This window comes from Streptomyces sp. NPDC057743 (assembly GCF_042798755.1).
Lineage (GTDB): Bacteria > Actinomycetota > Actinomycetes > Streptomycetales > Streptomycetaceae > Streptomyces.
In genome coordinates this window covers 87624-144391 of record NZ_JBHVJX010000002.1, presented here as the reverse complement: position 1 = coordinate 144391, position 56768 = coordinate 87624, and the positions used below count along the sequence as shown (strand labels likewise).

Sequence of the window (56768 nt, the reverse complement as noted above, 5' to 3'; positions counted from 1 at the left end):
GACGCGGACAAGGAGGGCTTCCTGCGCTCCGGCACCTCGCTGATCCAGACCATCGGCCGCGCGGCGCGCAACGTCTCCGGCCAGGTGCACATGTACGCCGACAAGATCACCCCGGCGATGGAGAAGGCCATCGAGGAGACCAACCGCCGCCGGGAGAAGCAGCTCGCGTACAACAAGGAGAACGGCATCGATCCCCAGCCGCTCCGCAAGAAGATCGGCGACATCGTCGCCACCCTGGCCCGCGAGGAGATCGACACCCAGGAGCTGCTGGGCAGCGGCTACCGCAAGCCCGGTGGCGACAAGGACGGCCAGGCCAAGGCGCCGGTCCCGGCGCTCGGCGGGAAGGCCGGCAAGGCCGCCAAGGGCAAGGGCGGCAAGGGTGCCGAGGCCCCCACGGACCGCCCCGCGGCCGAGCTCGCCGAGACGATCGAGGAGCTGACGGAGCGGATGCGGGCGGCCGCCGCGGAGCTCCAGTTCGAGGTCGCTGCCCGGCTGCGCGACGAGGTCAGTGAACTGAAGAAGGAGCTGCGGCAGATGAAGGAGGCCGGTCTGAAGTAGCGGCCGGCTCCGGTCCGCCCACCTCTCTGCCCCGCCCCTCGGCCCGCGCGCCGAGGGGCGGGGCAGAAGTGCGTCGAGCACCGGGAAAGCAGCCCGTCAGTCGCCTCGGCGACATCCCTCACCTGCACGTTTATCCATTCCTTTGCCATTTGATGAACTTCCTTTACCCTTCCTGGTGTGGAGGGTGCGGAAAGTCCCTCCGGCAGCGACGACGCTGTGCGTGCCGTACGAGACCGCCGGAGGAGCAGTGGACGTTTCCCTTGGCCTGTGGGTGCTGACCATCCTTGGTCTGATCGCCCTGATCGCCGTCGATTTCTTCATCGGCGGCCGCAAGCCCCATGAGGTGTCCCTCAAAGAGGCCGGCATCTGGACCGGTGTCTGGATGGCGCTCGCCGTGCTGTTCGGGCTCGGGTTGCTGCTCTTCGCCGGCGGCGCGCCGGCGGGCGAGTTCTTCGCGGGCTTCATCACCGAGAAGTCGCTGAGCGTCGACAACCTCTTCGTCTTCGTCCTGATCATGGGCAAGTTCGCGGTCCCGGCCGTCTACCAGCAACGGGTGCTGATGGTCGGGGTGTTGATCGCTCTGGTGCTGCGGGCCGGCTTCATCGGCGCCGGCGCCGCGATCATCGCCAACTTCTCCTGGGTCTTCTACCTCTTCGGCGCGTTCCTCATCTGGACGGCATGGAAGCTCATCCAGGAGGCGCGCTCCGGGGCCGAGGACGAGGAGTTCGAGGAGAACCGCTTCCTGAAGGCGGTCGAGCGCCGCTTCCCGTCCACCGACCGGTACCACGGCACGAAGCTGTTCGTCGTCGAGAACGGCCGGCGGCTGATGACGCCGATGCTGATCGTCATGCTGGCGATCGGCACCACCGACGTGCTGTTCGCCCTGGACTCGATCCCGGCGATCTTCGGCCTCACCCAGGACCCGTACATCGTCTTCACCGCCAACGCCTTCGCCCTGATGGGGCTGCGGCAGCTGTACTTCCTGATCGGCGGGCTGCTCAAGAAGCTGGTCCACCTCTCCTACGGGCTGTCGGTGATCCTCGGCTTCATCGGCGTGAAGCTGGTGCTGCACGCCCTGCACGAGTCCGGGGTGGCCGTGCCGGAGATCAGCATCCCGGTCTCGTTGGGCGTGATCTGCGCGGTGCTGGTCGTCACCACGCTGACCAGCCTGCGCGCCTCGCGGCGGCTGGCGGCGGCCGAGGAGCCCGAGGGCGCGGGGGCGCATCCCCGCGGCTGAAGGGCCGCGGGACGCGCGCACGACGCGGGCCCGGTGGGTGCGGCTGCACCCACCGGGCCCGGAACCGTTCGACCGGCGCCTACCAGCCGCGCTCCCGCCACTCGGCGAGGTGCGGCCGCTCGTCGCCGAGCGTGGTGTCGGCGCCGTGGCCCGGATAGACCCAGGTCTCGTCCGGCAGCTCGTCGAAGAGCTTGCGCTGCACGCCGTCCAACAGGCTGGCGAACCGCTCCGCGCTGCCCCAGGTGTTGCCCACCCCGCCGGGGAAGAGGCAGTCCCCGGTGAAGACATGCGGGTGGCCGTGCGGGTCGTCGTAGACCAGCGCGATGCTGCCCGGGGTGTGCCCGACCAGATGGCGCGCGGTCAGCCGGACGCGCCCCACGGTGAGGACGTCGCCGTCGTCGACCAGGACGTCGGTGGGGACGGGGATGCCCTCGGCGTCGTACCGCCCCGCGTACGTCCGGGCGCCGGTCGCGTCGACGACCTCGCGCAGCGCGCCCCAGTGGTCACCGTGCTGGTGCGTGGTGACCACGGAGGCGAGGCCGCTGTCGCCGACCAGGGTGAGCAGCGTGTGCGGCTCGGCGGCCGCGTCGATCAAAAGCTGTTCGTCGGTGGCACGACAGCGCAGCACATACGCGTTGTTGTTCGTGGGACCGACCGCGACCTTCGAGATCATCAGGTCGGTCAGCTCGTGCACGTCGGCCGGTCCGCCGACCTTCACCGCTCCGCTGTAGGTCATGACACCAACTCTAGAGCGGCGGGATCAGCGGCAGCGGACCGCCGTGGGTCTCCAGCCGGCCGCCGTCGGAGCGCCCGGTCAGCCAGCCGACCAGATCCCGCGCCGGGCCGCGCACCACCACCGGCGCGGTCGGCGCCCCGTCGGCGGGGTCCGCGCGCCCGGTGCGCCAGCGGCGGCCCTCGTCGGCGTGCAACTCCAGGGCCGGCAGGTCCGGGTGGCGGGCGAACTTGATCCCGGCGAGGAAGTCCAGCTCGCTGTCCACGAAGGCGGCCGGCAGGTGCTCGACGGTGTAGCCGACGCCCAGGTCGACGTGGTGCAGTTCGACCTCGGTCAGCCGGCGCAGCGCCAGCCGGTCGGCCCGTTCGACGACGCCGTTGCGCATCTCGACCTCGTAGGCCCGACGGTCCTCGGGTAGGTCCCGGGCCGCCGCCGCGAAACGGGCCGCGCTCTCCGCCAGGTCCGCGAGGTGCACCGCCAACGGGCGGTCGGCGTCCCGCTCGATGTCGCCGTTGCGCGCCTCGGTGCTCGCGTACATCGGCGTGCGGACGCCCGTCCGGGCCCAGGTCAGGAGGTTGACCAGGGCGTCGGCGTTGCGGGCCAGGTGGGCCAGGACGTGGCCGCGGGTCCAGCCGGGGAGCAGCGACGGCTCGCCGACCGCGGCGTCGTCGAGCTTCCCCAGGGAGACCAGCAGGCGCTCGGTGGACTCGTGGACGGCGGCCGTGTCGCGCGGGAAATCAGGAGCGATGGTCATGTCCCGACGCTAGCGCCGGGCGGCCGGATCCGGGAGGCGGACGGAGAGCTTCCGGCCGGATAAGGGGTGGTGCCGGTGGCACGGGTGGTGCGCGCGGGCGCGGAGGGGGCGGACGGAACGCGGGGTTCCTCGCCCGCCGTCCGCCCGGTCCGCGCCCCCGGGGCGCGTCAGCCCACCGGGGCCGCGGTGGGCGCCCCGAACCACCGGGCCAGCGCCGCGTCCAACTCCCCGTAGGGGCCGGGGACATCGGACGCCCAGGCGACGTAGCCGTCCGGCCGCACCAGGAGGCCGGCGAGGCCGGTCCGGTCCGGGCAGCGCACCGTCAGGACCCGCACCCGGTCGCCGAGGCCGGCCGCCCGCCCGCGCAGCCCGGGGTCGTCGGCGAGGTCGAGCAACAGGCCGGTGCCGGCGTGCAGATGGTCCGCCAGCCGGTGCCCGTCGGACAGCTCCAGGTCGGGGGCGCTGCGGCCGGTCAACCCGTGCGTGCCGGGCAGGTCGTAGCGCTGCCAGACGCCGGAGATCTTCTTGGCGAAGTAGGTGGTGGCGTCGGACGTCCCGGCCAGTTCGGCGACCACCCGGCGCAGCGCGTCGCTGTGCGATCCGGGCCGCATCAGCGCGACTTGGGCCCGGGTCCACTCCAGCACCCACGCGCCGAGCGGCTGCCGTTCGGCGGCGTAGCTGTCCAACAGCCCCTCAGGGGCGCGGCCGTGCACCGTGGCCGCCAGTTTCCAGCCGAGGTTCATCGCGTCCCCGAGGCCGAGGTTGAGCCCCTGGCCGCCGAACGGGGCGTGCACATGGGCCGCGTCGCCGGCCAGCAGCACCCGGCCGCGGCGGTACGCGGACGCCTGCCGGGCGTTGTCGGTGAACCGGGTCGCCGAGCGCACCTTGGTGACCGTCACGTCCGGGACGCCGGAGACCCGGCGCAGCGCACCCTGCAACTCCTCGGCGGTGACCGGGGCTTCGCGGTCCGCCGGCGCCCCGTCGAACTCCACGGTGAGGATCCGGCCGGGCATCGGCCCGTGGGCGTACGTCCCGGTGGCGGTCCAGTTCCAGCCGGCCCCCAGGGCGTCGGCGCCGGTCAGCTCCACGAGGGCCTGGTGGCCGGTGATCGACGGTTCCGTCCCGGGGAACGGGATGCCGGCGAGCCGGCGGACCGTGCTGCGGCCACCGTCGCAGCCCACCAACCAGCCGGCGCGCAGCGGACCTTGGGAGGTGTGGACGTGGACGGTTGCCCCGACGTCGTCATTGTCGTCGTCGGCGGCGGCGGTGTCGAAGCCGGTGAGGGTCACCCCGCGGCGCACGGTGACGCCCAACTCGGCGGCGCGGGCGGCGAGTATCCGCTCCAGCGCCTCCTGGGGGACCAGGCCGACCTCGCCGGCCGGGCCGCTGGTGCCGAAGTCCGGGTCCGACGCGTCGAGCAGCTCGCCGCGGAGCATGATGCCCGCGAAGTGCCCGGCGAACTTCGGCACCGGCTTCGTCAACGAGGCGCCGGCGGCCTGCCGTTGCCGAATGAAGGCGCCGAAGCTCTCCAGAGCGGTGCGCTGCGCCGCCGCCAACTGGGGCAGCAGCCCGCGCCGGTAGAGGGCCTCCACGCTGGGGGTGTTGAGGGACCCCGCCTTGATCGTGGTGTCCACCTCGGTCAGTCGCTCCAGGACGATCACCGAGACGTCCGCCAGGGCCAGTTCGCAGGCGAGCATCAGCCCCACCGGGCCGCCCCCCGCCACCACTACGTCTGCGTCATGCGTCATGGCACGGAGTGTAGTCACTAAAAATTTGTTTTGGATACAATTTTTCCGTCGCCCTCCTGCTGGGAGAGGCTGAGGCCCTGCTACAGGGAGTGCGGAAGGGGCGGAAGTGGCCGGAAAGAAGGCGGCGGGGGAGTCGGTGCGGGGGAGTTCGGGCGACGCGGGGGACGCCCAACTGCCGCTGCGCGAGCGCAAGAAGCGGCTCACCCGGCAGCGGATCTCCGCGGCCGCGACGGAGCTCTTCATCGAGCGCGGCTTCGACGACGTCACGGTGGCCGAGGTGGCCCGCGCCGCCGAGGTCTCCACGATGACGGTCTTCAACTACTTCCCGCGCAAGGAGGACCTCTTCCTCGACCGGATCCCCGAGGCCGTCGAGCTGATCGTGCGCGGGGTGCGGGAGCGCGGCGCGGGTGAGGAGCCGCTCGCCGCGCTGCGCCGGCTGGCGCTGGAGCTGCTCGCGCAGGGGCACCCGCTGGGCGGGCCGAAGGAGGGGTTCCAGCACTTCTGGCGCACCGTGCTCGACTCGCCCGCGCTGCGGGCGCGGGCCCGGGAGGCGGTCGAGGAGATCGAGGGGGCGCTGGCCGGGGCGCTCGCCGAGGCGGCCGGTGGCGACCCCGCGCGGCCCGACCGGGACGCCCGGCTGGCCGCGGCGCTGATCGTCGCGGGGTGGCGGACGGCGTTCGTCGAGGCCGCCGCCCGGCAGCTGGCGGGTGACCCCGCGGAGGCGGTCGCCGTTGACCACGAAGCAGTGATCCGGCACACGTTCGAGGTGCTGGAGCGGGCGCTGTCGGGCGGCGGCCCGGGGCGGGCCGGTCGGAGACGTGCCGCGCGCCGAACGGCGTAAGGGCTGGTCAGCGCTGCGGGAAGGTTGTGGGGCCGCGACACGTTTGGCTGAAGAGGGCTTGCGAGGCCGGTAAATCGAATGCACGTGCTATAGGCTCGTGTGTGGCATCCCAAAGACGCTGCCGCGGCGACCCCCATACCCTTGGGCGGGGGTCCCGCTCCGCTCCGCCGCCTCTGCTCGCTCACCGCGCGGCGGGCGCAGCCCCGCGGCTCCCGCCCCACTCTCCAAGAAAGGTGCCGACCGGCGTGGCCGACCGTCTCATCGTTCGTGGCGCTCGCGAGCACAACCTGCGCAATGTCTCGCTCGACCTCCCCCGCGACTCCCTCATCGTCTTCACGGGGCTCTCCGGGTCGGGCAAGTCCTCGCTCGCCTTCGACACGATCTTCGCCGAGGGGCAGCGGCGCTACGTCGAGTCGCTCTCCTCCTACGCCCGGCAGTTCCTCGGGCAGATGGACAAGCCCGATGTGGACTTCATCGAGGGCCTGTCCCCCGCGGTCTCGATCGACCAGAAGTCGACCTCGCGCAACCCGCGCTCGACGGTCGGCACGATCACCGAGGTCTACGACTACCTCCGGCTGCTCTTCGCCCGGATCGGCAAGCCGCACTGCCCCGAGTGCGGTCGACCGATCGCCCGCCAGTCGCCCCAGGCCATCGTCGACAAGGTCCTGGAGCTCCCCGAGGGCAGCCGCTTCCAGGTGCTCTCGCCGCTGGTGCGCGAGCGCAAGGGCGAGTTCGTCGACCTCTTCTCCGACCTCCAGACCAAGGGCTACAGCCGCGCCCGGGTCGACGGCGAGACCATCCAGCTCTCCGACCCGCCGAAGCTGAAGAAGCAGGAGAAGCACACCATCGAGGTGGTCATCGACCGCCTCACGGTCAAGGAGAGCGCCAAGCGCCGGCTGACCGACTCCGTGGAGACCGCCCTCGGCCTCTCCGGCGGCATGGTCATCCTCGACTTCGTCGACCTGGAGCCGGACGACCCGCAGCGCGAGCGGATGTACTCCGAGCACCTCTACTGCGCCTACGACGACCTCTCCTTCGAGGAGTTGGAGCCCCGCTCCTTCTCCTTCAACTCCCCCTTCGGCGCCTGCCCGGACTGCACCGGCATCGGCACCCGCATGGAGGTCGACCCCGAGCTGATCATCCCGGACGAGGAGCGCTCCCTCGACGAGGGCGCCATCCACCCCTGGTCCGGCGGCCACACCAAGGACTACTTCGGCCGGCTGGTCGGCGCGCTCGCCGACGCCCTCGGCTTCCGCACGGACATCCCCTGGGCCGGTCTGCCGCAGCGCGCCAAGAAGGCCCTGCTGCACGGCCACAAGACCCAGATCGAGGTCCGCTACCGCAACCGCTACGGCCGCCAGCGGGCCTACACCACCGCCTTCGAGGGCGCGGTGCCGTTCGTCAAGCGGCGGCACAGCGAGGCGGAGAGCGACAGCAGCCGGGAGCGCTTCGAGGGCTATATGCGCGAGGTGCCCTGCCCGACCTGCGAGGGCACCCGGCTCAAGCCGATCGTGCTCGCGGTCACGGTCCAGGAGAAGTCGATCGCCGAGGTCTCGGCGATGTCGATCAGCGACTGCGCCGACTTCCTGCGCACCATGACGCTGAGCGCCCGCGAGAAGACCATCGCCGAGCGGGTCCTGAAGGAGGTCAACGAGCGGCTGAAGTTCCTGGTCGACGTCGGCCTGGACTACCTCTCGCTGAACCGCGCGGCCGGCACCCTCTCCGGCGGCGAGGCCCAGCGCATCCGCCTGGCCACCCAGATCGGCTCCGGCCTGGTCGGCGTGCTCTACGTCCTCGACGAGCCGTCGATCGGCCTGCACCAGCGCGACAACCACCGCCTGATCGAGACCCTGGTGCGGCTGCGCGACATGGGCAACACCCTGATCGTGGTGGAGCACGACGAGGACACCATCAAGGTCGCCGACTGGGTCGTCGACATCGGCCCCGGCGCCGGCGAGCACGGCGGCAAGGTCGTGCACAGCGGCCCGATGAAGCAGCTGCTGGCCAACAAGGACTCCATCACCGGCCAGTACCTCGCCGGCAAGAGGGCCATCGCCACGCCGGACGTGCGCCGCCCCGCCGACCCGTCCCGCCAGTTGACGGTGCACGGCGCGAAGGAGAACAACCTCCGCGACATCGACGTCTCCTTCCCGCTCGGGGTGCTCTCCGCCGTCACCGGCGTCTCGGGCTCCGGCAAGTCGACGCTGGTCAACGACATCCTCTACACCCACCTCGCCCGCGAGTTGAACGGCGCCAAGTCGGTCCCCGGTCGGCACACCCGGGTCGCCGGCGACGACCTCGTCGACAAGGTGGTGCACGTCGACCAGTCGCCGATCGGCCGCACCCCGCGGTCCAACCCGGCCACCTACACCGGCGTCTTCGACCACGTCCGCAAGCTCTTCGCGGAGACGATGGAGGCCAAGGTCCGCGGCTATCTGCCCGGTCGCTTCTCCTTCAACGTCAAGGGCGGCCGCTGCGAGAACTGCTCCGGCGACGGCACCATCAAGATCGAGATGAACTTCCTGCCGGACGTCTACGTCCCGTGCGAGGTCTGCCACGGCGCGCGGTACAACCGCGAGACGCTGGAGGTGCACTACAAGGGCAAGTCCATCGCCGAGGTGCTGGACATGCCGATCGAGGAGGCGCTGAGCTTCTTCGAGGCGGTGCCCACCATCGCCCGCCACCTCAAGACGCTCAACGAGGTCGGCCTCGGCTACGTCCGGCTCGGCCAGTCCGCACCCACCCTCTCCGGCGGCGAGGCGCAGCGCGTCAAGCTGGCCAGCGAGCTCCAGAAGCGCTCCACCGGCAGCACCGTCTACGTCCTCGACGAGCCCACCACGGGCCTGCACTTCGAGGACATCAGCAAGCTGATCAAGGTGCTCTCCGGCCTGGTCGACAAGGGCAACACGGTGATCGTCATCGAGCACAACCTCGATGTGATCAAGACCGCGGACTGGGTCATCGACATGGGCCCCGAGGGCGGCAGCGGCGGCGGCATGGTCGTCGCCGAGGGCACCCCGGAGCAGGTCGCCGCGATCCCGGCCAGCCACACCGGCAAGTTCCTGCGGGACATCCTCGGTGCGCGGGTCAGCGACGCCGGCCTGGTGGGCGACGTCGCCAAGGCGCCGGCCACCCGGAAGACCGCCGCCAAGAAGGGCACGAAGAAGGCCGTGGCCGCCGCGTCCGCCAAGACGTCGACGGTGACCGCCTCGACGGCGAAGAACGGCACGGCGAAGAAGACCGCCGCCAAGAAGGCCACCGCGAAGACGGCGGCCAAGAAGACCGCGGCCACCTCCGCCGCCACGAAGACCGCGGCCAACAAGGCCCCGGCCAAGAAGACGACGACGCGGGCCCGCCGGGCCTCCTGACGCCAGCGTCGGCACACCGTCGCACCCTGAGGCGGGGGCGGGGCTCCCTCCCGGAGCCCCGCCCCCGCTGGTACAACCGCCGCCCTCAGGCCGCCAGTTCGGCGGCGAACGGCGGCTCCGCGCCCGCGCGGGAGCAGGTGATCGCGGCCGCCCGGGCGGCGAAGCGGAGGATGTCCGCCCAGTCCTCGCCGGTCAGCGCCGCGACCGCCGGATACGACAGCGCGCCATGGGCGTCCAGCCGGTGCAGCAGCGCCGCGTTGACGGTGTCGCCCGCGCCGATGGTGTCGACCACGGCGACCCGCTCGCCGGGCACCGTCACCTCGTCGCCGCTCCGCGTCAGCACCGTCAGCCCGTCGCCGCCGTGGGTGAGCACGATCGCCGCCGGCCCCGCCGCCAACCACTCCCGGGCCGCCGCGCGCACCGCCGCCCGGTCGACGCCCGCCCCGGCCGGCGCCCCGGTCAGCCACCGCGCGTCCTCCTCGGACAGCTTCAGCAGCCCCAAGTCCGGCAGCCAGGAGCGGAAACGGGTCCGGTAGGCGTCCGGATCGAGGATCAGCCCAGGGCGGATGTTGGGGTCGAGCGCGGTGAACACCCCGCGCCGGGCCTCCCGTCGCAGCAGCGCCTCGTAGGCGTTGGCGCCCGGCTGAAGCACCAGCGAGCAGGTGCCCAGGGAGAGCGCGCGCACCACCTCCGGCAGCGCCGGGGGCAGGGTGAACAGCCGGTCGGCGGTGCCCTCCACATAGAAGCCGTAACCGGCCGAGCCGTCCGGGCTGATGTCCGCCATCGCCAGCGTGGTCGGCTCCGGGCCGCGCTGCACCAGTGAGGTGTCCACCCCGCCGTCGTGCAGCCCGCGCAGCAGCGCCGCGCCGAAGGTGTCGGTCGAGACCCGGGAGCAGAACGCGGCCGGCGAGCCCAACCGCCCCAGTGCCACCGCGGTGTTGTACGGCCCACCGCCGCGCCGCGGCAGCAGCGCCGGCAACGGGCCGTCGGGGGAGGGCGGTTGACTGGGGACGAGGTCGATCAGCGCCTCGCCGGCGACGACGATCACGGATGCGGGTCCTTTCATGCGGGTGGCCGGGGCCGGCCGGAACGTGGCACAGGAGGACGTACGGGCCCCGGGGCGGGGCCGGTTCGGGCCGTCAGCCGGAGGCGGGGCAGCCGCACGAGGTGCGGTGCACGAAGGTGCAGGGCAGTCGGACGGTGCGGGGCGGCCGGTCCGGCGCCTGAAGCCGCTCCAGCAACAGGCGCACCGCCGCCGCGCCCAACTCCCTGCTGGGCTGGGCGATCGCGGTCAGTCGCGGGGTGAACAGGTCCGCCCAGGAGAAGTCGTCGAAGCAGGCCAGCGCGATGTCGCGGGGGACCTCGCGGCCCAGGGCGCGCAGTGCCTGGAGCGCGCCGATGGTCATCGCGTTGTTGGCGGTGATGATCGCGGTGGGCGGCTCCGGCGCGGCGAGCAGGTGCCGGGTGGCGTCCTGGGCGCCCTCCGCCTCGGAGTTGCCGCCGGCCAGCAGCTCGGGCGCGAACGGCAGTCCGCGCTCGCGCAGCCCCGCGCGGTAGCCCTGGACCCGCTCGGTGGTGGTGCTGAGCCCGGGCAGCCCCGCCACCAGGCCGATCCGGGTGTGCCCCAAGTCGGCCAGGTGCCCGACGAGTTGGCGCACCGGGTCGGTGCTCTGGGCGCACACCTGGTCGAAGCCGTCGCCGACCAGCCGGTCGAGGAAGACGGTCGGTACCCGACGCTTGGTCACGTAGTCGACCATCGCGGCGGGTTCGGCGGACGGGGCGACGATCATGCCGTCCACCCGCCGCTCGTGCAGGAGTTGGACCACCTTGCGCTCGTGGCGCGGATCGTCGTGCGGATCGGCGATCAGCAGGCTGTACCCGGCCTCCAGGGCGCCGGCCTCGACACCCTGGAGGATCTCGGTGAAGTACGGGTTGCTGATCGCCGAGACCGCCAGGCCGATGGAGCGGGTGCGGGAGGTGACCAGCGAGCGGGCGAGGGTGTTGCGGGTGTAGCCGAGCTCCTCGATGGCGGCCAGCACCGCGGCCCGGGTGTCCGGGCGCACCGGGCGGGTGTCGTTCACCACGTGCGAGACCGTGGCGACCGAGACGCCCGCGCGCCGTGCCACATCCACCATCGTCGTCATCCGGCTCTTCCTCCCGACGCCCCGGCGCACCGTGCCCCGGCCTCCCGGACGGGCGGTCCCGGCGCTCGACCGTCCGCCGCAGTTCATCACAGTACGTCCGTGGAAGACCAAACGTAAACGCTTGCGTAAGCGTTTACGTCCTGGCGGTTCTTCTGTAGTGTCCCGGCCAACGAACCGGCACGACGTCGTGAGGAGGCGCCGATGCGCGCTCTCGTGGTCACCGCACCGGGCCCCCGGGGCACCACCGCTGTCACCGAACTGCCCGACCCCCGCCCGGAGCCCGACGAGGTGGTCGTGCGCGTGACCTCCTGCGGACTGTGCGGCACCGACATGCACATCCTCGGCGGCGAACTGCCGGTGGTCGACTACCCGCTCGTCCCCGGGCACGAGTTGACCGGCGAGATCGTCGCGGTGGGCACCGCGGTGCGGGACCGGAAGGTCGGCGAGCGGGTCGCGGTCGACCCCAACATGCCCTGTGGCGCCTGCCATTACTGCCGGATCGGCCGCGGCAACCTCTGCGAGGACTACACCGCGATCGGCGTCACCCGGGCCGGCGGCTTCGCCGAACTCGTCGCCGCCCCGGCCCGCTGCGCCTACGTGCTGCCGGCGCACCTCTCGGAGGCCGCCGCCGGACTCGTCGAGCCGCTGTCCTGCGCGGTGCACGGCCTCAACCGGCTGCCCCGCCGCCCCGGTGAGCACTACCTGATCTACGGGGCGGGCACCATGGGCCTGATGATGGCCGCGCTGGTGCGGACCGCGGGGGCCGCCTCGGTCTGTGTCGTGGACCTCAACGAGGAACGGCTGGCGTTCGCCCGCTCCTTCGGCGTGGACGCGGCGGTGACGCACGCCGACGCCCTCGACCGGGCGCCCGGTTTCGAGGTGGTGGTCGACGCGACCGGCGTGGTCGCGGCCATCGAGGACGGCCTGCGCCGGGTGCGCCGCGGCGGCACCTTCCTCCAGTTCGGGGTCGCCGACCCGGCCCGCGCGGCGTCGTTCTCGCCGTACCGCGTCTACAGCCAGGAGATCGACATCATCGGCTCGATGGCGGTGCACAACAGCTTCCAGCCCGCCATCGACCTGCTGGCCGCCGGGCTGGACCTGGACCCGTTGGTCTCCGACGTCTACGGCCTCGGCGACTTCGACGAGGCGGTGGCCCGCTTCCGGGCCGGCACCGGCCGCAAGATCCACCTCGCCCCGCAGAAGGGCTGAGCCCCGTGCCCGCATCCGTCAAGAACGCCGCGATCTGGGTCTTCGGTGCCCTCGGGGGCATCCTGTGGGGCTATGACACCGGGGTCATCTCCGGCGCCATGCTCTTCATCAAGCGCGACATCGCGCTCACCCCGCTGTTGGAGGGGCTGGTCGTCTCCGGCCTCCTCGTAGGAGCGATGGTCGGCGCCGGCCTCTCCGGGCGGCTCTCCGACTCCTGGGGGCGCCGCCGGCTGATCCTGGCCGCCTCCGGGGTCTTCATCCTCGGCACCCTCGGCGCGGCCTGCGCCACCGGGGCCGGCGCGCTGATCGCGTTCCGCCTCGTCATCGGGGTGGGCGTCGGCATCGCCTCCGTCGTCGTCCCGCTCTACCTCACCGAGCTCGCGCCCAAGCACCTGCGCGGCGGGCTGACGTCCCTGATGCAACTCCTGGTGACCGTCGGCATCTTCGTCGCCTACCTCACCGACTACGCGTTCGCCGGCTCCGGGGCCTGGCGCTGGATGATCGGCCTGGGCGTGGTGCCCGCCGCGGTGCTGGCGCTGGGCATCATCACCCAGCCGGAGAGCCCGCGTTGGCTGGTGGGCAAGGGGCGCAGCGCGCAGGCCCGTACGGTGCTGACCCGGCTGCGCGGGGACGCCGCGGCGGCGGGCGAGGAGCTGGCCGAGATCGAGCGGACCGAGCGCGCCGAGCGGGCGACCGGCGAGGCGCTGACCCTGCGGCGGCTGCTGTCGCCGCAGCTGAGGCCGGTGTTCGTGGTCGGGATGCTGCTGGTGTTCTTCCAGAACTTCGTCGGCATCAACACGATCATCTACTACGCGCCGACCCTGCTCACCGACATCGGTTTCGGCGCCAACGGGGCGATCCTCGCCAACGTCGGCATCGGCCTGCTCAACATGGTGATGACGCTGCCGGCGATGCGGCTGATCGACCGCAGGGGTCGCAAGCCGCTGCTGCGGGCCGGCGCGTTGGGGATGTGCGCGGCGATGGTGGTGCTGGCCGTCACCAACCTCTCCGGGCTCGGCTACGGCGCGCTGCTGTCCACCCTCACGCTGCTCGGGATCGCGCTCTACATCGCCTCGTTCGCGATTTCCTGGGGGCCGGTGCAGTGGGTGATGCTGCCGGAGCTGTTCCCGATGCGGATCCGGGCCGCCGCGGTCAGCCTGTGCGTGCTGTTCAACTGGCTGTTCAACATGGTCGTGGCGCTGGTCTTCCCGTCCCTGCTGCACGCCTGGGGCGCCGGGCGCGACTTCCTGTTCTTCGCCGGGACGACGCTGCTGGCGTATCTCTTCGTCCAGCGGCTGCTGCCGGAGACCAAGGGCCGCAGCCTGGAGGAGATCGAGGCGGAGCTGCTGGGGGGTGGTGCGGACCGCCGCTCGGCGGCGCAGACCGCCCCGGTATCGTCAAAGGTCGACGCCGTCCACTGATCAGGAGTTGCCTCATGAGCGCGTCCCCGGACCGCCGGACCATGTTGCGCGGGGCCGCGCTCGCGGGCCTCACCTGCTTCGGCGCCGCCGCCTGTGCCTCGGGCGCACAGGGCTCGGGTGCCAAGCCGTCCTCGGACGCGCCGGTCGAGCTCGGCCCGGCCACGGACGTGCCGGTCGGCGGCGCCAAGCTCTACGCCGCGCAGCGGCTGCTGGTTTCCCAGCCCACCCAGGGCGAGTTCAAGTGCTTCAGCAGCGTCTGTACGCACATGGGCGGGGTGCTGAACAAGATCGAGAAGGGGGAGGCCGTCTGCCCGCTGCACGGCAGCCACTTCCAGGTGGCCACCGGCAAGGTCACCCAGGGCCCGGCGTCCGTCCCCCTGGAGACGGTCCCGATCAAGGTCAAGGGCGGCAAGCTGATCGCGGGTTGACGGGCCCGGCGTGCGCCCGCCGGCACGCCGACCGCGCCGCCGCCCCGCTCACCCCCAGTCCCAGGTGATCCCCAGGATTCCCGGGCGCACCCCCTGCTCCACCATGTGCACCGCGTGGTGCCGCCCGCTCAGCGTCAGCTCCTGGCGGCCGCTGCGCGGGGCGCCGGCGGAGACCTGGGTGAAGCGCCGGCAGCGCACCGGCAGCGCCGCCTCGTCGAACCGCACCTGGAGCACGTACTGGCCGCCGGCGAAGCTGAAGCCGCGCACGTACTCGGAGCTCGGGCCGCCGCTGCCGTCCTCGAAGGCGTAGCCGAAGACATGGGTGTCGCCGGCCCGCAGCCGGGTGTCGAAGAGCAGCTCGGCGACGACCACGCCGTTCTCCGCGTCCCCGCGCACCCGCCCCAACCGGCAGTTCTCCGCGGTCCGCACCCGCACCCGGGACGGATCGCAGCCCGCATCGCCCCGGTGGATGGCGACGTAGCGGTCCACGCCGTCCCGGTGGGCGCGCACCACCTGGAGGGACTCCCGTTCGCTCAGCTCGCGCCGGGGCCCGATCCGCACCCGCTCGTGGTGGCCGACGGTGTGCACCCCGCCGTCCGCCGGGGTCTCCAACTCGGCGAAGAGCTGCTGGAGGCAGTCGGCCGGCGCCATCAGGGAGCGGTACGTGCGGGCCGGCGGCCGCTCGGTCTCCGGGCGGGCGCCGCCTTCGGGCACCAGGAGCCGGTGCAGCGACCGGTCGGGCAGCCCGAGGACGTCCTCCAGGGCGCGGACCGCGCGCAGCGACTCGGGGCGCTGCGGGCGCCGGGCGCCCTGCTGCCAGTAACTCAGGCTGGTGACGCCGATGGTGATGCCGCGCTGGGCCAGCTTGTGCTGGACGCGGGTGAGCGCCAGGCCGCGCGCGGTGAGCGCGCTGCGCAGGGCGAGATGGAACGGTCCGGTCCGCAGCAACTGGGCCAACTCGGCCGGTACGGGAGGGTGCTGCGCGGTTTGGGGAGTGTTCTGTGCCATTGCCTCAATCCTCCGGCGCGCGCGGTGAATGTTCACAACCGGGACGCACGGCGCGCGCTCTCCCTGCTCGTTCACTGCAGGACGCCGGGCACCGGTCGTTCACATTCGGGCCCGCCCGTCCACACCCCCATGTCACCTCGCATTGAAGCGTGTTGACCTGCCTGCGACAACACCCGATGCTCCACAGCAGCATCCGGATGCGCTCCTCTCATCTCTCACCCCTCACGGGAGGAACGCCATGCTTCACACTCTGTTCACCCGGCAACGACGCCGCAGATGGTTGTCGGCAGCGGCGCTGGCCGCCGTGGCCCTCACTGGCCTGCCGAGTGCCGCCACGGCCGCCCCGTTGGGCGCCAACCGCCTCAACATCACCATGCAGGCCCAGGAGAAGACCAATTGGTGCTGGGCCGGCTCCGGCAACACCATCGCCGCCTTCTTCGGCCACAAGTACAGCCAGAACCAGTTCTGCAACGCCGCGTTCAACCGCCAGCAGAACTCCACCTGCCCCAACAACCAGGCCACGCTGGGAAATGTGCAGAACGCGTTTGACTGGATGGGGATCAATCCTGGCTCGTATGTGACGGGTTGGCTCCGCTACACCACCGTGCAGAACGAGATCAACGCCAAGCGCCCCATCGAGACCCGCATCCAGTGGTCGTCCGGCGGCGGCCACATGCACGTCCTCTACGGGTACGACACCTCCCGCAACTGGGTGTACTGGGGCGACCCCTGGGCCACCAACAACCGCTACAACTGGGGCGACTTCGACTACTACGTGAATGGCAGCTCCTTCTCCTGGACCCACTCCCTCTACCGGATAGGAGCCTGAGGCCATGACGAAGCGCACCGCCGCCCGCGCCGCCGCCACGGGCACCCTCGCCGCCGCCCTGCTCGGCCTGGCCCCGCACGTCGCGCTGGCCGCCGCGCCCGCGCCGCCGGCACCGGCCAAGGCCAGCGTCTCCGCCGCCCGCGACGCGGCCGCCGCCCCGGCGACCCAGGACACCCTGGCCCGCTTCTTCGCCGCCGCCCCGGGCAAGAAGGGGGCGGCCGCCGCCGTGGCCGCCGACACCGCCCCGCACGTCGAGGGCGCCACCGTCCCGGTCTACGAGCTCTCTCCCGACTTCGTCCGCGGCAAGGCCGAAGCCCCCGTCGCCCGGCTGGAGTTCATGGCCACCAAGGCGGTCGCAGCGGACGGCCGCAAGGCGTCCGTATGGACCGCGCACCAGGGCTCCTCCTGGAAGGTCGTCAACATCGCCACCGGCGACGACGAGACCCGCTATGCCGCGGCCGGCGCCGCACAGGGCGGCGGAACGGTTTTCCACGAGCCGCAGATCGACGCCTGGTACGTCCAGCGCGGCGACCGCGTCGAGCCCCTGGACGACGCGGCCCGCAAGGCGGTGGGCCCGCACGGCACCACCGTCGCCGCCTACCAGAAGCGGGTGGCCACGGCGTACGGCGACAAGCTCCCCGGCTCCGCGTACGACAAGCGCGGTGAGGCCGGCGGCTTCGGGCCGGCCGGCGCACCGGCCGCCACCGACCCCGGCCGCGCACCGCACCCGGTCGCCGCGGACGCCGCGAGCGCGGGCGCCTTCCCGGTGACCGCCGCCTCGTCGGTGGCCGGCGGCGCCGCGCTGTTGGCCCTCGGCCTGTCGGCCACGGTGGCGGTGCGCCGGCGCCGCAGCCGCTGACCGGACCCGTTTCGCCGTTTCGCCGTTTCGCCGCACCACCGGAGCCCGTCCCGCCGTCCCCGTCGCCGGGGGCGTCCGGGGCGGGCTTCACCGCCTCGACCCTGATTGTCACTGGCGGTCAGTAGGGTGGTGGGCATGGCAGACCCCAGCAGCTACCGACCCAAGCCGGGACAGATCCCCGACTCGCCGGGGGTCTATAAATTCCGCGACGAGCACGGCCGGGTCATCTACGTCGGCAAGGCCAAGAGCCTGCGCCAGCGCCTGGCCAACTACTTCCAGGACCTGGCCGGTCTCCACCCGCGCACGCGCACGATGGTCACCACCGCCGCGTCCGTGGAGTGGACGGTCGTCTCCACCGAGGTCGAGGCGCTTCAGCTCGAATACACCTGGATCAAGGAGTTCGACCCCCGGTTCAACGTCAAGTACCGCGACGACAAGAGCTATCCGTACCTCGCGGTGACGCTGAACGAGGAGTTCCCCCGCGTCCAGGTGATGCGCGGCGCCAAGAAGAAGGGCGTGCGCTACTTCGGCCCGTACGGGCACGCCTGGGCCATCCGCGAGACCGTCGACCTGATGCTGCGCGTCTTCCCCGTACGGACGTGCTCCGCCGGCGTCTTCAAGCGCTCCGCCCAGATCGGCCGCCCCTGCCTGCTCGGCTACATCGGCAAGTGCGCGGCCCCCTGCGTCGGCCGGATCTCCCCCGAGGACCACCGCGAACTCGCCGAGGAATTCTGCGACTTCATGGCCGGCCGCACCGGCGCCCACCTGCGCCGGCTGGAGCGTCAGATGCAGGAGGCCGCCGAGGAGATGGAGTACGAGCGCGCCGCCCGGCTGCGGGACGACATAGGCGCGCTGAAGCGGGCGATGGAGAAGAGCGCGGTGGTCCTCACCGACGCCACCGACGCCGACCTCATCGCCGTCGCCGAGGACGAACTGGAGGCCGCCGTCCAGATCTTCCACGTCCGCGGCGGCCGGGTGCGCGGCCAGCGCGGCTGGGTCACCGACAAGGTCGAGGCGGTCACCACCGGCGATCTGATCGAGCACGCCCTCCAGCAGCTCTACGGCGAGGAGCAGGGCGACGCGGTCCCCAAGGAGGTGTTGGTCCCGGCGCTGCCCGACCCCGTCGAGCCGGTCGCCCAGTGGCTCACCCACCGTCGCGGCTCCCAGGTCTCGTTGCGCATCCCGCAGCGCGGCGACAAGAAGGACCTGATGGCCACCGTCGCGCGCAACGCCCAACAGGCCCTCGCCCTGCACAAGACCAAGCGCGCCTCCGACCTGACCACCCGCTCCCGCGCCCTGGAGGAGATCGCCCAGGCCCTCGACCTGGACGGGGTCCCGCTGCGCATCGAGTGCTTCGACATCTCGCACCTCCAGGGCGAGGACGTCGTCGCCTCGATGGTGGTCTTCGAGGACGGCCTCGCCCGCAAGAGCGAGTACCGCCGCTTCCAGATCAAGGGGCGTGTCGGAGACACCCAGGTCTGGCACGGCGAGGGGCAGGACGACGTCCGCTCCATGCACGAGGTCATCGGCCGCCGCTTCCGGCGCTACCTCCAGGAGAAGCAGAAGTCGGGGGAGTGGGGCGAGGAGCCGCCGGCCGAGGAGCCGACCGCGGCCCCTGGCGAAGCCTCGACCGACGACCCGACCGACGACCCCACTGACCGCCTCACCGACGAGGACGGCCGCCCCAAGCGGTTCGCCTATCCGCCCCAGCTGGTGGTCGTCGACGGCGGTGCTCCCCAGGTGGCCGCCGCCCGCCGGGCCATGGACGAGCTGGGCATCGACGACGTCGCGGTCTGCGGTCTGGCCAAGCGGCTGGAGGAGGTCTGGCTGCCCGGCGAGGACGACCCGGTGGTGCTGCCGCGCAGCAGCGAGGGGCTCTACCTCCTCCAGCGGGTCCGCGACGAGGCGCATCGTTTCGCCCTCACCTATCAGCGCAGCAAGCGCGGCAAGCGGCTGAAGGCGTCCCCGCTGGACGCCGTCCCCGGGCTCGGCGAGGCCCGCCGCCAGGCGCTCCTGAAGCACTTCGGCTCGCTGAAGAAGCTGCGGGCGGCCACGGTGGAGGAGATCTGCCAGGTCCCGGGCGTGGGCCGGAAGACCGCCGAGACCCTCGCCGCGGCGCTGGCCGGCGCGGCTCCGTCGGCCCCCGCGGTGAACACCGCCACAGGAGAGATCATTGAGGATGACGGGGCCCCGCCGGCCGCGTTGTCAGCAGAACGGGGGCAGGACCGATGAGCAGCAGACCGCACGAGACGCAGGAACCCGAGAGAGACGGTGCACAGGTGAGTACGGGCACGATGCGCGAAGCCGACCAGGGCGAGAGCGCCGCGATCCCCGAGCTGGTGATCATCTCCGGCATGTCCGGCGCCGGCCGCAGCACGGCGGCGAAGTGCCTGGAGGACCTCGGCTGGTTCGTCGTCGACAACATCCCGCCCGAGCTGATCCCGCCCATGGTGGAGCTCGGCGCCCGCTCCCAGGGCAATGTCGCCAAGATCGCCGTGGTCGTCGACGTCCGCGGTCGCCGCTTCTTCGCCAACCTCAAGGAGTCCCTGGCCACCCTCGACGCGCAGAACGTCAAGCGCCGCATCGTCTTCCTGGAGTCCTCCGACGAGGCCCTGGTGCGCCGCTTCGAGTCGGTCCGCCGCCCGCACCCCCTCCAGGGCGACGGCCGGATCGTCGACGGCATCGCCGCCGAGCGCGACCTGCTGCGCGAGCTGCGCGGCGACGCCGACCTGGTCATCGACACCTCCAGCCTCAACGTCCATGAGCTGCGCGCCAAGTTGGACGCCCAGTTCGCCGGCGAGGAGGTCCCCGAGCTGCGCGCCACGGTCATGTCCTTCGGCTTCAAGTACGGCCTCCCGGTCGACGCCGACATGGTCATCGACTGCCGCTTCATCCCCAACCCGCACTGGGTCCCCGAGCTGCGCCCCTTCACCGGCCTGAACGACGAGGTCTCCAACTACGTCTTCAACCAGCCCGGTTCCAAGGAATTCCTGGACGGCTACACCGAGCTGCTGCGCCTGGTCGCGGCCGGCTACCGCCGCGAGGGCAAGCGCTATGTGACCATCGCCGTCGGCTGCACCGGCGGTAAGCACCGCAGCGTCGCGATGTCCGAGAAACTGGCCCGCCGACTGAGCTCCGAGGGCGTCGAAACGGTCGTCGTGCACCGGGACATGGGGCGCGAGTGACCTCCCGTACGCCGCGGCTGCGCCGGGTCCGCCGCTTCGTCCCCAGCGGCCGCGCGACCAAGGGCGCCACCCCCAAGGTGGTGGCCCTCGGCGGCGGCATGGGCCTGTCCGCCTCGCTCGCCGCCCTGCGCCGCATCACCCGGGACGTGACGGCCGTGGTCACCGTCGCCGACGACGGCGGCTCCAGCGGCCGGCTGCGCGACGAGCTCGGCGTGCTGCCCCCCGGCGACCTGCGCAAGGCGCTGGCCGCGCTGTGCGGCGACGACGACTGGGGCCAGACCTGGGCCCGGGTGATCCAGCACCGCTTCACCAGCGAGGGCGAGCTGCACGACCACGCCGTCGGCAATCTGCTGATCGTCGCCCTGTGGGAGCAGCTCGGCGACCACGTCCAGGCGCTGGACCTGGTCGGCAGGCTGCTCGGCGCGCACGGCCGGGTGCTGCCGATGTCGGCGGTGCCGCTCGAACTCCAGGCCCAGGTCAAGGGTCTGGACCAGGATCACCCGGACGAGATCAGCACGGTCCGCGGCCAGGCCACGGTCGCGCTCACCCGCGGCGAGGTGCAGTCCGTGCACGTCGTCCCGGAGGAGCCGCCGGCCGTTCCGGAGGCGGTCGCCGCGGTCCGGGACGCCGACTGGGTGGTGCTGGGTCCCGGTTCGTGGTTCTCCTCGGTCATCCCGCATCTGCTCGTGCCCGAGCTGCGCGTGGCCCTGGAGGAGACCCAGGCCAGGAAGGTCCTCTCGCTCAACCTCGCGCCCCAGCCGGGCGAAACCGAGGGCTTCTCCCCGCAGCGTCATTTGGAGGTTTTGGCCCGACACGCCCCTAAACTCGCCTTCGACGTGGTGCTGGCCGATGAGGCCGCGGTGCCCGATATCGACGGCCTGACGGTTGCGGCCAAGCAACTGGTGGGCAGCGAGGTCGAGCTGGCCGCGGTCGCTGCACGTTCAGACGGTGTCCGGTCCGGTGCCGGGGGAGCCCCCGACCGGCACGATCCGGAACTGCTGGCAGCCGCGTACGACCGTATTTTTCGGATGCATGGAAGGATCGGCCCATGGCGATGACGGCTGCGGTGAAGGATGAGATCTCCCGGCTCCCCGTCACCCGGACCTGCTGCCGGAAGTCCGAGGTCTCGTCGATCCTGCGGTTCGCGGGTGGTCTGCACCTGGTCAGCGGCCGCATCGTGATCGAGGCGGAGCTCGACACGGGCATCGCCGCCCGCCGGCTCCGCAAGGACATCCTGGAGATCTTCGGGCACTCCTCGGACCTGGTGGTGATGGCCCCCGGCGGACTGCGCCGCGGCAGTCGCTACGTGGTCCGCGTGGTGGCCGGCGGCGACCAACTGGCCCGGCAGACCGGGCTGGTGGACGGCCGCGGCCGCCCCATCCGCGGCCTGCCCCCGCAGGTGGTCTCCGGCGCGACCTGCGACGCCGAGGCCGCCTGGCGCGGCGCCTTCCTGGCCCACGGCTCGCTGACCGAGCCCGGCCGCTCGTCCTCCCTGGAGGTCACCTGCCCCGGCCCCGAGGCCGCGCTCGCCCTGGTCGGGGCGGCCCGTCGGCTCGGCATCGGCGCCAAGGCCCGCGAGGTGCGCAGCGTGGACCGCGTCGTCGTCCGTGACGGTGATGCGATCGGCGCGCTGCTGACGCGGCTGGGCGCCCACGAGTCGGTACTGGCGTGGGAGGAGCGGCGGATGCGCCGCGAGGTGCGGGCCACCGCCAACCGCCTGGCCAACTTCGACGACGCCAACCTCCGCCGCTCGGCGCGGGCCGCGGTCGCCGCCGGCGCCCGGGTCCAGCGCGCCCTGGAGATCCTCGGCGAGGAGGTCCCCGAGCACCTCGCGGCCGCCGGCCGGCTGCGCATGGAGCACAAGCAGGCGTCCCTGGAGGAGCTCGGCGCGCTGGCCGACCCGCCGCTGACGAAGGACGCGGTTGCCGGCCGGATCCGCCGGCTGTTGGCGATGGCCGACAAGCGCGCCCAGGACCTGGGCATCCCCGGCACCGAGTCCAACCTCACCGAGGAGCTCGCCGACGGCATGGTCAGCTGACCTCCGTCGGGCCCGAACACACCCGCCCCCGGCACCCATTTCGGGTGCCGGGGGCGTCGTGCGTTCGCAGGTCATGGCGGTGCCGAACCCGAAGGCGTCAGAGGGGCTCGAAGGCGCTCACTTGAGCACCTTTCGCGGCCGATGTCAATGTCACGTACGTCTCTTCTAGGGGGTAGGGTCGTAGGCGGTCGGGGACAGCCCATACAGCTCGCCGGTTACCAAAACCGGCGTACCAACGAGGAGATCGGTTCGTGACGATCCGCGTAGGCATCAACGGATTCGGCCGCATTGGTCGCAACTACTTCCGCGCGCTCCTGGAGCAGGGTGCGGACATCGAGATCGTCGGTGTCAACGACCTGACCGACAACGCCACCCTGGTTCACCTGCTGAAGTACGACACCATCCTGGGTCGCCTGAAGCAGGACGTCAGCCACACCGACGACACCATCACGGTCGGCGACCAGACCTTCAAGACGATGGCCGAGCGCGACCCGGCGAAGCTCCCCTGGGGCGAGCTGGGTGCCGACGTTGTCATCGAGTCGACCGGCATCTTCACCAAGCGCGAGGACGCCGCCAAGCACCTCGCCGCCGGCGCCAAGAAGGTCCTGATCTCCGCGCCCGCCAAGGACGAGGACATCACGATCGTGATGGGCGTCAACCAGGACAAGTACGACGCGGCCAACCACCACGTCATCTCCAACGCCTCCTGCACCACCAACTGTGTGGCGCCGATGGCCAAGGTTCTCGACGAGAACTTCGGCATCGTCAAGGGCATGATGACCACGGTCCACGCGTACACCAACGACCAGCGCATCCTGGACTTCCCGCACAAGGACCTGCGCCGCGCCCGCGCCGCCGCGGAGAACATCATCCCGACCTCGACGGGTGCCGCCAAGGCCACCGCCCTGGTCCTCCCGCAGCTCAAGGGCAAGCTGGACGGCATCGCCATGCGCGTGCCGGTCCCCACCGGTTCGGTCACCGACCTGGTGCTGGAGCTCGACCGCGAGGTCAGCAAGGACGAGATCAACGCCGCCTTCCAGAAGGCCGCCGAGGGTCAGCTCAAGGGCGTCCTGGAGTACACCGAGGACCCGATCGTCTCCTCGGACATCGTCAACTGGCCGGCCTCCTGCACCTTCGACTCCTCCCTTACGATGACCCAGGGCAAGCAGGTCAAGATCGTCGGCTGGTACGACAACGAGTGGGGCTACTCCAACCGTCTGGTGGACCTCACCGTCTTCGTCGGCGGCCAGCTCTGATCTCCGCCTGACGTCACCCAAGGCACCGGAATGTGCGGACGGGGCTCGTAGGGCGCGGCAACGCGACCTACGGGCCCCGTCCCATGACGGACTACAACGGAGTCACTTCACATGAAGACGATCGACGACCTGATCCAGGACGGCGTCGCCGGCAAGCGGGTCTTCGTCCGCGCCGACCTCAACGTCCCGCTGGACGGCACCACCATCACCGACGACGGCCGGATCCGCGCCGTCCAGCCGACCATCGCCAAGCTTGCCGCGGCCGGCGCCAAGGTGATCGTCGCCTCCCACCTGGGCCGTCCCAAGGGCGCCCCGGACCCCGCCTTCTCGCTGGCCCCCGCGGCCCGGCGGCTCGGTGAACTCCTCGGTCAGGACGTGGCGTTCGCCACCGACACGGTCGGCGAGTCCGCCCGTTCCGTGGCCGCGCAGCTGACCGACGGTCAGGTGGCCGTCCTGGAGAACCTCCGCTTCAACGCCGGCGAGACCAGCAAGGACGACGCCGAGCGCGGCGCCTTCGCCGACCAGCTCGCCGAGCTCGCCGACCTCTACGTCGGCGACGGCTTCGGCGCCGTGCACCGCAAGCACGCCTCGGTCTACGACCTGCCCAAGCGGCTGCCGCACGCCGCCGGCGACCTGATCGCCACCGAGGTCGGCGTGCTGAAGAAGCTCACCGAGGACGTCAAGCGCCTGTACACCGTCGTCCTCGGCGGTGCGAAGGTTTCGGACAAGCTCGCCGTCATCGACGAGCTGCTCGGCAAGGCCGACCGGCTGCTGATCGGCGGCGGTATGGCGTACACCTTCCTCAAGGCCAAGGGCTACGAGGTCGGCATCTCCCTCCTCCAGGAGGACCAGATCCCGACCGTCACCGAGTACATGGAGCGCGCCGCGAAGAACGGCGTCGAGCTCGTGCTCCCCGTGGACGTGCTGGTCTCCGCGGACTTCCCCGACCTCAAGACGAAGGCCCCGGCCGACTTCGAGACGGTCGACGCCGACAAGATCCCCTCCGACAAGGAGGGTCTGGACATCGGCCCCAAGTCCCGGGAGCTGTTCGCCTCCAAGATCGTCGATGCCGAGACCGTCTTCTGGAACGGGCCGGTCGGCGTCGCCGAGCACCCCGACTACGCCGGTGGCACCACCGCCATCGCGCAGGCCCTGCTCGACAGCACGGGCTTCACCGTCGTCGGCGGCGGCGACTCCGCCGCGGCCGTCCGCAACCTGGGCTTCGACGAGTCGAAGTTCGGCCACATTTCGACCGGCGGCGGCGCCAGCCTCGAATACCTCGAAGGCAAGACGCTCCCCGGCCTCGCCGCTCTGGAGGACTGAACAACCGTGAGTGACCGCACCCCGCTGATGGCGGGCAACTGGAAGATGAACCTCAACCACCTTGAGGCCATCGCCCACGTCCAGAAGCTCGCCTTCGCCCTGAACGACAAGGACTTCGACCAGGTAGAGGTCGCGGTCCTGCCGCCCTTCACCGACCTGCGCTCGGTGCAGACCCTCGTCGACGGCGACAAGCTCAAGATCAAGTACGGTGCCCAGGACCTCTCGGCGCACGACTCCGGTGCCTACACCGGTGAGATCTCCGGCGCCATGCTCGCCAAGCTGAAGTGCGCCTACGTGGCCGTCGGCCACAGCGAGCGCCGCCAGTACCACGGCGAGGACGAGGAGGTCTGCAACGCCAAGGTCAAGGCCGCGTATCGGCACGGTCTGACCCCGATCCTCTGCGTCGGCGAGGGCCTGGACGTCCGCAAGGCCGGCAACCAGGTCGCGCACACCCTCGCCCAGGTCGACGGCGGCCTCAAGGACATCCCGGCCGAGCAGGCCGAGACGATTGTGATCGCCTACGAGCCGGTGTGGGCCATCGGCACCGGCGAGGTCGCGACCCCCGAGGACGCGCAGGAGGTCTGCGCGGCCATCCGCGGCCGCCTCGCCGAGCTCTACAGCCAGGAGCTGGCCGACAAGGTCCGCATCCAGTACGGCGGTTCGGTCAAGTCCGGCAACGTCGCCGCGATCATGGCGCAGCCGGACGTCGACGGCGCCCTGGTGGGCGGCGCGGCCCTGGACGCGGACGAATTCGTCAAGATCGTCCGCTTCCGCGATCAGTAGCAGCTATGACGACGGGCCTGGCCCGTCGTACCCTGTCGGGGCCGGGCCCGGTGTCGTGCGCACCGCCCGGCCCCGTGCCGTCCGGCCCCGCCCGGCCGGCTTGTTCCGTCCGACAGTCCTCAGAGAGTTGGTCCAGCCGTGGTCATCGGGTTCTCGATCGCCCTCATCATCTTCAGCGTGCTGCTGATGATGCTGGTGCTCATGCACAAGGGGAAGGGCGGCGGCCTGTCCGACATGTTCGGCGGCGGCATGCAGTCCTCGGTCGGTGGCTCCTCCGTCGCCGAGCGCAACCTCGACCGCATCACCATCGTGATCGGTCTGCTCTGGTTCGCGTGCATCGTCGTGCTCGGCGTCCTGATGAAGCTCGGCAGCTGACATCCCGTCGGAGACGCGGCCTATCATGAAAGGCAGCGTCCCGGGACGGGTAACTCGTGTCAGTGGACGCGCGTTGGGCCTTACGTAGACTGGGGCGCCCGCAGCGCAGCTGCTGCGAGAGGCACGCGGCACCATGACGCAGGGAGTTACGACCGTGGCAAGTGGCAACGCGATCCGAGGAAGTCGGGTCGGGGCGGGGCCGATGGGGGAGGCCGAGCGCGGCGAGTCCGCGCCGCGCATCCGCATCTCCTTCTGGTGCTCCAATGGGCACGAGACGCAGCCCAGCTTCGCCGGCGATGCCCAGGTGCCGGACACCTGGGACTGCCCCCGCTGTGGTTTCCCGGCCGGCAAGGACCGGGACAGCCCGCCGGACCCGCCGCGCACCGAGCCGTACAAGACGCACCTCGCCTACGTCCGGGAGCGCCGCAGCGACGCCGACGGCGAGGCGATCCTGGCCGAGGCGCTCGCCAAGCTCCGCGGCGAGATCTGACGGAACGGCAGCACACCGCAACCGCACGCAGCGCACCACGACCGGCCCGGCCGGGGGGAATTGCCCCTCCCGCCGGGCCGTTCGCGTTTCCCGGGCGACCGGCCCGGCGGGAGGAGGGGCCGGGATCTGAGGGGTGGGATGGGGAAGGCGCCGTAGGCCCGTTGTCAGTGGTCGACCGTACGGTTGCGAGCAGGGACAGATCCCGCTCGGGGGTCCCGGGGGCGCGCGGTACGGGGGCGGTCATGGCGCGGACGGACGGTGGTGCGGGGGGAGTTGGGGCGCCGGGCTGGCGCGGCGGGTTCGGGCGGCTGTGGAGCGCCGCGGTGGTCTCCCGCTTCGGGGACGCGCTGCGCGGCATGGCGCTGCCGCTGCTCGCCCGCGCGCTTACGCCCGATCCGCTGCTGATCGCGCTGGTCACGGCCTGTGGTTTCGCGCCGTGGCTGCTGTTCGGGCTGCTCGGCGGTGCGGTTGCTGACCGGGTCGAGGCGCGGCGGGCGATGTGGGTGGTCGATCTGGCGCGCGGGCTGCTGATGGCCGGCTTCGCGGTGGCGGTGTCGGCCGGCGCCGCGAGCATCGCGCTGGTGCTGGCACTGGCCTTCGCGCTCACCACCCTCCAGACGCTCTTCGACAACGCCGCCACCGCCCTGCTGCCGGCGGTGGTGCCCCGCCGGGCGCTGATGGCGGCCAACGCCCGCCTGATGACCGGCCAGGAGGTCATCGGCCGGTTCGTCGGCGGGCCGGTGGCGCCGGTGCTCATCGCAGCGGGCGCCGCGTTGCCGTTCGCGGCCGACGCGGCGACGTATCTTCTCGCCGCGGCCCTGGTGGCCTCGCTCCGCATCGGTGCGCCGCCCCGGCCGCCGGCCGCCTCCGGGCGGACCCTGCGCCGGGAAATCGCCGCGGGCATACGGGCGTTGTGGCGAGACCGGGTGCTGCGGGCGGTCTGCGGCTCGGTCGCGCTGGGCAACGTCGGCATCGGCGCGCTGATCGCGGAGCTGGTCGTGCTGGTCAAGGACTGGCTGGGTGCCGGGGACGTCGGCTATGTCGTGGTGACGACGGGGTACGGCGCCGGGACGGTGCTCGGCGGGCTGTTGGCGGGCCGGGTCATCGCTGCGGTGGGTGGGCAGTTGCGCACCCTGCTGTTGGCCGGCGCCGCACAGGCCGCGGTGTTGGTGGCGTTCGGCACGGTGCGCGCGCTGTGGCCGGCGGCCCTGGCGCTCGGCCTGTTCGGCTTCGCCGGCACGGTGTGGAACGTCGTCGAGGCCACGGTGGTGCAGCAGCGCGCCCCGGTGGCGATGCTGGGCCGGATCAGCTCCGCGTTCCGTACGGTCTCGATCGCCGGTGTCCCGCTCGGCGCGCTGTGGGGCGGTGCGGTCGCGGTGGCCGCCGGGCCCAACTCCCCGGCGCTGCTGGCGGCCGCGCTGCTGGGGCTGGGGGCGGTGGTGTTGACACCGGTTGTTCGGGGTGGCGACAGCGCTTCGTCCCACAGCGGACAGATACCTCATACCGCGCCCTGATCAATTAAGTTGGAGGACGGCGGGGCCGCTACGAGACGAAGAAGGCTGATGTCCGAATGAACGCAGAAGGCCGCAGCAGGCTCGACCAGTTGCCTGAGTGGACCGCGTTGAGCAAGCACCGCGAGCAGCTCCAGGAGGTGCATCTGCGCGAGCTGTTCGCCAAGGATCCCGGCCGCGCCGGGCGCCTCACGCTCCAGGTCGGCGATCTGCACCTGGACTACTCCAAGCACCTGGTCACCGACGAGACGCTGCGCCTGCTCCGTGAACTGGCCGCGGCGTGCGGGGTGGCCGAGCTGCGGGACGCGATGTTCCGCGGTGCGAAGATCAACCTCACCGAGCACCGCTCGGTGCTGCACACCGCGCTGCGCGCGCCCGGTTCGGCCGTCATCACCTCCGACGGGGAGAACGTCGTCCCCGCGGTGCACCACGTCCTGACGAAGATGGCCACCTTCGCCGACCGGGTCCGCTCCGGCGACTGGAAGGGTCACACCGGCCGCCGCATCAAGACGGTCGTCAACATCGGCATCGGCGGCTCGGACCTGGGCCCCGCGATGGCGTACGAGGCGCTGCGCGCCTACACCCACCGGGACATGCAGTTCCGCTTCGTCTCCAACGTGGACGGTGCCGATCTGCACGAGGCGATCCGCGATCTGGACCCGGCCGAGACGCTGTTCATCATCGCCTCGAAGACCTTCACCACCATCGAGACGATCACCAACGCCACCTCCGCCCGCGACTGGCTGCTGGCCGGCCTCGGTGCCGAGAGCGGGGGAGCGGTCGCCAAGCACTTCGTGGCGCTGTCGACCAACGCCGAGAAGGTCGCCGAGTTCGGCATCGACACGGACAACATGTTCGAGTTCTGGGACTGGGTCGGCGGCCGTTACTCCTACGACTCGGCGATCGGGCTGTCGCTGATGATCGCGATCGGCCCGGAGCGGTTCCGCGAGATGCTGGCCGGCTTCCACCTCGTCGACGAGCACTTCCGCACCGCCCCGCCGGAGGAGAACGCCCCGCTGCTGCTGGGCCTGTTGGGCGTCTGGTACGGCAACTTCTGGGACGCCCAGTCGCACGCCGTGCTCCCCTACAGCCACTACCTCTCCAAGTTCACCGCCTATCTCCAGCAGTTGGACATGGAGTCCAACGGCAAGTCCGTCGACCGCCAGGGGCACCCCGTCAACTGGCAGACCGGGCCGGTGGTCTGGGGCACCCCGGGTACCAACGGCCAGCACGCGTACTACCAGTTGCTCCACCAGGGCACCAAGATGATCCCGGCCGATCTGCTCGGCTTCGCGCGGCCGGTCGAGGATCTCCAGCCCCATCTGGTCCCCCAGCACGACCTGTTGATGGCCAACCTCTTCGCCCAGGGCCAGGCGCTGGCGTTCGGCAAGACGGCGGACGAGGTGCGGGCCGAGGGCGTCTCCGAGGAGCTGGTGCCGCACCGGACGTTCCGCGGCAACCACCCCACCACCACGATCCTGGCCTCCGAGCTCAGCCCGTCGGTGCTGGGCCAGTTGATCGCGCTCTACGAGCACAAGGTGTTCGTCCAGGGCGCGGTGTGGAACATCAACTCCTTCGACCAGTGGGGCGTGGAGCTGGGCAAGGTCCTGGCCAAGCGCGTCGAGCCGGCGCTCACCGACGGCGCAGAGGTTCCGGGCCTGGACGCCTCCACGGCCGGCCTGGTCGCCAAGTACCGCGAGCTGCGCGGTCGTTGATCCGAAACGTTGATGGCCCCACCCCGCAGCGGGGTGGGGCCATCAACGTGTGCACGGGTCCTACGAGGACGCCGGGGGGTAGAGATCGCGCGGCAGTTGGGCCGCGGCCGCCTCGTCCAGCAGCCACAGCGTCCGGCTGCGACCGCGCGCACCGGCCGCCGGGGCCTGCACCTCGCCGGCGCCGGAGAGCGCGATGGCCGCGGCGTTGGCCTTGTCCTCGCCGGCCGCCAGCAGCCAGACCTCCCGTGCCGCGCGGATCGCGGGCAGGGTCAGCGAGGTCCGGGTGGGCGGCGGCTTGGGGGCGCCGTGCACCCCGACCACCGTCCGTTCCCGCTCGTAGACGGCCGGCAGCTCCGGGAAGAGCGAGGCGACATGGGTGTCCGGGCCGACGCCCAGCAGCAGCACGTCGAAGGACGGTACCGGGGCGCTGGCGGCATCAGCCGCCGACTGATAGTGCTCCGGGCCCGCGGCGGCGGCCAGTTCGGCCGCGTACGCCTCGGCCGCGGCGTCCGCGTCCCGGCCGTAGGGGCCGTCCGAGGGCGCCATCGGGTGCACCCGGGCCGGGTCGAGCGGGACGCTGTCCAGCAGCACCTCGCGGGCCTGGGTGTAGTTGCGCTCCGGATCGCCGTCCGGCAGGAACCGCTCGTCGCCCCACCACAGGTCCAGCCGCGACCAGTCGACCGCGTCCCGGGCGGGCGCCTCGGCCAGGGCCGCGAGCAGCCCGTTGCCGTTGCGCCCGCCGGTCAGCACGACGGAGGCCGAGCCGCGGGCCGCCTGGGCGTCGACGATCTTGGTGATCAGCCGGGCCGCGGCGGCCTTCGCCATCAGCTCCTTGTCGCGGTGGACGACGACCTGGGGTGCGCTCACTTGGCGCCCGCCTTCTTCGCGGCCTTCTTCGCCGCCGGCTTGGCGGGGGCGTCCTGCGCCGGGGCCTTGTCCCCGTCGGTCGCCGGCGCGGGCTGGACGTCCGCGGCGGCCGGCCCGCTGCCCGGTACCTGGAGCCGCTCCACGCCGTACTTCAGCGCGGCGGCGTAGATGTCGTCCGGGTCGAGCCGGCGCAGCTCCTCGGCGAGCAGCTCGGAGGTCTCCCGCCGCTTGAGCGCCACCGCACGGTCCGGCTGACCTGGCATCGAGAGGGTGGCCAACGAGGCGTCCGGGCGGCCCAGGACGATCGTTCCGGCGGTGGTCTCCAGGCGCACCTCGGTGAGCCCGGGCCCCTCGGAGTCGGCGCGGGTGACCGGCACGCCCAACCGGCTGGCGAGCCACATGCCGAGCAGCTCGCAGCTGGGGTTGAATCCCTCGCCCTCGACGACGGCCGAGGTGACCGTGCACGGTGCCTGGTCGAGCGCCGCCGCCAGCATCGAGCGCCAGGGCGTGATCCGGGTCCAGGACAGGTCGGTGTCGCCGGGGGTGTAGGAGTCGGCGCGGCCGGTCAGCTCCGCGATGGGCTGCTCGGCGGCGTAGGCGTCGGTGACGCGGCGCTGGGCCAGCGCGCCGAGCGGGTCCTTGGCCGGGTCCATCGGGGCGTTGACGGCCCACCAGACCACGACCGGGGCGTCCGGCAGCAGCAGCGGCAGCACCACGGACTGGGCGTGGTCGATCGCCTCGCCGTACAGCCGCAGGAGCACCGTCTCGCCGGTGCCGGCGTCCGTGCCGACCCGCACCTCGGCGTCCAGGCGGGCCTTGGCGCGGTCGCGCGGCGACCGGCTGACCCGCTTGATGACGACCAGGGTCCGCGAGGGGTGCTCGCGGGAGGCGTCGTTGGCCGCCTTCAGGGCGTCGTAGGCGTTCTCCTCGTCGGTGACGATGACGAGGGTGAGCACCATGCCGATGGCCGGGGTGCCGACCGCGCGGCGGCCCTGGACCAGCGCCTTGTTGATCTCGCTGGCCGTGGTTTCCGTCAGATCGATCTTCATGGCCGACGCCAGCTCCGTCCGTCTCGTGCGAGCATTTCGTCCGCCTCCACGGGGCCCCAGGTGCCCGCCGGGTACTGCGCGGGCTTGCCGTGCCGGTCCCAGAACTCCTCGATCGGGTCGAGGATCTTCCAGGACAGCTCGACCTCCTCGACCCGCGGGAAGAGGTTGGCGTCGCCGAGCAGCACGTCGAGGATCAGCCGCTCGTACGCCTCCGGGCTGGACTCGGTGAAGGACTCGCCGTAGGCGAAGTCCATCGACACGTCCCGCACCTCCATGGAGGTGCCCGGGACCTTGGAGCCGAACCGCACGGTCACGCCCTCGTCCGGCTGGACGCGAATGACCAGGGCGTTCTGCCCGAGCTCCTCGGTGGCGGTGTGGTCGAAGGGGGAGTGCGGGGCGCGCTGGAAGACCACCGCGATCTCGGTCACCCGGCGGCCCAGGCGCTTGCCGGTCCGCAGGTAGAACGGGACGCCCGCCCAACGGCGGTTGTCGATCCCCAACTTGATCGCCGCGTAGGTGTCGGTCTTCGACTTGGGGTCGATGCCGTCTTCCTGGAGGTAGCCGACGACCTTCTCGCCACCCTGCCAACCCTCCGCGTACTGGCCGCGGACGGTCTCCTTGGCCAGGTCCTTGGGGAGCCGGACGGCGCCCAGCACCTTGGACTTCTCCGCCACCAGCGCGTCCGCGTCGAAGGAGGCGGGCTCCTCCATGGCGGTCAGCGCGAGCAGTTGGAGGAGGTGGTTCTGGATGACGTCGCGGGCCGCGCCGATGCCGTCGTAGTAGCCGGCCCGGCCGCCGATGCCGATGTCCTCGGCCATCGTGATCTGCACGTGGTCGACGAAGGAACGGTTCCACAGCGGCTCGAACATGGTGTTGGCGAACCGCAGCGCCAGGATGTTCTGAACCGTCTCCTTGCCCAGGTAGTGGTCGATCCGGAAGACCTCGTTGGGCGGGAAGACCTCGTGGACGATCCGGTTGAGCTCCTGGGCGCTGGCCAGGTCGTGACCGAACGGCTTCTCGATGACCGCGCGGCGCCAGGAGCCCTCCTTCTGCTCGGCCAGCCCGTGCTTCTTGAGCTGCTGGACGACCTTGGGGAAGAACTTCGGCGGCACGGAGAGGTAGAAGGCGAAGTTGCCGCCGGTGCCCTGGGCCTTGTCGAGCTCCTCGATGGTGGACTTGAGGGTCTCGAACGCCTCGTCGTCGTCGAAGTCGCCGTGGACGAAGCGGCAGCCCTGGACCAGTTGCTGCCAGACCTCCTCGCGGAACGGCGTACGGGAGTGCTGCTTGACGGCCTCGTACACCTCCTGCGCGAAGTCCTCGTCCTGCCACTCGCGGCGGGCGAAACCGATCAGCGAGAAACCCGGGGGGAGGAGACCGCGGTTGGCCAGGTCGTAGACCGCGGGCATCAGCTTTTTGCGCGACAAGTCGCCCGTGACGCCGAAAATGACCAGGCCCGACGGCCCCGCGATGCGCGGGAGCCGTCGGTCCGCGGCGTCACGGAGCGGATTCGCTCCATGAACGGTCAAGGGGATCAGCCCTCCGAGGGAGCGAGGCGCTTGAGCTCCGCCTCGGTCGACTTGAGCAGGTCGTTCCAGGACGCCTCGAACTTCTCGACGCCCTCGTCCTCCAGGAGCTGGACGACGTCGTCGTACGAGATGCCGAGCGCGGCGATCGCGTCGAGGTCGGCCTTGGCGGCGGTGTAGGTGCCGCGCACCGTGTCACCGGTGATCTCGCCGTGGTCGGCGGTGGCCTCCAGGGTGGCCTCCGGCATGGTGTTGACCGTGCCCGGGGCGACCAGCTCGTCCACGTACAGGGTGTCCTTGAACGCGGGGTCCTTCACGCCGGTCGAGGCCCACAGCGGACGCTGCTTGTTGGCGCCCGCCTTGTCGAGGGCGGCCCAGCGGTCGGAGGAGAAGACCTCCTCGAACGCCTGGTACGCGAGGCGGGCGTTGGCCAGCGCGGCCTTGCCCTTGAGGGCCTTGGCCTCGTCGGTGCCGAGCTTCTCCAGGCGCTTGTCGATCTCGGTGTCCACGCGGGACACGAAGAACGAGGCCACCGAGCGGATCTCGGACAGGTCCAGGCCCGCGGCCTTGGCCTTCTCCAGACCGGCGAGGTAGGCGTCCATCACCTCGCGGTAGCGCTCCAGCGAGAAGATCAGCGTGACGTTGACGCTGATGCCCAGGCCGATCACCTCGGTGATGGCCGGCAGGCCCGCCTTGGTGGCCGGGATCTTGATCAGCGTGTTCGGGCGGTCCACCAGCCACGCGAGCTGCTTGGCCTCGGCGATGGTCGCCGCGGTGTGGTGTGCCAGCCGCGGGTCCACCTCGATGGAGACCCGGCCGTCCTGGCCACCGGTGGCGTCGAAGACCGGGCGCAGCACGTCGGCCGCGTCCCGGACGTCGGCCGTGGTGATCATGCGGATGGCTTCCTCGACGGTGACCTTGCGGGCGGCGAGGTCGGCGACCTGCTGCTGGTAGCCGTCGCCCGAGGAGATCGCCTTCTGGAAGATCGACGGGTTGGTGGTGACGCCGACGACGTGCTGCTGGTCGATCAGCTCGGCCAGGTTGCCGGACGTGATGCGCTTGCGCGACAGGTCGTCCAGCCAGATCGCCACGCCTTCGTCGGAAAGGCGCTTGAGTGCGTCCGTCATGGGTTTTGCATCTCCTACGTGTCGTATAGCGGGCGTCAGCGCGCGGCGGCGGTCAGCGATTCCCGGGCGGCGGCGGCCACCGCTTCGGGGGTGAAGCCGTACTCGCGGAAGAGGAGCTTGGCGTCGGCCGAGGCGCCGAAGTGCTCCAGCGAGATGATCCGGCCGGCGTCGCCGACGTAGCGGTGCCAGGTCAGCCCGATGCCGGCCTCCACGGCGACCCGGGCCTTGACCGACGGCGGCAGCACGCTGTCCTTGTACGCCTGGTCCTGCTCCTCGAACCACTCCACGGACGGCATCGAGACCACGCGGGTCGGCACGCCCTCGGCCTGGAGCTGCTCCCGGGCCGCGACGGCGAGCTGCAGCTCGGAACCGGTGGCGATCAGCACCACCTGCGCCTCGCCACCCTCGGCCTCGAAGCGGACGTAACCGCCCTTGGCGGTGCCCTCGTTGGCCTCGTAGGTCGGCACGCCCTGACGGGTCAGCGCCAGACCGTGCGGGGCGCCCACGCCGAACTCCTTCGTCCAGCGGCGCATGATCTCGCGCCAGGCGAGCGCGGTCTCGTTGGCGTCGGCCGGGCGCACGACGTTCAGGCCCGGGATGGCGCGCAGCGAGGCCAGGTGCTCGACCGGCTGGTGGGTCGGGCCGTCCTCGCCCAGGCCGATGGAGTCGTGCGTCCACACGTACGTCACCGGCAGGTGCATCAGGGCGGACAGCCGGACGGCGTTGCGCATGTAGTCGGAGAACACCAGGAAGGTGCCGCCGTAGATGCGGGTGTTGCCGTGCAGCGCGATGCCGTTCATCTCCGCGGCCATGGAGTGCTCGCGGATGCCGAAGTGGACGGTCCGGCCGTACGGGTCGGCGCCCGGCAGCGGGTTGCCCTTCGGCAGGAACGACGAGGTCTTGTCGATGGTGGTGTTGTTCGACCCGGCGAGGTCGGCGGAGCCGCCCCACAGCTCGGGGACGACCGCGCCCAGCGCCTGGAGCACCTTGCCGGAGGCGGCACGGGTGGCCACCGCCTTGCCGGTCTCGAACGCCGGGAGGTGGTCCTCCCAGCCCGCCGGCAGCTCGCCCGCGGCGATCCGGTCGAACTCCGCGGCGCGCTCGGGGTTGGCGGTGCGCCAGGCGGCGAACGCCTTCTCCCACTCGGCCTTGGCCTCGCGGCCGCGGTCCAGCGCCCCGCGGGTGTGGGACAGGACCTCGGCGGCGACCTCGAAGGTCTGCTCCGGGTCGAAGCCCAGCACGCGCTTGGTGGCCGCGATCTCCGTCTCGCCCAGCGCCGAGCCGTGCGCGGCCTCGGTGTTCTGGGCGTTGGGGGCCGGCCAGGCGATGATCGAGCGGGCCGCGATGAACGACGGGCGCTCGGTCTCCGCCTTGGCGGCCTGAAGCGCCTTGGCCAGACCGGCCGGGTCGAGGTCGCCGTTGGGCAGCTGCTCGACGCGCTGGACGTGCCAGCCGTACGCCTCGTACCGCTTGAGGGTGTCCTCGGAGACCGCGGTCTCGGTGTCGCCCTCAATGGAGATGTGGTTGTCGTCCCACAGCAGGACGAGGTTGCCCAGCTTCTGGTGCCCCGCCATTGAGGACGCCTCGGCCGCGATGCCCTCCTGGAGGCAGCCGTCGCCGGCGATGACGTAGATGGTGTGGTCGAACGGGGAGGTGCCCGGGGCCGCCTCGGGGTCGAACAGACCGCGCTCGTAACGGGCGGCCATCGCCATGCCCACGGCGTTGGCGACGCCCTGGCCCAGCGGGCCGGTGGTGGTCTCCACGCCGGTGGTGTGGCCGTACTCCGGGTGGCCCGGAGTCTTCGAGCCCCACGTGCGGAAGCTCTTGAGGTCGTCCAACTCCAGGCCGTAGCCGGCGAGGAAGAGCTGGATGTAGAGCGTCAGGCTGGAGTGGCCGGCGGAGAGCACGAACCGGTCGCGACCGGTCCAGTCCGCGTCGGCGGGGTCGTGCCGCATCAGCTTCTGGAACAGGACGTAGGCGGCGGGCGCCAGGCTCATGGCCGTACCCGGATGGCCGTTACCGACCTTCTGCACGGAATCCATGGCCAGGACTCGGACGGTATCCACAGCCCGCTGGTCCAGTTCGGTCCACTCGAAATCTGTGGTGGTCGGCTTGGTGCTCACCCTGAGTCAGGGCTCCTCTCCACATGTCGAACGCGGACGGCATATCCGCCCAGGCGGTGTCGAGCCTACCCCCGTGAATGCGCCCGCCTTTTCGACGCTCAGTCGGCGATTTCAGCGCTCAGTCGGTGCTCAGTCGGGGCGTCGGGTGCTCAGTCGGCGGGCGGTGTCGCTCACGGAGCTTTTTGTCGCTTGGGGCAACCAATTCGGTGCTCCGGGCATTCCCGGTGTCGGGCTGCGCCCTACGACCAGACTGCCGGGCGCCCGGCGCGTCCGCCTCCCGAACGCCGGGTCAACGGCGGGACTGCTCCGGGCGATCCGGTGCGGGGTGCGGGTGGAGCCTTCCGGTCGGGTGCCCGCGGCCGGGCGCCCAACACGACCCCACCCCCGCGAGAGTCGTCGTATGGCCAACGTCTAAAGTGGCGTGGTAAGCGCAAGCCTTTACCGGGTGTTCACCGCCGGCGGAGCTTGCTGGCCTCATCTTCCGCGGCTGCGGCCGCTGACGTTACTTCCAGGGGTGTGCGTGACGGCCGTCGAAACCCGTCCTGCGGGGGGGCTCTCTCAGGTCCCCGGGAGTCCCGGTAACCGGCCGTTCGGGGCCCGGGTCAAGGCGTTCATCGCGCTGACCAAGCCACGAGTCATCGAACTGCTGTTGATGACGACGGTGCCGGTGATGTTCCTGGCGGCCGGCGGGGTGCCGGACCTGTGGCTGGTGCTGGCCACCTGCGTCGGTGGTTACCTCTCCGCCGGCGGCGCCGCGGCGTACAACATGTACCTCGACCGCGACATCGACGCGATGATGGACCGCACCTCCCAGCGTCCGCTGGTGACGGGCATGGTCTCGCCGCGCGAGTGCCTGGTCTTCGCGTCCGCTCTCACCGTCGGCTCCACCGCCCTCTTCTGGTTCCTCGTCAACCCGCTGTCGGCGATGCTGTCGCTCGGGGCGATCTTCTTCTACGTCGTCGTCTACACGATGATCCTCAAGCGGCGCACGTCGCAGAACATCGTCTGGGGCGGCATCGCGGGCTGCATGCCCGTCTTCATCGGCTGGTCCTCGGTGACCAACTCCGTCTCCTGGGCCTCCCTGGTCCTCTTCCTCGTCATCTTCTTCTGGACGCCGCCGCATTACTGGCCGCTGTCGATGAAGGTCACCGACGACTACAAGCGGGTCGGCGTGCCGATGCTGCCGGCCGTCGCGGGCAACAAGGTCGTGGCCCGGCAGATCGTCGTCTACAGCTGGGTGATGGTCGCGGTCTCGCTGCTGCTCCAGCCGCTGGGCTACACCGGCTGGTTCTACACCGCGGTCGCGGTCGCCTGCGGCGCCTTCTGGCTGCGCGAGGCGCACGCCCTCCAGGCCCGCGCCAAGGCCGGCATCACCGGGCCCAAGCTCAAGGAGATGCGCCTCTTCCACTGGTCCATCACCTATGTGTCGCTGCTGTTCGTGGCCGTCGCGGTGGACCCGTTCCTGCGCTGATTCCCTTGCCTGGCCGGTCGGTCTGAGAGGTGTGGGGGATCACCTCCCCAAAGGCCGTACCGGTCGGTAGCATGCTGACCATGGCAGACACCCAGCAGGCGGACGAGCAGGCGGCGGGCGGCCCGGCCACCGCGACCCGGGCGGAGAAGCGGGCCGAGAAGCAGGCGGCCCGACTCGCCAAGCAGATCCGTGCCTTCGCGAGCGCGCACGGCGGCAGCGCCGAGGGCCAGCTCGCCCACATCGGGCGCGGCCGCACCCGGATCGCCCTGGTCGGCGCCAACGGCGAGTGGGGCAACCTGGTCGCCGACAGCTACCCCACGGCCCAGAAGGCCGCCGAGCAGGCCGGTCTCTCGCTCCAGGACGACTTCGACGGCGAGTTGGCCGCGAAGGTCCGCACCGGCCGCTACGAGTGGTCCCGGATGGCCGGCATCCAGCTCGGCGGGCCGGCCAACGCCTGAAACTCCCCGCCCCGGCGCTCCGTTGGCCGTGCGCCGGGGCGCCCGGCCCGCTACCTCGCCACCCGCCCGCCCGTTAAGCTCACCGGGCGCGGTGCACCGGCGACGCACGGCGGGCTGACGGCGGAGGAGGGGCGGATGGACAAACTCCCCCCGCTCATCGACCAGTTCAGCCACGGTGTCGTCCACGGCGAGCTGGGACTCGGCTCCTTCGAGGCGCAGTTGGCCGACGCGGTCGGCGCGCAGGGCCCGGCGGCGCCCGCGGGCACCACGTTCTTCGACACCCGCGCCGGCCTCGCGATACGCCGCTGGTGCCCCCCGCTGCTCGGCCTGGAGCCGCACTGCCCGCCGGTGCGCTATCTGGCCCGCCGGCGCGAGCTGGGCGCCTTTCGCGCGAGTCGGATGCTGTTGCGCGGCGCCGGTATCGGCACGTTCTTAGTGGCGGCCGGCAGCCCCGGCCACCTGACCTCGGCCGCCGAACTCGCCGTCGCCGCCGAGGCCCACGCCCACGAGGTCGTCCGGCTCGAACCGCTCGCCGAGCAGGTCGCCGACACCTCCGGCAGCGTCGACGCCTTCCTCGGCTACACCGCCGAGGCGCTGTACGCGGCCGGCCAGCACGCCACCGCCTTCGCCTCCGGCGCCACCTCCTGCGAGGGGCGGGCCCCCGAAGCGGCCGAGGTGCGACGGGCCGCGGACCGTTGGCTGCGCGGCCGGCGCCCGGGGGAGCCGCTCGCCGAGCCCGCGCTGGTGCGGCACTTACTGTGGAGCGCGGTGGCGACCGGGCTGCCGGTGCAGCTGCACTGTCCCGATCCGCGGCCGCTCGCCGGCTTCCTGCGGGCCACCGCCGGCCTCGGCTCCGACCTTGTCCTGCTGCCCGGGCTTTGGCACCACGGGCGGGCCGCGCAACTCGCCGCCGTGCACGCCCACGTCTACGCGGACACCGGCCCGCACCCCGAAGAGGCCCTGGGCCAGGCGCCGTTCGGCAAGCTGCTGTTCTCCTCGGGCGCCCGCGGCCTGCCCGAGCTCTACGTCATCGCCGCCCGGCTCTTCGCCCGGGCCATGGAGCGCGTCGTGGGGGAGTGGACCGCCGAGGGCCTGTGCGCCGCCGCGGACGGGCGGCGCATCACCGAACTGGTCGGCTCGGGGACGGCGCGCCGGGTCTACCGGCTGGCGGCGACCGCCTGAGCGTCGGGCGCCTCGGGGGCCTCGTCGGCCGCCGGCGCGACGGGGTTCCTCTCCTGGACCGGGCCGCGGTCGCGCAGCGATAGGGCGATGCACAGCACGGCGATCCACACCAGGGTCGAGCCCATCATGTGGAGGCCGACGACGATCTCCGGCAGGCCCATGAAGTACTGGACGTAGCCGATGACGCCCTGGAAGGCGAGGCAGCCGAAGAGCGCCAGCACCGCCCGGCGCGGGGCGGCCGGGGCCTTGACCGCGCGCAGCGCGAACCACAGGGCCACGCTCAGCCCGACCACGATGTAGACGAAGTCGACGTGGAGTTGGGTGATTTCCTGCCAGTCCAGCGGGATGCGGTGGACCTTGTGCGCATCGCCCGCGTGCGGCCCCGAGCCGGTGACGACCGTGCCGATGAGGGTGAGCGCGGCGGTGGCCGCGGTCAGCAGCCAGGCCAGCTGCCGGACCGGTCGGGCGACCGTGTCGCGCGGCTCCTCGTCGCCCTCCTTGGCGCGCCGCCAGCTCAGCACGGCGACCGTGAGCAGCGCGGTGGTGAGCAGGAAGTGCGCGGCGACCAGGTACGGGTTGAGGCCGGTCAGCACGACGATGCCGCCCCAGACCGCGTTGCCCATCACGATCCAGAACTGTGCCCAGCCGAGCCGGGTGAGCGAGCGGCGGCGCGGTGCGCGGGCCCGGGCCGCCACGATGAACAGCCCGATGAACGCGCACAGGACGTAGGTCAGCAGGCGGTTGCCGAACTCGATGAGGCCGTGGATGCCCATCTCGGCGGTCGGGGTGAGGCTGTCCGGCGTGCACTGGGGCCACGTCGAGCAGCCCAGCCCGGACTCGGTCAGCCGGACCGCGCCGCCGGTGACGACGATGATCACGGCCATCACGACGGTGGCGAGCGCCGCCCGCTCGACGAAGCGCGCGGAGGGCTGCCAGCGGCGGGCGATCAGCTCAAAGGGATTCAGCGTGTTCGGCACGGAGCCATCGTAGGCGGCGGCTTGTGCGCGTTTTCACGAGGGTCCCGGTGGCGCCGCCTGGGCAGCCGACGGCCGGCGTTGACCTGCGGTCACTCCCAGCGGAAGAACTTCGCCGCGGCGCCCAGGCCGACGACCGCCCAGACCGCCAGGATCCCGAGGTCGCCCCAGGGCAGCCCGGCGCCGTGCTGGAGGACCTCCCGCAGGCCGTCCGAGAGCGCGGAGATCGGCAGGAACTGGAGCACCTGCTGGGCCGCTTCGGGGAACTTCGTGAGCGGGACGATCACCCCGCCGCCGACGAGCAGCAGCAGGAAGACCAGGTTGGCGGCGGCGAGGGTGGCCTCGGCCTTGAGGGTGCCGGCCATCAGCAACCCGAGTCCGGAGAAGGCGGCGGTGCCGAGCACGAGCAGCAGGACCACGGAGACCGGACTGCCGTGCGGGGACCAGCCCAGCGCCAGGGCGACCGCGGTCAGCAGCACGACCTGGAGGACCTCGGTGACCAGCACCGCGCAGGTCTTCGCCGTCATCAACCCCCAACGGGGCAGCGGCGAGGCGGCCAGTCGCTTGAGCACGCCGTAGCGCCGCTCGAAGCCGGTGGCGATGGCCTGCCCGGTGAACGCCGTGGAGAGCACGGCGAGCCCGAGGATGCCCGGGGCGAGGAAGTCCACCGACTTGCCGGCGCCGGTGTCGATGATGCGGACGGCGGAGAACAGCACCAGCAGCAGCGTCGGGATGATGACCGTCAGCAGCAGCTGTTCGCCGTTGCGCAGCAGCATCCTGGTCTCCAGCGCGGCCTGTGCGCGGATCATCCGGGGCAGCGGGGCCGCCCCGGGGCGCGGGGCGAAGGTGCCGGTCGCCGCGCCGGCACCGGTCTCGACGGCGGTCATGCGCGCAGCTCCTTGCCGGTCAGCTCCAAAAAGACGTCCTCCAGGGTGTGCCGCTCGACGGCTATCGCATCGGGCATCACCCCGTTCTGGGCGCACCACGAGGTCACGGTGGCCAGCAGCTGCGGATCGATCCGGCCCTGGACGCGGTAGGTGCCGGCGGTCAGTTCGGCGGCGACGCACTCGGCGGGCAGCGCCTTGAGGAGCGAGGCGACGTCCAGACCGGGACGGCCGCTGAAGCGCAGGCTGTTCTCCGCGCCGCCCTTGCACAGCTCCTCCGGGCTGCCCTGGGCGACGACCTTGCCGCCGTCGATGATCGCGACGTCGTCGGCGAGCTGCTCGGCCTCGTCCATGAAGTGGGTGGTCAGCACCACGCCGACGCCGTCCGCGCGCAGCTCCCGGACGAGGTCCCAGGTGGCGCGGCGGGCCTGCGGGTCGAGGCCGGCGGTCGGCTCGTCGAGGAAGACCAGCTCGGGGCGGCCGACCACGGCCATGGCCAGCGCCAGGCGCTGCTGCTGGCCGCCGGAGAGCCGTCGGTAGGGCGTGCGCCCACAACTGCCCAGCCCCAGCCGGTCGATCAGCAGCCCCACGTCGAGCGGGTGGGCGTGCAGGGTGGCGGTGTGCCGCAGCATCTCCTCGGCGCGGGCGCCGGCGTAGACCCCGCCGGACTGGAGCATCACGCCGATCCTGGGGCGCAGCGCGGCGGCGTCGGCGACCGGGTCCAGCCCGAGGACGCGGACCGTGCCGGCGTCCGGGCGGCGGTAGCCTTCGCAGGTCTCGACCGTGGTGGTCTTGCCGGCGCCGTTGGGGCCGAGGACGGCGGTCACGGTGCCGCGCGCGACGGTGAGGTCGAGCCCGTTCACGGCGGTCTTCGTCCCGTACCGCTTGACCAGGCCGACGACCTCGACGGCGGGTTCGCGGCCGGTGGGGCGGGCGTCGCCCCCGGGGGAGGTGCTGGGCATGCCGGGCAGTCTACGGAGCGGGGCGGGGCGCCGGGAGCGGGGGTTTGAGGCCGGTTCGGCGGCTCCGGGCTGGTGGGGCGGGCGACGGTTCCGGAGCGTGACGGGCGCCCCCGTAATTAGGTAACCCTTAGTGACAGAGGCCACCGGTCGGTGACGCCGTACAGGGTTGAATCGGTTTGACGAATTACGCAACAATGGCGTTGTGAAAAACGCGAGCGAGGACCGGAAGAGGCCAGCCGCCCGGCAGGGCGCCGGCCCGGTTTCGTCCGCGCCCACGCACGACGAGCAGCGCGGCACGCGCAACCGCGTCGCCCGCTCCATCCTCGACCACGGTCCGTCCACCGCGGCCGAGCTGGCCCTCCGCCTGGAGCTGACCCAGGCCGCCGTCCGCCGTCATCTGGACGCGCTGGTCGCCGAGGGCGTCGTGGAGCCCCGCGAGAAGCGGGTCTACGGCACCCGTGGCCGCGGCCGCCCGGCCAAGGCGTTCGCCCTGACCGACTGCGGCCGGGACGCCTTCGACCAGTCCTACGACGACCTCGCCGCCGACGCGCTGCGCTGGATCGCGCAGAGCGCGGGCGGCGGCGCCAAGGGCGAGGCGGCGGTCGCCGCGTTCGCCCGCGCGCGGCTGGCCGCCCAGGCAGAGGGGTACCGCGAGGCGGTCGAGAGCGCCGAGCCCGAGGCCCGCACCAGGGCCCTCGCGAAGGCGTTGACCGCCGACGGGTACGCTGCTACGGCGCGCAGTGCGCCCAATCCTCAGCTCGGTGAACAGCTCTGCCAGCACCACTGCCCGGTCGTCCATGTCGCCGAGCAGTACCCGCAGCTGTGCGAGGCGGAGACCGAGGTCTTCTCCCGTTTGCTCGGGACCCACGTACAGCGCCTCGCCACCATCGCCCACGGCGACGGGGTGTGCACGACCTTCGTCCCGAAGGCCGGCGCCGGCAAGGCGGCTCACCGCAGCGGTGAGCGCACCACCAAGACCACCACAGCATCTGCAAGCACGGCCGGGAGGAACCCCGCATGACGCTCCCCACGGAGACTGCTCACCCTGAGCTTGAGGGACTGGGCAAGTACGAATACGGCTGGGCCGACTCCGACGCGGCCGGCGCTTCGGCGAAGCGCGGTCTTTCCGAGGCCGTCGTCCGCGACATCTCGGCGAAGAAGAACGAGCCGGAGTGGATGCTCAAGCTCCGCCTCAAGGGGCTGAAGCTGTTCGACAAGAAGCCCATGCCGACCTGGGGCTCCGACCTGTCGGGCATCGACTTCGACAACATCAAGTACTTCGTCCGCTCCACCGAGCAGCAGGCCGCCTCCTGGGAGGACCTGCCCGAGGACATCAAGAACACCTACGACAAGCTGGGCATCCCCGAGGCGGAGAAGCAGCGCCTGGTCGCCGGTGTCGCCGCGCAGTACGAGTCCGAGGTGGTGTACCACCAGATCCGCGAGGACCTGGAGAAGCAGGGCGTCATCTTCCTGGACACCGACACCGCGCTCAAGGAGCACCCGGAGCTCTTCCAGGAGTACTTCGGCACGGTCATCCCCGTCGGTGACAACAAGTTCGCGTCGCTGAACACCGCGGTCTGGTCCGGCGGTTCGTTCATCTACGTGCCCAAGGGCGTCCACGTGGACATCCCGCTCCAGGCCTACTTCCGGATCAACACCGAGAACATGGGCCAGTTCGAGCGGACGCTGATCATCGTCGACGAGGACGCCTACGTCCACTACGTCGAGGGCTGCACCGCGCCGATCTACAAGTCGGACTCGCTGCACTCCGCGGTCGTCGAGATCATCGTCAAGAAGGGCGGCCGCTGCCGCTACACGACCATCCAGAACTGGTCGAACAACGTCTACAACCTGGTCACCAAGCGGGCCGTGGCCTACGAGGGCGCGACCATGGAGTGGGTCGACGGCAACCTCGGCTCCAAGGTCACCATGAAGTACCCCGCGGTCTACCTCATGGGCGAGCACGCCAAGGGCGAGACGCTGTCCATCGCCTTCGCCGGCGAGGGCCAGCACCAGGACGCCGGCTCCAAGATGGTCCACATGGCGCCGAACACCTCCTCCAACATCGTCTCCAAGTCGGTGGCGCGGGGCGGCGGTCGGACCTCCTACCGCGGTCTGGTCGAGATCGGCGAGGGCGCCGCGGGCTCCAAGTCCAACGTGCTGTGCGACGCCCTGCTGGTGGACACCATCTCCCGCTCCGACACCTACCCCTACGTGGACGTCCGCGAGGACGACGTGTCCATGGGCCACGAGGCGACGGTCTCCAAGGTCAGCGAGGACCAGCTCTTCTACCTGATGGCGCGCGGCCTGTCCGAGGACGAGGCGATGGCGATGATCGTGCGCGGCTTCGTCGAGCCGATCGCCCGCGAGCTGCCGATGGAGTACGCGCTGGAGCTCAACCGGCTGATCGAGCTGCAGATGGAAGGCGCGGTCGGCTGACCGGCGGCCGCACGCAGCGACTGACTCTCAAGAACGCAGAAAGCGAGCTAGACGACAGCCATGGCTGAGGCTCAGAACATCCCCCTGGGGTCCACGACCGCCGGTTCCGTCGCGGTGGCCGCGGAGTCCACCGTCGCGACCCGGATGAGTGCCCCGCCGTCCTACGACGTGGCGGACTTCCCGGTGCCGCACGGCCGCGAGGAGGAGTGGCGGTTCACGCCGCTGGCCCGCCTCAAGGGCCTGCACGACGGCACGGCCGAGGCCGGCGGCCCCGACCTGAAGGTGGACATCACCGCGCCCGAGGGCGTCACCCACGAGCTCGTCGACCGCGCCGATGCGCGGGTGGGTAAGGCCGGCAAGCCGGTGGACCGGATCGCCGCCCAGGCGTACAGCTCCTTCGAGAAGGCGTCGGTGGTCTCCGTCCCCAAGGAGACGGTGCTCAGCGAGCCGATCCGGATCAAGGTGCACGGCGAGGGCGGCACCGCCTTCGGCCACCAGGTCATCGAGCTGGGCGCGTTCGCCGAGGCCGTCGTGGTCATCGACCACACCGGCTCCGGCGTGCTCGCCACCAACGTCGACTACCTCCTCGGCGACGGCGCCAAGCTGACCGTGGTCTCCGTCCAGGACTGGGACGACGACGCCGTTCACTGCGGCCAGCACAACGCCCTGGTCGGCCGGGACGCCAGCTTCAAGTCCGTGGTCGTCACCTTCGGCGGCGACCTGGTCCGGCTGCACCCGCGGATCGACTACGCCGGCCCCGGCGGCGAGGCCGAGCTCTACGGCCTGTACTTCACCGAGGCCGGTCAGCACCAGGAGCACCGCCTCTTCGTCGACCACGACACCCCCAACTGCCGCTCCCACGTGACCTACAAGGGCGCGCTCCAGGGCCAGGACGCGCACGCGGTCTGGATCGGCGACGTGCTGATCCAGGCGGCCGCCACCGGCACCGACACCTACGAGCTCAACCGCAACCTCGTCCTCACCGACGGCGCGCGGGTGGACTCGGTGCCCAACCTGGAGATCGAGACCGGCGAGATCGTCGGCGCCGGCCACGCCTCGGCGACCGGCCGGTTCGACGACGAGCAGCTCTTCTACCTGATGGCCCGCGGCATCCCGGCCGACGAGGCCCGTCGCCTGGTCGTGCGCGGCTTCTTCGCCGAGCTGGTCCAGCAGATCGGCCTCCCGGACGTCGAGGAGCGCCTGATGAGCAAGGTCGAGGCCGAGTTGGAAGCGGCAGCGGCATGAGCTACGTACGCGTCGCCGCGCTGAGCGAGCTGGCCGAGGACACCCCGAAGCGGGTGGAGATCGACGGCACGCCCATCTCGCTGGTGCGCACCGAGGGCGAGGTGTTCGCGATCAACGACATCTGCTCGCACGCCAACGTCTCGCTCTCCGAGGGCGAGGTCGAGGACTGCTCGATCGAGTGCTGGCTGCACGGCTCCAGCTTCGACCTGCGCACCGGCAAGCCGTCCGGTCTTCCCGCGACGCGCCCCGTCCCCGTATACCCCGTAAAGATCGAAGGGGACGACGTGCTCGTCTCCGTCACCCAGGAGTCCTGAGTCACCCATGGCAACGCTTGAGATCCACGACCTGCACGTCTCCGTCGAGGCCGAGAACGGCCCGCGCGAGATCCTGAAGGGCGTCGACCTGACCGTGAAGCAGGGCGAGACGCACGCCATCATGGGCCCCAACGGCTCCGGCAAGTCGACGCTCGCCTACTCCCTCGCGGGTCACCCCAAGTACACGATCACCGGCGGCACCGTCACCCTCGACGGCGAGGACGTCCTTGCGATGTCCGTCGACGAGCGCGCCCGGGCCGGCGTCTTCCTCGCCATGCAGTACCCGGTCGAGGTCCCCGGCGTCTCGGTCTCCAACTTCCTGCGCACCTCCGCCACCGCGATCCGCGGCGAGGCCCCCAAGCTCCGCACCTGGGTCAAGGAGGTCAAGGAGGCCATGGAGCGCCTCCAGATGGACCCGGCGTTCGCCGAGCGCAACGTCAACGAGGGCTTCTCCGGCGGTGAGAAGAAGCGCCACGAGATCCTCCAGCTGGAGCTGCTGAAGCCGGCCATCGCGATCCTCGACGAGACCGACTCCGGCCTCGATGTCGACGCGCTGCGGGTCGTCTCCGAGGGCGTCAACCGCGTCCGCGAGTCCGGCCAGGTGGGCACCCTGCTCATCACCCACTACACGCGCATCCTGCGCTACATCAAGCCCGACCACGTCCACGTCTTCGCCAACGGCCGGATCGCCGAGTCCGGTGGCCCGGAGCTGGCGGACAAGCTGGAGGCCGAGGGCTACGAGGCATACGTGAAGGGTGGTACCACCGCGTGACACAGCTGCCGGGCCTCCTCGACACCGAGGCGATCCGCAAGGACTTCCCCGTCCTGGACCGCCTGGTCCACGACGGCAAGAAGATCGTGTATCTGGACAACGCGGCGACGTCCCAGAAACCGCGCCAGGTCCTCGACGCCTTGAGCGCCTACTACGAACGTCACAACGCCAACGTCCACCGCGGCGTGCACGTGCTCGCCGAGGAGGCCACGGCGCTGTACGAAGGTGCCCGCGACAAGGTCGCCGCCTTCGTCAACGCGCCGAGCCGCGACGAGGTGATCTTCACCAAGAACGCCTCGGAGTCGCTCAACCTCGTTGCCAACATGCTGGGTTGGGCCGACGAGCCCTACCGCGTGGACCGCGACACCGAGATCGTCATCACGGAGATGGAGCACCACTCCAACATCGTCCCGTGGCAGCTGCTCTCGCAGCGCACCGGCGCGAAGCTGAAGTGGTTCGGCCTCACCGACGACGGCCGGCTGGACCTCACCAACATCGACGAGGTCATCACCGACCGCACCAAGGTCGTCTCCTTCACCCTGGTGTCCAACCTCCTGGGCACCGTCAACCCGGTCGAGGCGATCGTCCGGCGCGCCCAGGAAGTCGGCGCGCTGGTGGTCATCGACGCCTCGCAGGCCGCGCCGCACATGGTCCTGGACGTCCAGGCGTTGCAGGCCGACTTCGTGGCCTTCACCGGCCACAAGATGTGCGGCCCGACCGGCATCGGTGTGCTGTGGGGCCGCCAGGAGCTGCTGGAGGACCTCCCGCCGTTCCTCGGCGGCGGCGAGATGATCGAGACCGTCTCGATGCACTCCTCCACCTACGCCCCGGCGCCGCACAAGTTCGAGGCCGGTACGCCCCCGATCGCCCAGGCCGTCGGCCTCGGCGCCGCGGTGGACTACCTCTCCTCGATCGGCATGGAGAACATCGCGCAGCACGAGCACGCGATCACCGAGTACGCGGTCAAGCGGCTGCTGGAGGTCCCCGACCTCAGGATCATCGGCCCGAGCACGGCCGAGGACCGCGGGGCGACGATCTCCTTCACGCTCGGCGACATCCATCCGCACGACGTCGGCCAGGTGCTGGACGAGCAGGGCATCGCCGTACGGGTGGGCCACCACTGCGCGCGTCCGGTCTGCCTGCGCTACGGGATTCCCGCGACCACGCGGGCGTCGTTCTACCTGTACTCCACCCCGGCCGAGGTCGACGCCCTGGTCGAGGGTCTGGAACACGTCCGCAACTTCTTCGGTTGATGAATACCGCGGTGACCAGACACAGCGGACGAGGACGAGGACTGACTTAAGTCGTGAAGCTGGATTCCATGTACCAGGACGTCATCCTGGACCACTACAAGCACCCCCACGGGCGCGGGCTCCGGGACGGCGACGCCGAGGTGCACCACGTCAACCCGACGTGCGGCGACGAGATCACGCTGCGCGTGAAGTACGACGGCACCAGGATCGAGGACGTGTCCTACGAGGGGCAGGGCTGCTCGATCAGCCAGGCCAGCGCGTCGGTGCTGAACGACCTCCTGGTCGGCAAGGAGCTCGGCGAGGCGCAGCGGATCCAGGAGACCTTCTTGGAGCTGATGCAGTCCAAGGGTCAGGTGGAGCCGGACGACGCCATGGAGGAGGTGCTGGAGGACGCGGTCGCGTTCGCCGGCGTCTCGAAGTACCCGGCGCGCGTGAAGTGCGCCCTGCTCAGCTGGATGGCCTGGAAGGACGCCACGGCCAAGGCCCTTTCCCAGGAGGCGAAGACCGTATGACCGACACCCCGACCACCACCAAGCCGGCCTCCGAGGAGGAGGTCCGCGAGGCGCTGTACGACGTCGTCGACCCCGAGCTGGGCATCGACGTCGTCAACCTCGGGCTGATCTACGGCATCCACGTCGACGAGTCCAACATCGCCACCATCGACATGACGCTGACCTCGGCGGCCTGTCCGCTGACCGACGTCATCGAGGACCAGGCGAAGTCCGCCACGGACGGGATCGTCAACGAGCTGAAGATCAACTGGGTCTGGATGCCGCCGTGGGGCCCGGACAAGATCACCGATGACGGGCGCGAGCAGCTCCGCGCCCTGGGCTTCAACGTCTGACGCACCCCGAGCGGCCCACGCCGCGCTCGGTGTCACGGCCGTGCCCGCCGGTTCTCCCGGCGGCCACGGCCGTTTTCGCATGCCGGGGGAAGCGGCCCCCGCTCGTTATGTACACGTGTACGCAACGTTGTGTACGCTCGTACGCATGGCCTATGTGACGCTCGCCGGCGCGATCCTCTCCGAGATCCTCGCGACCACCTCGATGAAGTACAGCGAGGGCTTCAGCAAGCTGTGGCCCTCCCTCGGCACCGCGCTCGGATACGTCCTCGCCTTCGCCCTGCTCGCCCAGACCCTCAAGACGATGAGCATGGGGACCGCCTATGCGATCTGGGCCGGGGTGGGCACCGCGATAATCGCCGCGATCGGCATGGTGTTCCTGGGCGAGAGCACCAGCCCGGTGAAGATCCTGGGAGTGCTCCTGGTCATCGCCGGCGTCGTGGTGCTCAACCTCGGAGGGGCGCACTGATGCCCCGGCGCTACGACCCGGACCGGCGGCAACGGATCATCGACGCGGCCATCAAGGTGGTCGGCGAGCGCGGCATCGCCGGGCTCAGCCACCGCGCGGTGGCCGCCGCCGCGGACGTCCCGCTGGGCTCGACCACGTACCACTTCGCCACCCTCGACGACCTGCTGGTCGCCGCGCTGCGGCAGTCCAACACCGGGTGCGTGGCGGACTTCGCCCGCTGGGTGGAGGGCCTCGACCTGACCGTGCCGCTGGCCGACCAGGTGGCCCGGCTGATCGCCGACACCCTCGCCGGGGACCGGTCGCGGGTGGAGCTGGAGTACGAGCTGTATCTGGCCGCGCTGCGGCACGAGGCGGTGCGGCCGATCGCCGCCGAGTGCCTGGACGAGATGGTGGCGCTGCTCGGCCGGCGGCTCGGCGACACGGCCACCGCCCGGGCGGTGGTGGCCTTCTACGACGGGCTGCTGCTCCAGCACGTACTCACCGGCCAGCCCTTCCACGTCGCCACGGTGCGCGAGGGGTTGGCGGGCGTGCTGGGCGCCGCGGGCGGCCCGGCGGAGGCCGCCGGGCCGGCGCCCAGAAGCGGGCGGTCAGGCGACAGGGGCCCGACGCATGAGACCGGTTCGCCTCGGCGGGCGGGCTCCGGTTAGGTTTCCCACATGACCGATGCTGCTGTTTCCGCCTCTCCGTCCCCCCGCACCACCGGCGCCGTCGCCGCCGGCCTCGCCACCGTCGCCGCCGACGGCACCGTCCTCGACACCTGGTTCCCCGCGCCCGCGCTCGTCGCCGAGCCCGGCCCGGCCGGCACCGAGCGGCTGGCCGACGACCGCGCCACCGAGCTGCTGGGTGCCGCCGTCCTCAAGGCGATCGGCCCGGACCCGGTCCGCGGCGTGGAGGTCGTGGCCGTCCGCACGGTCATCGCCTCCCTCGACGACAAGCCGCTGGACGCGCACGACGCCTACCTGCGCCTGCACCTGCTCAGCCACCGTCTGGTCAAGCCGCACGGCCAGAGCCTGGAGGGCGTCTTCGGCCTGCTGGCCAACGTCGCCTGGACCTCGCTCGGCCCGGTGCCGGTCGACCAGTTGGAGACGGCCCGGCTCAACGCCCGCGCCGAGGGCCTGCACCTGTCGGTCACCAGCGTCGACAAGTTCCCGCGGATGACCGACTACGTGGCGCCCGCCGGCGTCCGGATCGCCGACGCGGACCGGGTGCGGCTGGGCGCCCACCTCGCCGCCGGCACCACCGTCATGCACGAGGGCTTCGTCAACTTCAACGCCGGCACCCTGGGCACCTCCATGATCGAGGGCCGGATCAGCGCCGGCGTGGTGATCGGTGACGGCTCCGACATCGGCGGCGGCGCCTCCACCATGGGCACCCTCTCCGGCGGCGGCAAGCAGATCATCTCGATCGGCGAGCGCTGCCTGCTCGGCGCCGAGTCCGGCATCGGCATCGCGCTCGGCGACGAGTGCGTGGTCGAGGCCGGCCTGTACGTGACCGCCGGCACCCGGATCACCCTCCCCGACGGCCAGATCGTCAAGGCGCTGGAGCTGTCCGGCGCCGACAACATCCTCTTCCGCCGGAACTCCACCACCGGCACGGTCGAGGCCCGCCCGAACAAGGCGGTCTGGGGCGGTCTCAACGAGATCCTGCACAGCCACAACTGACCGGTGGCGCGCCCGTGTTCGGCGCCCCGGGCCCGGCGGTCGACCGCGCCGGCCCGGGGCGCCGGCGCGTCCGGGGCCGGCCGCTGGCATGCCTTGCGGACCGGTCAACTCCCGCCCCGCGCCGGTAGGGTGGCCGTCATGCGTGATCTTGTGACGGGGGTGCGGTATCTGGGCCGGGGCGTGCGCTGGGCCGCCCGGCACGGCCGGTGGTGGGGTTTCGGGCTGCTCCCGGCCCTGATCACGCTGGTGCTCTACGCCGGGGCGCTGTTCGCGCTGACCCTGGAGTCCGGCGACCTCGCCGCCTGGGCGACGCCGTTCGCCGACGGCTGGGGCTCCCCCTGGCAGGGACTGCTGCGCGGACTGTTCGTGGCGCTGCTGCTGGCCGGCGGGCTGACGCTGTCGGTGCTGACGTTCACCGCCGTCACCCTGCTGATCGGCGACCCCTTCTACGAGTCGCTCTCGGAGCGGGTCGAGGAGAGCGCGGGCGGCTGCCCGCCCGGCCCGGACCGCCCGCTGTGGCAAGAGCTCGGCATCGCGCTGCGGGACATGGTCCATGTGCTGCTGCGGGCCGCCGCCTTCGGGGTGCTGTTCTTCCTGCTGGGCTTCCTGCCGGTCGTCGGGCAGACCGTCGTCCCGGTCGTCGGCACCTGCGTCACCGGCTTCTTCCTCGCCGTCGAGCTGACCACGGTGGCGATGCAGCGCCGGGACATCCCGGTCCGGACCCGGCTGCGGCTGCTGCGCGGGCGGTGGGGGCTGGCGGTCGGCTTCGGGGCGCCGCTGGTGCTGCTGTTCCTGATCCCGCTCGGGGCCGTGGTGTTGATGCCGGGGGCGGTGGCCGGGGCCACCCTGCTGGTGCGGGACCTGGTGCCGGCCGGGGCGGACGCCGGGCCGGCGGTGGCGGGCGGGGCGGAGCCCGGGGGCCGGACGGTGCCGGCCGCCTGGTGACCGCGCCCCGCGGACGCCCGGCACGACGAAGCGGCCGCCGCACCCCGAAGGTGCGACGGCCGCTTGGGCATGACCTGCCCTACCCGCGTCAGTCAGCCTTGCGCGACCGCGGCTTCAGGTCCTGGGTGCGCTCGGCGGCGGACTCCTCCGACTGCGGCCGGTGCTGCTCGGAGCGCCGCTCAGCGGCCCGGTCCTGCTTGCCCGACTTACGGTTCTGCGACTTCGGCATCATGACTCCCTTTGTCTCGCCGAAATGGGTGCTTACCAGCCCAGTACCGCACCCCCGGGCGCGATCGGCGCCCCAGGGTAGGCCGGTGGAGTGACCAGGCGATCACCCCGGGTGAGGCGAAGGGCTCGGCTCGGGAGCCGGCTCAGGGCCGGAGTCGCGGCGCCTGCGGGACCTGGACGCGGCGTGCGCCACCCTCTTCGCTTCACCCCGTCGGCAAGGTGGCCGGACCGGCCGGGACGGCCCGTCGAGCGGAGGTGGGTCGGGCGTCCGTGCCCGCACGGCGCGGTGAAGCAGGAACCCAGCAGGAACCCAGCAGGACCCATCGAAACGGCCAGTCGACCGTGGTGGGAATCCCCTCCCGCTGGGGAGGAGAGCGGAGGTCGGGCGCGTCAATCTCTGGTGTGCGCAAGGGAGTTGCCAAGGTACTCCCGGTGGACGGGAGCATACGGAAAAGTGAACCGCCCGAGAGGGGGAGAATTCCGTCTACGCTTGGGCGGCGCACGAGCGACACGTCCGTCCGAGGAGCTGAGCCAGATGTCCGCAGACCGCCCCACCATGCCGCCGGTGCGGCTGACTTCCGAAGCGGAGCTGGCCCGCGACGCGCTGAGCTCCCCGCTGCTGGCCCGGGCCGCCAAGCTGGCCCGCTGGTCCGGTTCCGGCGTCCCGGTCGGCGTCGGCGGCGAGCTCCTGGAGAAGTCGCTCGCGGCCGCCACCGAGCACCTGGGCCTGGCCGGCGACGAGGACGGTCCCGCCTACACCGCCGAGGCGTGGCAGTTGGCGGTGGACACCGGGCTGGTCGAGATCGATGAGGAGGAGGGCGAGGGCGACGCGGAGGCCGACGACCTTTCCGACGACGCCGCGGTCGGCACCGCCACCCCCGGCGAGGAACTGGCCCAGCTCACCTCCGGCTCCCCCCAGGACATCCTGGACATCTGGCTCGGCGGCATGGAGACCGTGCTCGCCGACGCCGTCGCCCCGGACCTCTCCGACCTCGCCGACCAGCTTGCCGAGGGCGGCGAGCTGGACCTGGACTCGATCGACTGGAACCCGGAGGAGGAGGCCGAGCTGCTGGACGGCATCCTCGGCAACCTCTACCTCCTCAACGCCGTGGGCGAGGCCCCCGACCAGGACGTTCCGCTGCCCGCGCTGGCCGCCTCCATGATCGTCCCGGACGACATGGACGAGCCCACCGACGAGATCCTCGAAGAGGTCTCCGCGGCGATGATGCGGCTGGACGACCAGTTCCGGGTGCTGGAGCCGATCGGGTTGGTCGCCTACCGGCCGGTCGACGAGGCGCTCATCGAGGAGCTGGACGAGGGCGGCGAGACGGTCTCCGAGGCCGAGCCGCTCCAGGACGAGGACGTCGCCCGCTACGGCCTGGTGCGGCTCACCCCGCTCGGCGTCTGGGCGGTCCGCGCCCGGATGCTGGACGCCGGCGTGGACGCCCCGGCCGTCGGTGACCTCGCCGACAAGGGCGCCGACGTGCTGCTGGAGGCGCTGCCGGACTACCCCGAGGCGCTGGCCCAGGCGGAGGCCGAGCAGTGGCTCGCCGCCCGCACCCCGCTGGACGCCGCCCGCGAGCTGCTCGCGGCCGCCCGCGGGGACGACGAGCGCGGCCCGCTGCGCCGGCTCGCCGCCCAGCAGGCCCTCTCCCTGGTCACCCCGGAGGCCGAGCCGGCGCTGCGCGAGGTGCTCGACGACCGGCACCTGGGCGGGCTGGCCCGGGTCTGGCTCGCCGAGCGCGGGCTGCCCGGCATCCCCGAGCCGTCCCAGGACATGGTCTTCTGGCTGACGGTGGACACCATCGCGGCCCAGCTGGGCGCCGCGGACGACGAGGCCGCCGCCGAACTGACCGAGCTGGTAGGGGGGTTGACCGAGCAGCACAGCGGGTTCTTCGAGGAGGTCTGGCGGGTGGACCACCCGGCGACCGCCGAGGTGCTGGAGGCGATGGGCCAGCTGCACCCGGACAAGAAGGCCGCCAAGGAGGCGCGCAAGGCCGCGTTCAAGGCGCGGTCGCGGCGCTCCGACTGACGAGGACGCCGGGCAGGGTCAGTCGGCCGGGGCCTTCGCGGTGATCAAGTAGTAGTCCAGCAAGCCTGTTTGATAGGCCGTCAGGTATTGCCGGGGCCACTTGTCGCGCAGCTCCGGCCGCTCGGCCATGTAGCGGTCGTAGGACTCCCAGACCCCGTCGCCGATCGGCGTCACCGCGACGTCCCGCAGTCCGGCCTCGGTGAACGTCGCGGCCACGTCGTCCACCAGGTGCGTCATGTCCAGCCCGTCGGCGTACGGGGGCAGCAGTTGGGGCAGCACCCGCACCGCGTCCGGGACCCGGGCGAGGAACGTGGCCAGTGCGAAGTGCCCCGCCGGGCGCAGCACCCGCACCGCCTCCCGGGCGAAGCCGGCCAGGTCACGGAAGTGCTGGGCGGCCTCGACGGAGTAGACGACGTCGGTGCAGGCGTCCGGCAGCGGCATCCGCTGGGCCGGGCCGAGCACGAACTCCAGCCGGCGGGGGCCGGGCTCCTCGGCGAGCAGCTCGGCGTTGGCCTCCAGGGCGCGGGCGATCTGGTCGGGGTGGGCGTCCAGGCCGATCACCGACCCGAAGTCGAACTCCCGCAGCGCCAGCGCGCAGCCCAGGCCGCGCCCGCAGCCGACCTCCAGCGCGGTGCGGCCGCGCGGCCGGTCGCAGGTGTCCAGCACGAGCCGGTAGAGGTCCTGCTCGCTGCGGATCCGGTCGTCCTCGGTGAGCGGCCGGTCCGTGGGCTCCGGCAACCAGGCCCAGTAGCCGAAGTTGATGAAGCCGCCGGCGAAGGCGGGGACGGTGCTGAGGTCCTCCTCGCCGTAGGTGGCGGCGACCCGGTCGGGGAGCTCCGGTCCGGGTGCGCCGTCCGGGTGGTCCGGTTGTGGGGGCCGGCCGGTACCGCCGGCCGGGGGCGGCTGCTGGGTCATCTGACGCTCCTCGTCGTGAAGCCGTGGGGGGGGAGGGTCCGAGGGGGCGTGCGGGCGGAATCCTGGGCGCGGGCGGGCGTTGAAGGAGAGGTGAGCTCGACGATGCGGATGACACAATTCTCGATCCTGGACCGCTCCCGCACCAGGGAGGGACACTCGCCCGCCGCGGCGTTGCGGGACACCGTGGAGCTGGCCCGGTACGCCGAGCGGCTGGGGTACCACCGGTTCTGGGTGGCCGAGCACCACAGCGTCCCCGGGGTCGCCGGCTCCGCGCCCACCGTGCTGGCCGCCGCAGTGGCCTCGGCGACCTCGACGATCCGGGTCGGCACCGGCGGGGTGATGCTGCCCAACCACCGCCCGCTGGTGGTCGCCGAGCAGTTCGGGGTGTTGGAGTCGCTCTTCCCGGGGCGGATCGACATGGGACTGGGGCGGTCGGTCGGCTTCACCGGCGGGATCCGGCGGGCGCTGGGCACCCAGAAGGACGCCGCCGAGGGCTTCGAGGGGCAGTTGGCCGAGCTGCTGGGGTACTTCACCGGCACCCAGAGTGCCCATCCGCAGGTGCACGCCCGGCCCGCCGAGGGGCTGACGGTGCCGGCGTTCGTGCTGGCGACCGGCGCCGGCGCGCGGGTGGCGGCCCGGGCCGGGCTGGCCCTGGTCGTCGGCGACTTCCGGAATGCGGAGAAGCTGTCGGCGGCGGTCGAGGAGTACCGCGCGGCGTTTCGCCCGTCGGCGCTGTGGCCGCGGCCGTATGTGGTGATCTCGGGGACGGTGGCGGTGGCCGGGACGGCGGAGGCGGCGCGGCGGCTGCTGATACCGGAGGCGCGGGCGCTGGCGCACTCCCGGACGCACGGGGTGTTCCCGCCGCTCGCGCCGGTGGGGGACGGGGAGCCGGCGGCGGCCGGGGACGGGATGTCGGCGCGCGAGCGCGGCTTCTACGAGGACGCGCTGCGAGGGCATGTCCACGGCACCCAGGAGCGGGTCGCGCGGGAGCTCTCGGCGTTGATCGAGCGCACCGCGGCGGACGAGGTGTTGGTGACCACCAGCACCTACGACCGGGCGGCGCTGTGGGAGTCCTACGAGCGGTTGGCGCGGGTGGTCGGCCTGACGGGGCGGGGCTGAGCGGGCGGGTGCCGGGGGGCCGGCACCCGCCGGCGGCTAGGCCCTGTCGTCACACTCCCGTCGCCCGCCCGAAGGGCGGACGACGGGAGTGTTAAGACAGGA

53 protein-coding genes (1 of these 53 only partly in view) are annotated in these 56768 nt (G+C 71.7%); 37 read left to right on the top strand and 16 right to left on the bottom strand.

Features of this window, described 5'->3' with window-relative positions; genetic code table 11:
• Positions 1–558, top strand: partial view of an excinuclease ABC subunit UvrB gene (uvrB, locus tag ACFVFQ_RS02725; protein WP_383407428.1) — the final stretch only. The gene continues 1584 nt to the left of window position 1, outside the view; the window shows 558 of its 2142 coding nt (coding positions 1585–2142); its start codon lies beyond the left edge, outside the window; it ends in the stop codon at positions 556–558.
• 247 nt (positions 559–805) lie between these two features.
• On the top strand, positions 806–1795 hold the full coding sequence (locus ACFVFQ_RS02720; RefSeq protein ID WP_383407425.1) for a TerC family protein: 990 nt from the start codon (positions 806–808) through the stop codon (positions 1793–1795).
• A gap of 79 nt (positions 1796–1874) precedes the next feature.
• Here ACFVFQ_RS02720 and ACFVFQ_RS02715 read toward each other — a convergent pair whose 3' ends face one another.
• The 3 genes from ACFVFQ_RS02715 to ACFVFQ_RS02705 all read right to left on the bottom strand — a co-directional run bounded on the left by ACFVFQ_RS02715 (position 1875) and on the right by ACFVFQ_RS02705 (position 5030).
• A complete protein-coding gene (locus tag ACFVFQ_RS02715; protein WP_274916268.1) occupies positions 1875–2531 on the bottom strand; it encodes an MBL fold metallo-hydrolase in 657 nt (218 codons plus the stop codon).
• Between the two features lie 10 nt (positions 2532–2541).
• Positions 2542–3282, bottom strand: a complete 741-nt coding sequence (locus tag ACFVFQ_RS02710; RefSeq protein ID WP_383407421.1) for a maleylpyruvate isomerase family mycothiol-dependent enzyme — start codon at positions 3280–3282, stop codon at positions 2542–2544.
• Between the two features lie 167 nt (positions 3283–3449).
• A complete protein-coding gene (locus ACFVFQ_RS02705; RefSeq protein WP_383407418.1) occupies positions 3450–5030 on the bottom strand; it encodes an FAD-dependent monooxygenase in 1581 nt (526 codons plus the stop codon).
• 106 nt (positions 5031–5136) lie between these two features.
• On the opposite strand from ACFVFQ_RS02705, the gene ACFVFQ_RS02700 reads away from it, so the two are divergent.
• Both ACFVFQ_RS02700 and uvrA read left to right on the top strand, forming a co-directional pair.
• Complete coding sequence (locus tag ACFVFQ_RS02700; protein WP_383407415.1) at positions 5137–5871, top strand: TetR/AcrR family transcriptional regulator; 735 nt, start codon at positions 5137–5139, stop codon at positions 5869–5871.
• 245 nt (positions 5872–6116) lie between these two features.
• Complete coding sequence (gene uvrA / locus ACFVFQ_RS02695; RefSeq protein WP_383407412.1) at positions 6117–9239, top strand: excinuclease ABC subunit UvrA; 3123 nt, start codon at positions 6117–6119, stop codon at positions 9237–9239.
• Positions 9240–9324: 85 nt separating this feature from the next.
• Here the strand turns inward: uvrA and ACFVFQ_RS02690 are convergent, their stop codons facing one another.
• Positions 9325–10287: a carbohydrate kinase gene (locus tag ACFVFQ_RS02690; protein ID WP_383407409.1), complete on the bottom strand. Its 963-nt coding sequence runs from the start codon at positions 10285–10287 to the stop codon at positions 9325–9327.
• A 91-nt stretch (positions 10288–10378) separates the two neighbouring features.
• Positions 10379–11383 (bottom strand): LacI family DNA-binding transcriptional regulator, encoded by a 1005-nt coding sequence (locus ACFVFQ_RS02685; RefSeq protein WP_383407406.1) that lies wholly within the window; start codon positions 11381–11383, stop codon positions 10379–10381.
• Positions 11384–11584: 201 nt separating this feature from the next.
• Here ACFVFQ_RS02685 and ACFVFQ_RS02680 point away from each other — a divergent pair, with 201 nt between their 5' ends.
• From ACFVFQ_RS02680 to ACFVFQ_RS02670, 3 genes are read left to right on the top strand one after another with little or no spacing between them, the layout of a single operon-like run.
• The gene (locus ACFVFQ_RS02680) at positions 11585–12592 is read left to right on the top strand and encodes a zinc-dependent alcohol dehydrogenase family protein (RefSeq protein WP_383407403.1); all 1008 of its coding nucleotides are present in this window, start codon (positions 11585–11587) and stop codon (positions 12590–12592) included.
• Between the two features lie 5 nt (positions 12593–12597).
• Positions 12598–14013 carry a sugar porter family MFS transporter gene (locus ACFVFQ_RS02675; RefSeq protein WP_383407400.1) on the top strand — a complete coding sequence of 472 codons (1416 nt, stop codon included), beginning with the start codon at positions 12598–12600 and terminating at the stop codon, positions 14011–14013.
• Between the two features lie 14 nt (positions 14014–14027).
• Positions 14028–14441 carry a Rieske (2Fe-2S) protein gene (locus ACFVFQ_RS02670; RefSeq protein ID WP_383407397.1) on the top strand — a complete coding sequence of 138 codons (414 nt, stop codon included), beginning with the start codon at positions 14028–14030 and terminating at the stop codon, positions 14439–14441.
• A gap of 48 nt (positions 14442–14489) precedes the next feature.
• Here the strand turns inward: ACFVFQ_RS02670 and ACFVFQ_RS02665 are convergent, their stop codons facing one another.
• Positions 14490–15449: a hypothetical protein gene (locus tag ACFVFQ_RS02665; RefSeq protein WP_383407394.1), complete on the bottom strand. Its 960-nt coding sequence runs from the start codon at positions 15447–15449 to the stop codon at positions 14490–14492.
• A 238-nt stretch (positions 15450–15687) separates the two neighbouring features.
• Here ACFVFQ_RS02665 and ACFVFQ_RS02660 point away from each other — a divergent pair, with 238 nt between their 5' ends.
• The 13 genes from ACFVFQ_RS02660 (at position 15688) to pgi (ending at position 29813) form a co-directional block, all read left to right on the top strand.
• Positions 15688–16278: a papain-like cysteine protease family protein gene (locus ACFVFQ_RS02660; RefSeq protein WP_383407391.1), complete on the top strand. Its 591-nt coding sequence runs from the start codon at positions 15688–15690 to the stop codon at positions 16276–16278.
• A 4-nt stretch (positions 16279–16282) separates the two neighbouring features.
• Entirely contained in the window at positions 16283–17137 is an 855-nt protein-coding gene (locus ACFVFQ_RS02655; RefSeq protein ID WP_383407388.1) for a hypothetical protein, read from the top strand.
• 135 nt (positions 17138–17272) lie between these two features.
• Entirely contained in the window at positions 17273–19369 is a 2097-nt protein-coding gene (gene uvrC, locus ACFVFQ_RS02650) for an excinuclease ABC subunit UvrC (protein ID WP_383407385.1), read from the top strand.
• Positions 19370–19431: 62 nt separating this feature from the next.
• On the top strand, positions 19432–20322 hold the full coding sequence (gene rapZ / locus ACFVFQ_RS02645; RefSeq protein WP_376567054.1) for an RNase adapter RapZ: 891 nt from the start codon (positions 19432–19434) through the stop codon (positions 20320–20322).
• Positions 20319–21380 (top strand): uridine diphosphate-N-acetylglucosamine-binding protein YvcK, encoded by a 1062-nt coding sequence (gene yvcK, locus ACFVFQ_RS02640; protein ID WP_383407382.1) that lies wholly within the window; start codon positions 20319–20321, stop codon positions 21378–21380. Before rapZ ends, yvcK begins: the two co-directional genes overlap by 4 nt.
• Positions 21371–22360: a DNA-binding protein WhiA gene (gene whiA, locus ACFVFQ_RS02635; protein ID WP_018536829.1), complete on the top strand. Its 990-nt coding sequence runs from the start codon at positions 21371–21373 to the stop codon at positions 22358–22360. Before yvcK ends, whiA begins: the two co-directional genes overlap by 10 nt.
• 251 nt (positions 22361–22611) lie before the next feature.
• Positions 22612–23616, top strand: coding sequence for a type I glyceraldehyde-3-phosphate dehydrogenase (gene gap / locus ACFVFQ_RS02630; RefSeq protein WP_383407379.1), 1005 nt, complete (start codon positions 22612–22614; stop codon positions 23614–23616).
• 111 nt (positions 23617–23727) lie between these two features.
• A complete protein-coding gene (locus ACFVFQ_RS02625; protein WP_383407376.1) occupies positions 23728–24939 on the top strand; it encodes a phosphoglycerate kinase in 1212 nt (403 codons plus the stop codon).
• 6 nt (positions 24940–24945) lie between these two features.
• On the top strand, positions 24946–25722 hold the full coding sequence (gene tpiA / locus ACFVFQ_RS02620; protein ID WP_383407373.1) for a triose-phosphate isomerase: 777 nt from the start codon (positions 24946–24948) through the stop codon (positions 25720–25722).
• 138 nt (positions 25723–25860) lie between these two features.
• Positions 25861–26097 (top strand): preprotein translocase subunit SecG, encoded by a 237-nt coding sequence (gene secG / locus ACFVFQ_RS02615; protein ID WP_159504435.1) that lies wholly within the window; start codon positions 25861–25863, stop codon positions 26095–26097.
• Between the two features lie 154 nt (positions 26098–26251).
• Entirely contained in the window at positions 26252–26587 is a 336-nt protein-coding gene (locus tag ACFVFQ_RS02610) for an RNA polymerase-binding protein RbpA (protein WP_016578660.1), read from the top strand.
• A gap of 242 nt (positions 26588–26829) precedes the next feature.
• Positions 26830–28101 (top strand): MFS transporter, encoded by a 1272-nt coding sequence (locus ACFVFQ_RS02605; RefSeq protein ID WP_383407369.1) that lies wholly within the window; start codon positions 26830–26832, stop codon positions 28099–28101.
• A 56-nt stretch (positions 28102–28157) separates the two neighbouring features.
• Positions 28158–29813, top strand: coding sequence for a glucose-6-phosphate isomerase (pgi, locus tag ACFVFQ_RS02600; RefSeq protein ID WP_383407366.1), 1656 nt, complete (start codon positions 28158–28160; stop codon positions 29811–29813).
• Positions 29814–29873: 60 nt separating this feature from the next.
• Here pgi and pgl read toward each other — a convergent pair whose 3' ends face one another.
• From pgl to tkt, 5 genes are read right to left on the bottom strand one after another with little or no spacing between them, the layout of a single operon-like run.
• The gene (pgl, locus tag ACFVFQ_RS02595; protein ID WP_383407363.1) at positions 29874–30680 is read right to left on the bottom strand and encodes a 6-phosphogluconolactonase; all 807 of its coding nucleotides are present in this window, start codon (positions 30678–30680) and stop codon (positions 29874–29876) included.
• On the bottom strand, positions 30677–31729 hold the full coding sequence (gene opcA / locus ACFVFQ_RS02590) for a glucose-6-phosphate dehydrogenase assembly protein OpcA (protein ID WP_383407360.1): 1053 nt from the start codon (positions 31727–31729) through the stop codon (positions 30677–30679). Before opcA ends, pgl begins: the two co-directional genes overlap by 4 nt.
• Positions 31726–33255, bottom strand: coding sequence for a glucose-6-phosphate dehydrogenase (zwf, locus tag ACFVFQ_RS02585; protein ID WP_383407357.1), 1530 nt, complete (start codon positions 33253–33255; stop codon positions 31726–31728). The genes opcA and zwf overlap by 4 nt, the downstream gene beginning before the upstream one ends.
• Positions 33256–33260: 5 nt before the next feature.
• Positions 33261–34379, bottom strand: coding sequence for a transaldolase (gene tal, locus ACFVFQ_RS02580; protein WP_383407355.1), 1119 nt, complete (start codon positions 34377–34379; stop codon positions 33261–33263).
• A 35-nt stretch (positions 34380–34414) separates the two neighbouring features.
• Positions 34415–36502 carry a transketolase gene (gene tkt / locus ACFVFQ_RS02575; RefSeq protein ID WP_383407352.1) on the bottom strand — a complete coding sequence of 696 codons (2088 nt, stop codon included), beginning with the start codon at positions 36500–36502 and terminating at the stop codon, positions 34415–34417.
• A gap of 520 nt (positions 36503–37022) precedes the next feature.
• Here tkt and ACFVFQ_RS02570 point away from each other — a divergent pair.
• The 3 genes from ACFVFQ_RS02570 to ACFVFQ_RS02560 all read left to right on the top strand — a co-directional run bounded on the left by ACFVFQ_RS02570 (position 37023) and on the right by ACFVFQ_RS02560 (position 39613).
• Complete coding sequence (locus ACFVFQ_RS02570) at positions 37023–37973, top strand: heme o synthase (protein ID WP_383407349.1); 951 nt, start codon at positions 37023–37025, stop codon at positions 37971–37973.
• A 71-nt stretch (positions 37974–38044) separates the two neighbouring features.
• Positions 38045–38431, top strand: a complete 387-nt coding sequence (locus tag ACFVFQ_RS02565) for a hypothetical protein (protein ID WP_383407346.1) — start codon at positions 38045–38047, stop codon at positions 38429–38431.
• Positions 38432–38566: 135 nt separating this feature from the next.
• Entirely contained in the window at positions 38567–39613 is a 1047-nt protein-coding gene (locus tag ACFVFQ_RS02560; RefSeq protein WP_383407343.1) for an amidohydrolase, read from the top strand.
• On the opposite strand, the gene ACFVFQ_RS02555 is transcribed toward ACFVFQ_RS02560, so the two are convergent.
• From ACFVFQ_RS02555 to ACFVFQ_RS02545, 3 genes are all read right to left on the bottom strand, one after another.
• Positions 39589–40590: a heme A synthase gene (locus ACFVFQ_RS02555; protein WP_383407340.1), complete on the bottom strand. Its 1002-nt coding sequence runs from the start codon at positions 40588–40590 to the stop codon at positions 39589–39591. The two genes, ACFVFQ_RS02560 and ACFVFQ_RS02555, sit on opposite strands and share 25 nt — an antisense overlap.
• Positions 40591–40679: 89 nt before the next feature.
• Positions 40680–41474: an ABC transporter permease gene (locus ACFVFQ_RS02550; RefSeq protein ID WP_383407337.1), complete on the bottom strand. Its 795-nt coding sequence runs from the start codon at positions 41472–41474 to the stop codon at positions 40680–40682.
• Positions 41471–42433: an ABC transporter ATP-binding protein gene (locus ACFVFQ_RS02545; RefSeq protein ID WP_383407334.1), complete on the bottom strand. Its 963-nt coding sequence runs from the start codon at positions 42431–42433 to the stop codon at positions 41471–41473. The genes ACFVFQ_RS02550 and ACFVFQ_RS02545 overlap by 4 nt, the downstream gene beginning before the upstream one ends.
• A 202-nt stretch (positions 42434–42635) precedes the next feature.
• On the opposite strand from ACFVFQ_RS02545, the gene ACFVFQ_RS02540 reads away from it, so the two are divergent.
• From ACFVFQ_RS02540 to ACFVFQ_RS02485, 12 genes are all read left to right on the top strand, one after another.
• Entirely contained in the window at positions 42636–43454 is an 819-nt protein-coding gene (locus ACFVFQ_RS02540) for a helix-turn-helix transcriptional regulator (protein WP_383407331.1), read from the top strand.
• Positions 43451–44872 (top strand): Fe-S cluster assembly protein SufB, encoded by a 1422-nt coding sequence (sufB, locus tag ACFVFQ_RS02535; RefSeq protein ID WP_383407328.1) that lies wholly within the window; start codon positions 43451–43453, stop codon positions 44870–44872. Before ACFVFQ_RS02540 ends, sufB begins: the two co-directional genes overlap by 4 nt.
• A gap of 60 nt (positions 44873–44932) precedes the next feature.
• Complete coding sequence (sufD, locus tag ACFVFQ_RS02530) at positions 44933–46117, top strand: Fe-S cluster assembly protein SufD (protein ID WP_383407326.1); 1185 nt, start codon at positions 44933–44935, stop codon at positions 46115–46117.
• Entirely contained in the window at positions 46114–46431 is a 318-nt protein-coding gene (locus ACFVFQ_RS02525; RefSeq protein ID WP_383407324.1) for a non-heme iron oxygenase ferredoxin subunit, read from the top strand. Before sufD ends, ACFVFQ_RS02525 begins: the two co-directional genes overlap by 4 nt.
• Positions 46432–46438: 7 nt before the next feature.
• A complete protein-coding gene (sufC, locus tag ACFVFQ_RS02520; protein WP_383407320.1) occupies positions 46439–47203 on the top strand; it encodes a Fe-S cluster assembly ATPase SufC in 765 nt (254 codons plus the stop codon).
• Entirely contained in the window at positions 47200–48456 is a 1257-nt protein-coding gene (locus ACFVFQ_RS02515) for a cysteine desulfurase (RefSeq protein WP_383407317.1), read from the top strand. The genes sufC and ACFVFQ_RS02515 overlap by 4 nt, the downstream gene beginning before the upstream one ends.
• 53 nt (positions 48457–48509) lie before the next feature.
• Complete coding sequence (sufU, locus tag ACFVFQ_RS02510; protein WP_383407314.1) at positions 48510–48968, top strand: Fe-S cluster assembly sulfur transfer protein SufU; 459 nt, start codon at positions 48510–48512, stop codon at positions 48966–48968.
• Positions 48965–49300: a metal-sulfur cluster assembly factor gene (locus ACFVFQ_RS02505; protein WP_383407311.1), complete on the top strand. Its 336-nt coding sequence runs from the start codon at positions 48965–48967 to the stop codon at positions 49298–49300. Before sufU ends, ACFVFQ_RS02505 begins: the two co-directional genes overlap by 4 nt.
• 145 nt (positions 49301–49445) lie before the next feature.
• Positions 49446–49766: a DMT family transporter gene (locus ACFVFQ_RS02500; RefSeq protein WP_383407308.1), complete on the top strand. Its 321-nt coding sequence runs from the start codon at positions 49446–49448 to the stop codon at positions 49764–49766.
• Positions 49766–50413: a TetR/AcrR family transcriptional regulator gene (locus ACFVFQ_RS02495; protein ID WP_383407304.1), complete on the top strand. Its 648-nt coding sequence runs from the start codon at positions 49766–49768 to the stop codon at positions 50411–50413. The genes ACFVFQ_RS02500 and ACFVFQ_RS02495 overlap by 1 nt, the downstream gene beginning before the upstream one ends.
• Before the next feature lie 9 nt (positions 50414–50422).
• Positions 50423–51427, top strand: a complete 1005-nt coding sequence (gene dapD, locus ACFVFQ_RS02490; protein ID WP_383407301.1) for a 2,3,4,5-tetrahydropyridine-2,6-dicarboxylate N-succinyltransferase — start codon at positions 50423–50425, stop codon at positions 51425–51427.
• A gap of 138 nt (positions 51428–51565) precedes the next feature.
• Positions 51566–52372: an EI24 domain-containing protein gene (locus ACFVFQ_RS02485; RefSeq protein WP_383407298.1), complete on the top strand. Its 807-nt coding sequence runs from the start codon at positions 51566–51568 to the stop codon at positions 52370–52372.
• Positions 52373–52460: 88 nt separating this feature from the next.
• On the opposite strand, the gene ACFVFQ_RS02480 is transcribed toward ACFVFQ_RS02485, so the two are convergent.
• Positions 52461–52601 (bottom strand): hypothetical protein, encoded by a 141-nt coding sequence (locus tag ACFVFQ_RS02480; RefSeq protein ID WP_199836196.1) that lies wholly within the window; start codon positions 52599–52601, stop codon positions 52461–52463.
• Positions 52602–53135: 534 nt separating this feature from the next.
• Between ACFVFQ_RS02480 and ACFVFQ_RS02475 the strand changes: the two genes are divergently transcribed.
• Positions 53136–54632, top strand: a complete 1497-nt coding sequence (locus ACFVFQ_RS02475) for a hypothetical protein (protein WP_383407294.1) — start codon at positions 53136–53138, stop codon at positions 54630–54632.
• Between the two features lie 18 nt (positions 54633–54650).
• Here ACFVFQ_RS02475 and ACFVFQ_RS02470 read toward each other — a convergent pair whose 3' ends face one another.
• Entirely contained in the window at positions 54651–55547 is an 897-nt protein-coding gene (locus ACFVFQ_RS02470; RefSeq protein WP_383407291.1) for a class I SAM-dependent methyltransferase, read from the bottom strand.
• A 102-nt stretch (positions 55548–55649) separates the two neighbouring features.
• Here ACFVFQ_RS02470 and ACFVFQ_RS02465 point away from each other — a divergent pair, with 102 nt between their 5' ends.
• Positions 55650–56666, top strand: a complete 1017-nt coding sequence (locus tag ACFVFQ_RS02465; RefSeq protein ID WP_383407288.1) for an MsnO8 family LLM class oxidoreductase — start codon at positions 55650–55652, stop codon at positions 56664–56666.
• The last annotated feature ends 102 nt before the right edge of the window (positions 56667–56768 follow it).

Coding starts and splice junctions, on each gene's coding strand:
- ACFVFQ_RS02545 (WP_383407334.1), bottom strand. CDS start 42,433: ATGCCCAGCACCTCCCCCGGGGGCGACGCCCGCCCCACCGGCCGCGAA.
- ACFVFQ_RS02560 (WP_383407343.1), top strand. CDS start 38,567: ATGGACAAACTCCCCCCGCTCATCGACCAGTTCAGCCACGGTGTCGTC.
- ACFVFQ_RS02670 (WP_383407397.1), top strand. CDS start 14,028: ATGAGCGCGTCCCCGGACCGCCGGACCATGTTGCGCGGGGCCGCGCTC.
- ACFVFQ_RS02660 (WP_383407391.1), top strand. CDS start 15,688: ATGCTTCACACTCTGTTCACCCGGCAACGACGCCGCAGATGGTTGTCG.
- sufB (WP_383407328.1), top strand. CDS start 43,451: ATGACGCTCCCCACGGAGACTGCTCACCCTGAGCTTGAGGGACTGGGC.
- ACFVFQ_RS02665 (WP_383407394.1), bottom strand. CDS start 15,449: ATGGCACAGAACACTCCCCAAACCGCGCAGCACCCTCCCGTACCGGCC.
- ACFVFQ_RS02710 (WP_383407421.1), bottom strand. CDS start 3,282: ATGACCATCGCTCCTGATTTCCCGCGCGACACGGCCGCCGTCCACGAG.
- ACFVFQ_RS02505 (WP_383407311.1), top strand. CDS start 48,965: ATGACCGACACCCCGACCACCACCAAGCCGGCCTCCGAGGAGGAGGTC.
- tal (WP_383407355.1), bottom strand. CDS start 34,379: ATGACGGACGCACTCAAGCGCCTTTCCGACGAAGGCGTGGCGATCTGG.
- ACFVFQ_RS02680 (WP_383407403.1), top strand. CDS start 11,585: ATGCGCGCTCTCGTGGTCACCGCACCGGGCCCCCGGGGCACCACCGCT.
- ACFVFQ_RS02470 (WP_383407291.1), bottom strand. CDS start 55,547: ATGACCCAGCAGCCGCCCCCGGCCGGCGGTACCGGCCGGCCCCCACAA.
- ACFVFQ_RS02495 (WP_383407304.1), top strand. CDS start 49,766: ATGCCCCGGCGCTACGACCCGGACCGGCGGCAACGGATCATCGACGCG.
- ACFVFQ_RS02465 (WP_383407288.1), top strand. CDS start 55,650: ATGCGGATGACACAATTCTCGATCCTGGACCGCTCCCGCACCAGGGAG.
- ACFVFQ_RS02655 (WP_383407388.1), top strand. CDS start 16,283: ATGACGAAGCGCACCGCCGCCCGCGCCGCCGCCACGGGCACCCTCGCC.
- ACFVFQ_RS02715 (WP_274916268.1), bottom strand. CDS start 2,531: ATGACCTACAGCGGAGCGGTGAAGGTCGGCGGACCGGCCGACGTGCAC.
- ACFVFQ_RS02485 (WP_383407298.1), top strand. CDS start 51,566: ATGCGTGATCTTGTGACGGGGGTGCGGTATCTGGGCCGGGGCGTGCGC.
- ACFVFQ_RS02625 (WP_383407376.1), top strand. CDS start 23,728: ATGAAGACGATCGACGACCTGATCCAGGACGGCGTCGCCGGCAAGCGG.
- ACFVFQ_RS02565 (WP_383407346.1), top strand. CDS start 38,045: ATGCTGACCATGGCAGACACCCAGCAGGCGGACGAGCAGGCGGCGGGC.
- whiA (WP_018536829.1), top strand. CDS start 21,371: ATGGCGATGACGGCTGCGGTGAAGGATGAGATCTCCCGGCTCCCCGTC.
- uvrC (WP_383407385.1), top strand. CDS start 17,273: ATGGCAGACCCCAGCAGCTACCGACCCAAGCCGGGACAGATCCCCGAC.
- ACFVFQ_RS02685 (WP_383407406.1), bottom strand. CDS start 11,383: ATGACGACGATGGTGGATGTGGCACGGCGCGCGGGCGTCTCGGTCGCC.
- ACFVFQ_RS02605 (WP_383407369.1), top strand. CDS start 26,830: ATGGCGCGGACGGACGGTGGTGCGGGGGGAGTTGGGGCGCCGGGCTGG.
- ACFVFQ_RS02525 (WP_383407324.1), top strand. CDS start 46,114: ATGAGCTACGTACGCGTCGCCGCGCTGAGCGAGCTGGCCGAGGACACC.
- sufC (WP_383407320.1), top strand. CDS start 46,439: ATGGCAACGCTTGAGATCCACGACCTGCACGTCTCCGTCGAGGCCGAG.
- pgi (WP_383407366.1), top strand. CDS start 28,158: ATGAACGCAGAAGGCCGCAGCAGGCTCGACCAGTTGCCTGAGTGGACC.
- ACFVFQ_RS02475 (WP_383407294.1), top strand. CDS start 53,136: ATGTCCGCAGACCGCCCCACCATGCCGCCGGTGCGGCTGACTTCCGAA.
- sufD (WP_383407326.1), top strand. CDS start 44,933: ATGGCTGAGGCTCAGAACATCCCCCTGGGGTCCACGACCGCCGGTTCC.
- ACFVFQ_RS02500 (WP_383407308.1), top strand. CDS start 49,446: ATGGCCTATGTGACGCTCGCCGGCGCGATCCTCTCCGAGATCCTCGCG.
- dapD (WP_383407301.1), top strand. CDS start 50,423: ATGACCGATGCTGCTGTTTCCGCCTCTCCGTCCCCCCGCACCACCGGC.
- opcA (WP_383407360.1), bottom strand. CDS start 31,729: ATGAAGATCGATCTGACGGAAACCACGGCCAGCGAGATCAACAAGGCG.
- ACFVFQ_RS02480 (WP_199836196.1), bottom strand. CDS start 52,601: ATGCCGAAGTCGCAGAACCGTAAGTCGGGCAAGCAGGACCGGGCCGCT.
- ACFVFQ_RS02705 (WP_383407418.1), bottom strand. CDS start 5,030: ATGACGCATGACGCAGACGTAGTGGTGGCGGGGGGCGGCCCGGTGGGG.
- ACFVFQ_RS02550 (WP_383407337.1), bottom strand. CDS start 41,474: ATGACCGCCGTCGAGACCGGTGCCGGCGCGGCGACCGGCACCTTCGCC.
- rapZ (WP_376567054.1), top strand. CDS start 19,432: ATGCGCGAAGCCGACCAGGGCGAGAGCGCCGCGATCCCCGAGCTGGTG.